Source organism: Pseudoxanthobacter sp., assembly GCF_036822375.1.
GTDB lineage: Bacteria > Pseudomonadota > Alphaproteobacteria > Rhizobiales > Segnochrobactraceae > Pseudoxanthobacter.
This window is the reverse complement of sequence record NZ_DAISHT010000006.1, coordinates 1-49,314: the sequence shown is the minus strand read 5'-3', so window position 1 is coordinate 49,314 and position 49,314 is coordinate 1. Positions and strand designations below refer to the sequence as shown.

The following is a 49,314-nucleotide window of genomic DNA, read 5'->3' as shown; positions in this document are numbered from 1 at the left end:
AGCGAATTCGGCAATACGGGGGTCGTCACGGAAATTCTTCCTCTGCTTGCGACCGGACGCGGATCAGACGCGGGCGGAGCGCAATGTTCTGCCGGCATGCCACCTGCCGGTGCCGGACGGGACCTGCCCGCCGGTCGCCCCGGACGCGGATCGCGCGGCGGGGCAGACAGGCGGTTCACCATTCGCGTGCGTCCGATCACCCCTGCCGGGCAACACCTAAAAAACGCAGTCCTGCCATCGGGCGCGGCATGGCTCGCGGCCCCGGTCCTGCACCGTCATGCGCCCCGGGGCCCGCAGGAACCGCAGAACTGCAGCATTTTCCGGCATTCGCGCAGCATTACGCGGGAAAATTGCATCGTTTGCGCCAGATCGCGATGATTGAAACAGCCAGCCGGCAACACACCCGAGAGAAACTGATCCACCGCAAAAAATGAATTGCATTCACCAGTCCGGGCCCGCATAAGGAGTACGCTCAGGTAGGCCGGACTCTGGTGAAGATGCAACGCAAAGCGCGGGGATGGCATTATATTGCCTTGTATGTCACCCTCACGGTCGTGTTTTCGATTGCTTACTGGGTCCGCCTCGAACAATCGTTCACCCGCGCCTATGAATCGGAAATCCAGGAAGGAAAGCTGCGTGCCGGGCAACTGACGGAGGTTGTTCGTCAGGCCTTTGCGCTGTCCTTCCGTAATGCGGATTTTGTGCTGCTGGATGTGCGCAGCGCGCTGAAGCAACCGGCGGGCGGGAGCTTCCTGGCGGCCACCGCGCGCGCACTGGCGCTGCTGCCGCCTTCCGCCTACGGGCGCATCACGCTTTATGACCGTGAAGGCACGACGATCGCCACCAGCAGCGGCCCCGTGCTGCCGGTCAGCGCCGCCGGGGCCGACTTCTTCCGGGCCCTTGCCGATGCCCCGCCGGACACCGATCCGGTTGTGCTCGGCCGCATCTCGGTCAGCCCGTCGAGCGGCCAGTGGGAACTGCCGATTGCGCGCCGCGTGACAGACAACGGTGCCTTTGCCGGCGTGCTGGTGCTGTCGCTGTCGCCGATGTATTTTTCCGACGAGCTGGCCCGTATTCATCTGGGGCCGAACGACGTGGTCGGCGCGGTCCAGCTGCCGGACGGCAACTATCTGGCGCGCAATCAGGGCATGCCCGGCCTGCTCAGCCACGGCGTGCGCAGCAACCGCCCCTATCTGGTGCCCGATGCGCCGGCCGAAGGCGTCTTCATCGACGAGGGCAGCGCGGAACCGGTGCTGCGCATCATTGCGTGGAGCCGCGTGCCTGACCTGCCGGTGGTGGCCTTCGTCGGCCTTTCCGAAGAGGATCTGGTCGCCCAGACACGGAGCAGCATCGCCCGCGAGCGGCTGACCAACGCGGCCGGCACGACCATCATTCTGACGCTGCTGTTCACGGCGCTCTACCTGATGGTGCGGCTGGAGCGGCAGAAAGAGCGGCTGCGACGGCAGAAGATGCTCTACACGGCCCTGTTCAACCAGAACAAGTCCGTCAAGCTCCTGACCCATCCCGACACCGGCCAGATCGTTGACGCCAATCAGGCCGCCTGCGATTTCTATGGCTACACCCGCGACGAACTGCTCTCCCGGCATATCTTCGACATCAACTGCCTGCCTCACGACGAGATCATGGCGCGGATGGCCGAGGCGCGGGCGTTGCTGCGGCCCTATTTTCTGTTTCCCCACCGGCTGGCTTCCGGCGAAATACGGCAGGTGGAGGTTTATTCCGGCCCGATCGAGGTCGGCGGCGAACTCCTGCTCTATTCCATCGTCCACGACGTGACCGACCGCTTTGCGCTGCAGCAGCAGCTTGAGGAGAGCGAGGCCCGCCACCGCGCGCTGTTCGAGGTGGTGCCGAGCGGCATGATCGTGATGGACGGCGAAGGCACGATCGTGCGCTGGAATCAGGCCGCCCTCGCCGTGCTGGCCACCGACGAAGCCGGGCTCGTGCAGCGCACCAAGGCCCTGTTCACGCCGGAGGATGTGCCGGTGTGCATCGGCGACCGGCCGTCGATGCGCGCCCTCGGCCGCGACCTCGATGCGGAGATCCTCTACACGCTCGACGAGGCCGGCACTCAGCGCTGGCTGACGATCAGTTCCCGCCGGCTGCCGCCGCATGCCGATGGCCGGCCGGCCGGGGCCGTCGTCTCGTTCGCCGACATCACCCGCGTGGTCGAGCTGGAGGAGGCTGCGCGCATCGGCAAGCTGGTGTTCGATTTCACCGCCGAAGGCATCATGGTGACGAATGCCCTCGGCGTCGTCAGCCGCATCAATGCCGCCTACACCAGCATCACCGGGTTCGAGCTTCGCGACATCGTCGGGCGGCGGGCCGAGATCTTCCTCGCCGATCCGGACAGCAATCCGCTCTATCGCGGCATGCACGAAAGCCTCGCCGTCCGCCACTCGTGGGAAGGCGAGATTCAGGCCCATCGCAAGGACGGCAGAAGCATCGTCGAACGCATGGTCGTCAGCCCGGTGTTCGATCCGCACGGCACCACCATCGGCTATGTCGCGCTCATCTCCGACATCAGCGAGCGTCACGAGCGCGAGGATCTGCTGTGGCACCGCGCCAATTTCGACAGCCTCACCGGGCTGCCGAACCGCACGCTGCTGAACGACCGTATTACTCAGGCGCTGGTGCAGGCCACGCGCCGCAACGGCCACGCCGCCGTGCTGTTCATCGATCTCGACCGCTTCAAGCCGGTCAACGACACCCACGGCCATGCGGTGGGCGACGAGCTGCTGCGGCAGGTCGCGCAGCGCATCCGGGCCTGCGTGCGCGACGAGGATACCGTCGCCCGGCTGGGCGGCGACGAGTTCGTCGTGCTTCTGCCCTCCGTCCACACCCCGCAGGCAACGACGGTGGTGGCGGAGAAGATCCTCGCCCGGCTGAAGGCCCCCTTCCGGCTCAGTACCACCAGCGTCACGGTTTCCGCCTGCATCGGCATCAGCATCGGCAACATGTTCGACAGCAATGTCGAGAGCCTTGTCGCCCGCGCGGATGCCGCCATGTACCGGGCCAAGGCGGAAGGGCGCGACCGCTACGTCATTTCCGACGCACCGGAGTACCCGGTACCGGCCTGCACGGCCGAGGAGACTGCGGCCGGCGCGGAACCGCCCGGCGACCCGGCTGACCGATCTGCGGGCGGCTGAGCCGGGTGGCGGCCCCGCCGGCCCCCGCCGCGTGCCCTGCGGATGCCAGCCTGCAACAAAGGCCTGTTCAGAACTCGTTTTGCACGCCATGATAGGCGCGGGAATTGTCTGGCGTCGCGGGGGCTTGATGGCGCTGCAGGCTGCGGTGTCCCAACGGCTGGGGCGGATTTTTCTGCTGACCCGGGCGCTGCCGGCGCTGGCGGGGGTTGTGCTGCTTGGCCTCGGGGCCATGGCCACGCTGTGGTGGGCGACCGCCGCGGCGGACCGCGTTGCCGTGGAGCGCGAGACGGCCCAGCTCAGCAACGCCGTGAGCGATCTCACTCAGGGCCTCGCCCACGATCAGGAAAGCGTGACGATCTGGACCGAGGCCGTCCAGCGGCTGCAGGACGGCAGCCCGGCAAGCCGCCTCTGGCTGCGGAACAACCTCGTCGAATGGCCGCAGACCTATTTCGGCCACGACGATGTCATCCTGATCGGCCCCGGGAATGCGCCGGAAGCGGACCTCGCCCGTTATGCCGACCGGCCGGGCGAGCCGGGCGGCTACGCCGCGCGCGCACCGGTGCTGGATCCGATGATCCGGCAGCTGCGCAGCCGGCTGGCAGCCGGCGCGATGCCGCGCGGGACGGGTGAACGCACCGCCGGCGCGGAAGAAATCGTCACCCTTGCCGGCCGGCCGGCCATCGTCAGCATCCGCCCCGTGGTGCCGGAGCCCGGCGAGGCCGCAGCGGCCACCGGCGAGCCCTATCTGCTGGTCTCGGTGCTTTATCTCGACGGCCCGCTTCTGGAGCATCTGCGCAGGAGGCACGGCTTCGCCGACATCCGCTACAGCCCCACGGCACCGCCGGCCGGCGGCCCGCAGAGCGGTTATCCGCTGCAAGCCGCCGGCGAACGGGTCGCGGGCTATTATATCTGGGCCCCGTTCCTGCCCGGACAGGCGGTGTTCCACAAGCTCGCGCCGGTGCTGGCGGGCATTTTTGCCACGGTCTGCGCGGTGATGGCCGCCGGCCTCGTGCTGCTGTTCCGCCGCACCCGCGGCGAGGCCGCCGCCCGGCAGGCGGCCGACCGGCTGGCCCTGCACGACGACCTCACCGGGCTGCCGAACCGGACGCTGCTGGTGCAGTACCTGCGCACGGCCCTTGCCGCCGCCACGCCGGATGCCCCCGTGGCCGTCGTGCACATCAACATCGACCGCTTCAAGCTCGTCAACGAAACGCTCGGCCCGCAGGGCGGCAATGCCATTCTGTCCGCCTTCGCGCACCGGCTGGCCACCTGCATCGGGCCGGACGACCTCGTGGCCCGCATCGGCGGCGACGAGTTCACCATCGTGGCCCCGGGGCGTGCGGCAGAGGCCACGCGCGCCCTTGTGGCGACCATTCTGGATGTCGGGCGGGTGCCGTTCTCCGTCGCGGCCAACCCGGTTTTCGTCGGCATTTCCGCCGGCTATTTCGTGGCCCGCGGGCCGGAGCCCGACGCCGAGGAGTGCCTGCGCCGTGCCGACGTGGCGCTGTTCCACGCCCGCTCGGCCAGCCACGTTCATGCGGCCGAGTTCGGCGACGACATGGATGCGCTGCTGCGGGCCCGGCGCGAGACCGAACGCGACCTGCGGCAGGCACTGGCCGCAGGCAGCGACCAGATCACGGTGTTCTTCCAGCCTGTGTTCGCCTTTGCGGACGGGCAGCCGTGCAGCGCGGAAGCGCTGGTGCGGTGGCGGCACCCGGCCCGCGGCTGGATCGCGCCCGATGCCTTCATTCCCATTGCCGAGGAAGCCGGGCTCATCGCCGAAATCGGCTGGCGGGTGCTGCTGGCAGCCTGTGCGACGGCCGCCCGCTGGCCGGGACAGAGCGTGGCCGTCAACGCCTCGCCGCTGGAGCTGACCGACCCGGGCTATCCGGGGCGGGTGGCGGCGGCGCTGACGGCCAGCGGCCTGCCGCCGGAGCGACTGGAAATCGAGGTCACCGAAACCGGCATGATCGCCGCAAGCGGGCAGAGCGAACGGACCCTCGCCGCCCTGCGGGCCCTTGGCATCCGGCTCGCCATCGACGATTTCGGCACCGGGTTCTCGTCGCTGAGCCGGCTGCGGCAGATGGATGCGGACCGCATCAAGATCGACCGCAGTTTCATCGCGAATCTCTGCCACAATGCAACCGACCGGGCGATTGTGCAGGCCATCGTCGCCATGGCCCATGCCGCCGGCCTGAAGACGACGGTGGAAGGTGTCGAAACAGCGGCACAATGCGAGTGGCTTAAAGCCGCCGGCTGTGACAACGTGCAGGGCTTTTTCTTCGGGCGGCCGATGCCCGAGGCGGAAATAAGCCGGCTCATGGCAGCCGGCGGGGCGGAAACGGAACGCACAGACCGGGTGGAGGCAGACTGAACCGGCGCCTCCCCTGGCAGACAGACGAAAGGCCGCCTGCGGCCGTGCGGATGGGAGCGATGACGGAGCTGGATCGCGACAAGGAACCGGCCGCACCCGGAACGGACGCTCCGACGCTGCTGCGCTGGGACCTGCCTCTGTTCATTCTGATCGGACTCACGGCCACCGGCTGCATCGCCCTCAGCCGCCTGCCGGAACTGCTGGCATCCATCTGGTTCCCGAATGCCATGATGGTCGCCTTTCTCTATCTGCGCCCGGGTTATGGCCGCGTGCGCGGGCTGGTGGTGTTCGCCGCCGCCATCGTCGCCGCGAACCTGCTGCAACGTTTCGATCTGCCGGCGGCGGCCGCGCTGACGGCCGCCAACACGCTGGAAGTCGCCGTCGCCACCGTGCTGCTCGACCGCCTGCTGCCGCAGCGCGATGCGGACCTGTCGCCGGTGCAGCTTCTGCAGGCTCTGCTGGCGGGGGCGGTGGTTGCGCCGCTGGCCGGTGTCACCGCTGCCGCCGGTCTGCTGGCGGTGATTTCGTCCGCCCCGCCCGAGACCGTCGCCGCCGTCTGGTGGGTCGGCAGCCTGCTGGGGGCAACCGCCGTGCTGCCGCTGGCGCTGACCGGCAGCCGGGCCGCCATTGCCGCCCTCGCCCGGCCGGGGGCGCTGGCCGGGCTTGCGGCCATCGTCGCGCTCGTCCTGGGCGCCACGCTGCTTTCGCTCACCTGGCTGCGTTTCCCGTTCGTGGTCATGGCCCTGCCGCTGATGTATGCGGCGCTGCGCACCAGCGCCTTCGAGACCGCCCTTGCGGCCGCGGCGATGATCCTCACCGTGCTGGCCCATGCCTTCCTGTCGGCAAAGGGCCCGCAGCCGGCCGACATCATTCTCAACACCGAGCTTTCGACGGCGCTTTCAACCCTGCCGCCGCTGCTGTTCGCCGCGCTGAAGACGCTGCTGGCCGACCGCGAGCGTCAGGCCCGCGAGAGCGAGACGATGTTCCGCCAGACCATGGCGAATTCCGCCATCGGCGTGGCGATCGTCGGGCTCGACGGCAACTGGCAGACCGTCAACGAATCGGTGTGTACCTTCCTCGGCTACAGCCGCGAAGAACTGCTGGTCATGACGTTTCAGGACATCACCTGGCCGGAAGACCTCGACAAGGACATGTCGCAGCTGCGCCGCACCCTCGCCGGCGAGATCGATACCTATCAGGTCGAGAAGCGCTATGTGCGCAAGGACGGCCGCGTGGTCTGGGCGCTGCTGGCGGTCAGTCTGGTGCGGCAGGAGGGCACCCGCCGGCCGCGCTTCTTCATCTCCCAGATCGCCGATATCGACGGCGCCAAGCGGGCGGCGCTGACCATTGCGGAGGCTGAAAGCCGCTGGAACTTCGCGCTGGAAAGCGCGCGGCAGGGCGTGTGGGACTACGATGTCGCGGCCGGACGCACCTATTATTCGCCGACGTGGAAGGCCCAGATCGGTCTTTCGCCCGACGACACGCTGAACGACCCCACGCTGTGGCTGCAGCTCATCCACCCCGACGACCGCGCCGCCGTGCAGGCTCTGGATTCCGCCTGTCTCGAAGGCCGGCAGGATACCTTCGAGGCCGAATTCCGCATCCGCCACCGCGACGGCCGCTGGATCTGGATCGCCGACCGCGGCCGGGTCATTGCCCGCGACCGCACCGGGCGGGCGCTGCGCATGATCGGCACCCACACCGACATCACCCCGCTGAAGGAAGCGCAGGAAGCGCTGCGGGTTCTGAACAAGCGCACACAGCTTGCCGTCGAAGCCGGCGAAGTGGGCATCTGGGAATACGATATCGCCAGCGGGCGCCTGATCTGGGATGCGCGCATGTGCGCGCTCTACGGCATGAAGGAGAATGAGTTCGACGGCGAGCGCACCACCTGGCGGGCCATGCTGGCGCCGGAGGACCGCCCGCAGGCTCTTGCCGCACTGGAAAGCACTATCGCCACCGGCGTCAGGCTCGATACCGAAGTGCACATCCGCCGGCGCGACGGACAGGCGCGCATCATGCGCACCCTCGCCCGCCTGGTGCGCGACGACGAAGGCCAGCCCCGGCGCGTCATCGGCACCCACTGGGACACCACCGAACAGCACCGCCTGACGAACGCCCTGTTTGAGGAAAAGGAGCGGCTGCGCATTACGCTGCACTCCATCGGCGATGCCGTCATCACCACCGACGAGAACCGCCGCGTCACCTTCCTCAACCCCATTGCCGAACATCTCACCGGCTGGACCAGCCGGGAGGCCGAGGGGCGGCTGCTGACGGAAATCTTCCGCCTTGTCGATGAAACAACCGGCACACCGATACCCGACCCGGTCGAGCAGTGCCTGCTTTCCGCCCGGCCCTATTACCTGCAGGACGATGCCGTGCTGCTGCACCGCGACGGCGGCCGCTGCAACATTCAGGATTCCGCCGCCCCGGTGAGGAAGCCCGACGGCGAGATTCTGGGCGCGGTGCTGGTCTTTCAGGACATCACCGAAACGCGCGTGCTGCAGCGGCAGCTGCTGCATGCCGCCACCCACGATGCTCTGACCGCGCTGCCCAACCGGGCCGCCTTCGAGCGCACCCTCGGCCAGTTGTGCGAGGATGCCCGGCAGACAGGCCGCCACCACGCCCTCGCCTTCGTCGATCTCGACCGTTTCAAGATCGTCAACGACACCGCCGGCCACGCCGCCGGCGACGCCCTGCTGAAGGATGTGGCGCGGATCCTGAAAGCGGCCATCCGTCCCTCCGACGTGGTGGCCCGCCTCGGCGGCGATGAGTTCGCGCTGCTGCTGCGCGACTGCGACCTGACCGAAGCCGAGGCGATCGCCACCCGCGCGCTGGAAGCCATCCGGCTGTTCACCTTCCGCTGGCGGGGCCGGGCTTTCGATGTCGGCGTGTCCATCGGCGTCACCGACATCGCACCCGACACCCGCGACCCGGCCGAGGTGATGATGGAGGCCGATGTCGCCTGCTACACCGCCAAGTCGGCCGGCCGCGATCAGCTTGCACTCTACAGTTCCGAGGCCGGCGATGCCCGCCGCCACCGCGGCGATATCGATCTGGTCGCCGACCTGCGCACCGCCATCGAAGGCAACCGCCTGCAGCTCTATGCGCAGCAGATCGTCGACATCGGCGGCGGCGGTCACGAGCTTTGCGAGATTCTGGTGCGCATGGCCGATGCCGACGGCGCACCGGTTTCTCCCGGCCGCTTCATCCCCGCCGCCGAGCGCTATAACCTGATGGGGCGGATCGACCGCTGGGTGGTGCGCACGGTGCTGAACGATTACCGGCGCGCCCTGCAGGCCCGGCCGGGGCTGTCGGTCTCGATCAACATTTCGGGCAATTCCCTCGACGATCCCACCTTCTGGCCGTTCGTGAACGACCAGATCGCGCTTTCCGGCATCGCCCCGGCCCGGCTGCATTTCGAGATCACGGAAACGGCGTTCATCAACAATTTCGCCGCCGCCACCGCGTTTGCCAGCGGTGCCCAGCAGGCCGGTGCCCGCATCGCTCTCGACGATTTCGGGGTCGGCCAGAGTTCGCTGACCTATCTGAAGCAGTTCCATCCCGACTATGTGAAGATCGACGGCTCGTTCATCGCCAACATCTGCACCGACGAGACAGACCGGGCCATCGTGGCGGCAATTGCCAGCCTGTCGCGCCTGCTGAACGTGACGACGGTGGCCGAATGGGTGGAAGACGAGGCCACGCTCGCCACCGTGCGGTCGCTGGGCATCGACCGGGCACAGGGCTATCTCTTCGGCCGGCCGAAGCCGCTGGCCGAAATTCTGGCCGGCACCGACGCCGTGCAGGCCTGACGATCGCCGCGCCGGCCGGTCCGCAATGCTGCGTATGGGCAAGGCCGCCCGGCCGGGTGTAGTCTTGCTTTCCGTCCCCCGTCGCGGGGCTTGAGAGCAGGCGGACAGACATGACGGCCAGTGCAGATGTCCGGCACGCAGCAGGCGAAACCGGCCGGCCCGGCGGCGACCGCAACGGGCAGGTCGTGGCGGTGCGCGGCGCAGTGGTGGACATCACCTTCCCGCCGCCGCTGCCGCCGATCGACGATGCGCTTTTTATCGCCCGGCCCGGCGGCGGGCAGATTCTGGCCGAGGTTCAGGCCCATCTCGATCCGGGCACCGTGCGCACCATTGCCCTTGAGCCGACCGCCGGGCTGGCGCGCGGCAGCCGGGCGACCCGCGCCGGCGGGCCGCTGCAGGTGCCAGTGGGCGAGGCCGTGCTCGGCCGGCTGATCGACGTTTCCGGCACGGTGCGCGACAACGGCCCGCCGCTGCCGGCCGACTGCCCCCGCAGGCCGATCCACGCCCCGGCCCCGCCGCTGGCGCTGCGCGCCGCGCCGGAGGGCCTGTTTGCCACCGGCATCAAGGTGCTGGATCTGCTGACGCCGCTGGCACAGGGCGGCAAGGCGGCGATGTTCGGCGGCGCGGGCGTGGGCAAGACCGTGCTGGTGATGGAACTGATCCACGCCATGGTGGCCGGCTATCAGGGCATTTCGGTCTTCGCCGGCGTCGGCGAGCGTTCGCGCGAGGGGCACGAGATGCTGCTCGACATGCGCAATTCCGGCGTGCTCGACCGCACGGTGCTGGTCTACGGCCAGATGAACGAGCCGCCCGGCGCCCGCTTCCGCGTGCCGATGACGGCGCTGGCGGTGGCGGAATATTTCCGCGACGAGAAGCACCAGAACGTGCTGCTGCTGATGGACAACATCTTCCGCTTCGTGCAGGCGGGCGCGGAGGTTTCCGGCCTGATCGGCCGCCTGCCCTCGCGGGTCGGCTATCAGCCGACCCTCGCCAGCGAGGTGGCGGCGCTGCAGGAGCGCATCGCCTCGCGCGCCGGGGCGGCCGTCACCGCCATCGAGGCGGTCTATGTGCCGGCCGACGATTTCACCGACCCGGCGGTGACCACCATCGCCGCCCATGTCGACAGCACCGTGGTGCTGTCGCGCGCCATGGCGGCGGAGGGCATGTATCCCGCCGTCGATCCCATTGCCTCGTCGTCGGTGCTGCTCGATCCGCTGGTGGTGGGGCAGGAGCACGCCGATGTCGCTCTCGCCGTTCGCCGCACGATCGAGCACTATCGTGGCCTGCAGGACGTGATTTCCCTGCTCGGCCTTGAGGAACTCGGCAGCGACGACCGGCGCATCGTCGGGCGCGCCCGACGCCTGCAACGCTTCCTGACCCAGCCGTTTTCGGTGACGGAAGCCTTCACCGGCGTGCCCGGACGCTCGGTGCCCGTGGCCGACACGCTGGCCGGCTGCAAGGCCATTCTGGCCGGCGAATGCGACGACTGGCAGGAAAGCTCGCTCTACATGGTCGGCACGCTGGAGGAAGCGCGGACGCGCGAAACCGCCGCCCGCGCGCCGGCCTCCGGCGCAGACCATGCCGCCTCCGGCGGGGGCGATACCGCGGACAAAGCTGCGGAGGGACGGCCATGAGCCCCGCGGATGCCGCGGCGGCGGGCCGCCGGCTGGATCTGGTGATCACCACCCCCACCGCCATTCTGGTGCATGCGGCGGCAACCTCCGTGCGCGCCGAGGACGACAGCGGCGGCTTCGGCATCCTGCCCGGCCACACCGATTTCATCACCGTACTGTCGCCCTCGGTGGTGCGCTGGCGCACCGCCGGCGGCGACTGGCATTTCTGCGCCCACGGCGGCGGCGTCATGCGGGTGGAAGACGGTGCGCGCGTGGCCATTGCCTGCCGCACGGGCAGCGTGGGCGACGATCTGGCGACGCTGGAAGCCGAAGTCGCCGCCCTGCGCGCCGCCGCCCTTGAAGCCGCCCGCAAGGCGCGGGTGGAAGAAACCCGCCTGCACGCCCGCGCCGTGCGGCAGATGATGCGCTATCTGCGGCCGGGACCGGACGCGATGGCCCATCCGCCGGCACCGGGGCCGGTGCGCGGAGGGACGTCCTGATGGCCGCGCCGGAAGACGACACCCGCGATGCGCCCCGCCCCGGCGACAGCCGCCCGGCCGAGGATGCCGCCCCGCCCGCCGGCACCGGCGACACCGTGGCCCGCGCCGCGCACCGCGCGGCCGCGCGCGCGAAAGCCGGCCGCGGCGACCCGGAACCCTCGCTCGGCGCCCGCCTCGGCCAGATCGGCCTTTTGGGCTGGACCATCGTGGTGCCGACACTGGCCGGCGCCATTCTCGGCCGCTGGCTGGACGGGCTGGCCGGCAGCGGCGTGTTCTTTTCCGCGCCGCTCATCATGCTGGGGGCCGCCTTCGGGCTGTGGTCGGCCTGGCGCTGGATGCACCGTAACGTCAGCAGGGACGATCCGTGAGGCGCGCACCATGACAGCCACCCTTCCCGGCCTTGCGGCGGCCGGCAGCGTTCTCTCCGGCCTTGCCGCCGCCCACCCGGTGGCGGCCGCCGCCGGCGGGCTTGCCATCGGCATCGCCGCCGGGGCGGCTTATTTTCTCAGCCTGCGTTTCAACACCGCGCTCTATCTGCAGGGCCGGCCGGGGCCGGCGGCGGGGCTGCAACTGCTGCGCCTCGGCCTGCTGGCGCTGGTGCTGGCCGGCGTTTCGCTGTGCGGCGCGCTGCCGCTTCTGGCGGCGGCCGCCGGCCTCCTTCTGGCCCGCCGGCAGATCGTGCGCCGCGCGCGGAGAGCGGAGCCGCAGTCATGAACGCATCCCCGCTTTCCGTGACGCCGCTGTTTCACGCCGGGCCGGTGCCGGTCACCGCGCCGGTGCTGATCACATGGGCGCTGATGGCGCTCGTCACCGTGTTCTGCGCGCTCGCCACCCGCCGGCTGTCGCTGCATCCCGGCCGGCTGCAGACGGTGCTGGAACTTATCGCCGGCGCCATCGACAGCCAGATCCGCGATACTCTGCAGACCGACCCCGCACCCTACCGCGCGCTGATCGGCACGATCTTTCTCTATGTGCTGCTTGCCAACTGGTCGTCGCTGATCCCCGGCATCGAGCCGCCGACCGCCCATCTGGAAACCGACGCCGCGCTGGCGCTGATCGTTCTGGCCGCCACGCTGTGGCACGGCGTGCGGGTGCGCGGCGCGCGCGGCTACCTGAAGACTTTCGCCGAACCGTCGTGGGTGATGATCCCGCTCAATGTGGTGGAACAGATCACGCGCACCTTCTCGCTGGTGGTGCGCCTGTTCGGCAACGTCATGAGCGGCGTGTTCGTGGTCGGCATCGTGCTGTCGCTGGCCGGCCTGCTGGTGCCGGTTCCGCTGATGGCGCTGGACCTGCTGACCGGAGCGGTGCAGGCCTACATCTTCGCCGTGCTGGCCACGGTGTTCATCGGTGCGGCCGTCGGCGGCGACGGGCCGGATGCGCCGCACACCCCGCCGAAGGAGGATGGACGAAGTGAACAACCTCATTGAAATCGTCAGCATTCTGGCCGCCGCCCTCGCGGTCTCCTTCGGGGCGATCGGGCCGGCACTGGCGGAAGGCCGCGCCGTGGCGGCCGCCATGGATGCCATCGCCCGCCAGCCGGAGGCCGCCGGCACGCTGTCGCGAACGCTGTTCGTCGGGCTGGCGATGATCGAGACGATGGCCATCTATTGTCTGGTGATCGCCCTGCTGGTTCTGTTCGCCAATCCCTTCCTGCACTGAGCCGGCGCCATGCAGATAGACTGGTGGACGCTGGCCCTGCAGGCCATCAACGCGCTTGTGCTGATCTGGCTTCTCGGCCGGTTCCTGTTCCGCCCGCTGGCCGCTATCGTGGCTGCGCGGCAGGCCGCGGCAACCGCGGACCTGAATGCCGCCGCCGCCGCGCGCACGGCCGCGGAGGCCGGCCTTGCGGAAGCGCGCGCCGCCGGGGCGGCCACACAGGCCGCCCGCGCCGATGTGCTGAAGCAGGCCGGGGCGGAGGCGGAGCGTGCGCGCGCCGCCATTCTCGCCGCGGCCCGGCAGGAAGCCGACCGCCTGGCGGCGGCAGCCGCCGCCGACCGCGTGGCCGCGCGCGCCGGCGAGACCAGACGCTTCAGCGCGGCCGCCCGCGCACTGGCGGTGGACATTGCCACCCGGCTGGTGGCCCGCCTGCCGGCCGAAGCACAGGTCTCCGGTTTCATCGACGGCCTTGCCGGCGCGGTCGCCGCGCTGCCGGTGCGCAGCCGCGAGGACCTGACGACCGCCCTGCTCAGCACCGACCCGGCCGCGCAGCCCCGCCTCGTGGCGCCCCGGCCGCTGACGGAGGCCGAACGGGCCGCCGTTGCCGCCCGCCTTGCCGCCGTCGCCGGCGCGGCCGTGCAGTTCCGCAGCGAGACCGACCCGTCCCTGCTGGCCGGGCTGGAACTGGTGACGCCGCATATCGCCGTGCGCAACACACTGAAGGCCGATCTCGCCGCCATTTCCGACAGCCTCGCCGGGCAGGACGACGGGGACGAGGCGCCGCAGGCAGCGGGGGCGGCAAGGGGAGCGGCAGCGGAGGCGGCCGGGGCCCCATCGCAGGGAGGCGGGTCATGAGCGGGGAGCCCACGCCGGATGACGCGGTGCGGCGCTGGCGCGAGGCCGGCACGCAGGCGGTGGCGGCCGCGGACCTCGGCCCGGTCGCCGAGGCGGTGGGGCGCGTCGAGCACGCCGCCGATGGCATTGCCACCGTCTCCGGCCTGCCGGATGTGCAACTGAACGAGCTGCTGCGCTTTCCCGGCGAGCGTTACGGCTACGCGACCACCCTCGACGCCGGGAGCCTCAGCGCCGTGCTGCTGGACGATGCCGCCGCCATTGCCGCCGGCGATGCCGTGCACGGCACCGGGCAGGTGGTATCGGTGCCGGTGGGGGAAGGCCTGCTCGGCCGCGTCGTCGACCCGCTCGGCCGGCCGCTGGACGGCGCCGGGCCCGTGACGGCCGCCGCACACTGGCCGATCGAACGGCCGGCGCCGGCCATTATCGACCGCGATCTGGTGTCAGAGCCGGTCGAGAGCGGCGTTCTGGTGGTGGATGCGCTGTTCGCCATCGGCCGCGGGCAGCGCGAACTCATCATCGGCGACCGGGCCACCGGCAAGACGGCCATTGCCGCGGATGCCGTCATCAACCAGAAGCACAGCGACATCGTCTGCGTCTATGTGGCCATCGGCCAGCGGGCCAGTGCGGTGGAGCGCGTGATTGCCGCGGTGCGGGCGCACGGGGCGCCGGAGCGCTGCATCTTCGTCGTTGCGCCCGCGGCCGGCCAGCCCGGCCTGCAATGGATCGCCCCGTTCGCCGGCTTCACGATGGCGGAATATTTCCGCGACCGCGGCGGCCATGCGCTGGTGGTGCTGGACGACCTGACGCGCCACGCCGCCACCCACCGCGAACTGGCGCTGCTGACGCGCGAGCCGCCCGGCCGCGAGGCCTATCCCGGCGACATCTTCTATGTGCATGCCCGCCTGCTGGAGCGGGCGGCGAAGCTCTCGGCCGAAAAGGGCGGCGGTTCGCTGACGGCGCTGCCGGTTGCCGAAACCGATGCCGGCAATCTCTCGGCCTATATCCCGACCAACCTCATTTCCATCACCGACGGACAGATCGTGCTCGATGCGCACCTCTTTGCCGCCAACCAGCGGCCGGCGGTGGATGTGGGCCTGTCGGTCAGCCGTGTCGGCGGCAAGGCGCAGGCTCCCGCGCTGCGCGCCGTTTCCGGCCGGGTGCGGCTCGATTATGCGCAGTTTCTGGAGCTGGAGATGTTCACCCGGTTCGGCGGCATGCCGGATACGCGGGTGCGCGCGCGGCTGGTGCGCGGCGAGCGCATCCGCGCCGTGCTGGCCCAGCCCCGCTTTGCCAGTCTGCGCCTGATCGATCAGGTGGGGCTGCTCGCCGCCCTCGCCGAAGGGGTGCTGGACACCCTTGCCCCCGCCCGGATCGCCGAACTGCGCGCGGCCCTGCCGGCGGCCATCGATGCCGCGCTGCCCGACCCCGGCCCCGTCGCCACCGCCGACGCGGCCCTGCGCGGCCGGCTCGTGGCCATCGTCGGCGCGCTCGCCCGCAGCCTTGCCGCGGCGGGCGATGCGCCGGCCGGCGCGCAGAGCGCCGGAACGGGAGCCGCCGGGGGGACCACCGGGGAGGCGTCATGAGCGATCGTCTGGCCGATGTCGAAGCCCGCATCCACACGGTGCAGCAGCTCTCCGTCGTCATCACCGCCATGCGCGGCATCGCCGCAGCGCGGGTGCGCGAGGCCTCGGAAAGTCTGGAGGCCGTGCGCGCCTTCGCCGCCACCATCGCCGCGACCATCGGCGAGGCCCTCGCCTTTCTGCCGGCGGGGGAAGAGCCGGCCGCCGCCCCGCCGCGCAGCGAAAGCCACACCATCGTGGCGCTGCTGACCGAGCAGGGCTTCGTCGGCACGTTCAACGAACATGTGCTCGATGCCGTCGCCGCCACCCGCCGGCAGCCCGGCCCCGGTGCCACCCGGCTTTTCCTGGCCGGCAGCCGCGGGCAGACGGCCGCCGCCGGCCGCAACCTTGCGCCGGAATGGACCACGGCGATGATCAGCCACCCTGCCGACGCCCCTGCGCTGGCCGACCGGCTCGCCGGAGCGCTGTTCGGCGGCGAACGCGGGCCGGGCCGGGTGACGCTCATCCACGGCACACCCGATCACAACGGCGTGCGCATCGTGGTGCGCGACCTGCTGCCGTTCGATTTCGGCCGTTTCCCGCCGGCGCATCCCGCCCTGCCGCCGCGCACCAGCCTTACGCCGCGGGCGCTGATGGCGGCACTCGCCGAAGAATATGTCTTTGCCGAACTGACGGAAGCGACCGTGCTGTCGTTTGCCGCCGAGAACGAAGCCCGCATGCGCGCCATGGTTGCCGCACGCAGCAACGTTTCCGCCACCTTCGACACGCTGACCGCCCGCGCCCGGCAGGTGCGTCAGGAGGAGATCACCACCGAACTCGGCGAACTTGCCGCCGGCGTGCTGTCGGCGCAGCCCTGAGCCGCTTCACATGCCGCCTCACATGCCCCCGCCTCACATGGCGCCATAGACCGGCCCTTCGCCGCCCTGCGGTGGCACCCAGGTTATGTTGCCGTTGGGGTCTTTGATATCGCAGGTCTTGCAGTGCAGGCAGTTCTGCGCATTGCGCACGAAGGCCGGGGCATCCGCCTGCCCGATCCACTCATAGACCCCGGCCGGACAATAGCGGGTGGAAGGCCCGGCGAAGACATCGTGTTCGCTGCTCTTCTGCAGGGCGGTATCGGCAAGCTGCAGGTGGTTCGGCTGGTCTTCGGTGTGATTGGTGCCGGAGAGGAACACCGACGACAGCCGGTCGAAGGTCAGCACCCCGTCAGGCCGGGGATAGTCGGGCGGACGATGGCGGGCGGCCGGCTCCAGCGTCTGCGCATCGCTGCTGCCGTGCCGCAGCGTGCCGAAGGGCGAGCGGCCGAACAGGCGGTGGCTCCACATGTCGAGCCCGCCGAGGCCGACGCCGGCGAGCGTGCCGAATTTCGACCACAGCGGCTTGACGTTGCGCACGGGATAGAGATCGGCCCCGATGGCGGATGACCGCCAGCCGGCCTCGATTTCCGCCGGCTCGTCGCCGGCCCGGCCGGCGGCGATGGCCGCCGCCACGCTCTCGGCCGCCAGCAGACCGGAAACCACGGCATTGTGGCTGCCCTTGATGCGCGGCACGTTGACGAAGCCGGCCGCACAGCCGATCAGCGCCCCGCCGGGAAAGGAGAGCTTCGGCACCGACTGCCAGCCGCCCTCGGTGATGACGCGGGCGCCATAGGCCAGCCGCTCGCCGCCGGCAAAGGTGTCGCGGATCAGCGGATGGGTCTTGAAGCGCTGAAATTCCGCAAACGGCGACAGCCACGGATTGCGGTAATTGAGGTGGACGACGAAGCCGGCCGAAACCAGCCCGTCTTCCAGATGATAGAGGAACGAGCCGCCGCCGGTGCGCCCGTCCAGCGGCCAGCCGCAGGAATGCTGCACCAGACCGGGGCGGTGGCTGGCCGGGTCCACACGCCACAGTTCCTTGAGGCCGAGGCCGAATTTCGGCGGCTCGCGGCCTTCGTCCAGACGGAAGCGGGCGATGAGCTGCTTTGCAAGCGAGCCGCGGGCGCCTTCCGCGATCAGCACATATTTGCCGTTGAGCGCCATGCCGCGGGTGTAGTTCGGCCCCGGCGCACCGGCGCGCGACAGGCCGAGATCGCCGGTGGCAACGCCGGTGACGCGGCCGGCAGCGTCATAAAGCACCTCCGTTGCCGCGAAGCCCGGATAGATTTCCACCCCCAGCGCCTCGGCCTTTGCCGCCAGCCACCGGCACACCGCCCCGAGCGGGACGATGAAATTGCCGCGGTTGCCCATCAGCGGCGGCAGCAGACGCTCCGGCACCCGGAAGCCGGACTTGCGGGTCAGAAACAGGAAGCGGTCTTCGGTGACCGGCGTGCGGAACGGGTGGTCCTCCTCCTCCCGCCAGCCGGGCAGCAGCCGGTCGATCCCCGACGGGTCCACCACCGCACCCGACAGGATGTGGGCACCCACCTCCGCGCCTTTTTCCAGCACCACCACGGACAGATCCGGCGCGCACTGCCGCAGGCGGATGGCGGCGGCGAGCCCGGCCGGACCGGCACCGACGATCACGACATCGAAATCCATGCTCTCGCGCACGGGCGGCTCGAAGGGAGGGCTCATCGGCAACGTCCGGGAAAGGCGGCGCCCGCAACCGTCCGCCCGGCGGGCCGGGCGGGTTGCCAGCGCTCTTGCGTGTCGGGAGAGGGCCCGGCCCGCCGGCCGGCGCGGCAAAGGCGGTCGCGGGCCGGCGGACACAGACGTCAGAACGGATAGTGCTGCTGCGGGTCTTCCACGGTGATCCAGCGCAGTTCGGTGAACTCCGCCACCGCGGCAGTGCCGCCGAAGCGGCCGTAGCCGCTGGCCTTCATGCCGCCGAACGGCATCTGCGCCTCGTCGCCCACCGTCGGGCCGTTGATGTGGCAGATGCCGGCCTCAATGCGCCCGGCCACCGCCATCGCCCGCTGCAGGTCGCGCCCGAACACCGCTGAGGACAGGCCATAGGCGGTGTCGTTGGCCAGCGCGACGGCGTGTTCGGTATCGCGCGCCCGCACCACGCAGACGATGGGGCCGAACGATTCCTCATAGAACAGCTTCATCTCCGGCGTGACGCCGTCGACCACCGTTGCCGGCATCAGCGTCGTGTCGCCGGCCCCGCCGGCCGCCAGCACCGCGCCCTTTGCAACGGCATCCGCGATCAGGTCCCGGCAGCGGTCGACGGTGGCCTGCGACACCACCGAGCCCAGCACCACCGGCCCGCGCGGATCGCCGCACGGCAGGCTTTTCGCCCGGGCCGCGAAGGCTGCGACGAAGGCATCGGCCACCGCATCATCCACGATGATGCGCTCGGTCGACATGCAGATCTGGCCCTGATTCATGAACGCGCCGAAGGCGGCGGCATTCACGGCCGCGCCGATGTCGGCATCGTCCAGCACCACCAGCGGCGCCTTGCCGCCGAGTTCCAGCAGCACCGGCTTCAGGTGCTCGGCCGCGAGCCTGGCGATGATCCTGCCGACGCGGGTGGACCCGGTGAAGTTGATGCGCTTCACCTTCGGATGGGTGACGAGGGCCGCCACCACCTCCGGCGCATCCTCCGCCGCATGGGTGATGACGTTGATGACACCCGCCGGCAGCCCGGCTTCCACCAGCGCTTCCGCGATCATGCGGTGGGTGTGGGGGCACATCTCGGAGGCCTTCAGCACCACCGTGTTGCCGCAGGCGATGGGCATGGCGATGGCCCGCACGCCGAGGATGACCGGCGCGTTCCACGGCGCCATGCCGACCAGCACGCCGGCCGGCTGGCGCACGGCCATGGCGAGCGTGCCGGGCTTGTCGGAGGGGATGACCTCGCCGCGGATCTGCGTCGTCATCGCCGCCGCCTCGCGCAGGATGCGGGCGCCGAGCATGACGTTGAAGCCGATCCATGGCGCGGTCGCGCCGGTCTCGGCCATGCAGACCGCGACGAAGGCCGCAGATTTCGCCTCCAGAAGGTCGGCCGCGCGGCTGAGGATGGCGCGGCGCTCGGTCGGCCCGGTCTGCGACCATGCCGGAAAGGCGGCGGCAGCCGCCTCCACGGCGCGGTCCACATCCGCCGCGCGGGCGGCGGCGGCGCGGGTCGCCAGCTGCCCGGTGACGGGGTCGAGCCGGTCGAAGGTGGCCGCTGTGCCGGCCGGGGCGCTGTGCGCGCCGATCAAGAGACCAATGTCCATGTCTGCCTCCCGGTATTTTCTGGGTTCTGCGCTTCGGCTGCGCCGGGCCACGCCGGTTTCGGCGGCGCAGCGACAACGGCTGTCCGTTCACGAAAGGGGCCGTTCCGCCCCGTCCGCGTCAGCGCTGTTTGTGAAGATGAAGTCCGTCCGGCCGCCCGGCGCGGCCCGGTTGTCAGCCGCCGCGGAAGACCGAGAAGCGCGCCACCAGAGCCGCCACGTCCGCCACATCGAGCCGGGCGAGCACCTTGTCGTCCTCGGTGTCGAGCACGGCGTGGGCTCCGGCCAGAATGCTGCGGCCCTTCGCCGTCAGGTGCAGGGCATTGGCCCGCCGGTCGGCACCGGCCCGCCGCTGCAGAAGGCCGCGTTCTTCCAGCGGATCGATGAGGCGCACCAGACGGGCGCGCTCCACCGCCAGCGCGTTGGCCACCGCAATCTGGGAAATGCCGGGATTGCTCTCGATGATGGCCAGCACCGAATAGGTCGTCGTCACCAGATCGAACGGCGCCAGCGCCACATTGGCCTCGCGCGTTGCCGTCTGCTCCGCCCGGCGCAGCAGATAGCCGAACCGGCGGTTCAGAACGCCGTAATCCACCTCGTCGCGGCTTGCCGGCTGATCGGTTGCTGGGGCGGAATGCGGGTCGGACGACATGGCAGGCGCTGATCCGTTCATGTTGGCATGGAAGCCCGCGGACGGGCTCAAGCACCAACACATGCCACAGCGCGCTTGGCAAGCCTGCGGCCTTGCCGGTTGCGCAGGGCAGCCCGGCCTTATGCCGCAGGGCCGCCGCTTCTGCGGCTTTCGCCACCTGTCGCGGGCCGGCCATCATGGTTCGGCAAGCTCCGGCAGGGCGTGGCGGCTGGCCGCCACCAGCGCGAGACAATGGTCGATCTCGGGTGCGAGATGGGTCAGGAAAAAGCCCGCCGTCTCCACCTTGGCGCGGCAGAAATCGTCGGCGGCCGCCCGGCCGGCGCACAGGCGCAGGGCCCGCGTCCACGCAAACGCCAGCAGCAGCCACGCATTGGCCCGCAGAAAATCGTCGGCCGCGCGGAAACCCCGTTCGGCATCGCCGGCCGCCTCCGCCACCAGATCGTGCATCGCTGCGCGGACTCTGGCGGTGGCGGCGCTCAGCAGCGCCCCGGCCTGCGCGGCCGCCGGCACCGCGCCGGCCAGTGCCGCCTCCCCGTCGATCACCGCCAGCAGCGTTTCCAGCCCGGCGCCGCCGTCGGCCAGCGTTTTGCGCACGGTGAAGTCGATCGCCTGCACCTCGTTGGTGCCCTCGTAGATCATGGCGATGCGGCTGTCGCGCAGCGTCTGCTCGATGGCATATTCGGCCACGTAGCCATATCCGCCAAACACCTGCAGCGCGCTGCTGGCGGCCTGAAAGCCGGTGTCGGTGAAGAACGCCTTGATGACCGGCGTCAGCAGGCCCAGCAACTGCGCCGCCTGCCGGTCGCCGCCATGGTCGGCACGGTCCAGCAGGTCGCCGGCCCAGTAGCCGATCATCCGCTCGCCCTCGCTGAGCGCCTTCAGGCGCATCAGGATGCGGCGCACCGCCGGATGGCGGGCGATGGGATCGGCCGCACCGCGCGGGGCCGCCGAGCCGGGCGCACGCGCCTGACGGCGCTCCGCCGCATAGGCCGCGGCGAGCTGGAAGGCCCGCGTCGCATGACCGAGGCCCTGAAGGCCGACGTGGAGGCGCGCGGCATTCATCATCACGAACATCGCCGCAAGGCCGCCGTTGGGCGCACCGACCAGCCAGCCTTCCGCCGCCTCGAAGCGCATGGCGCAGGTGGCGCTGGCGCGGATGCCCATCTTGTGCTCGATGCTGTCGCAATGGACCGCGTTGCGCCGGGGAGGTCCGTCGTCCCCGTCGATCAGCTTCGGCACGACGAACAGCGACAGCCCTCTGGTGCCGGCCGGCGCATCCGGCAGGCGGGCGAGCACCAGATGAACGATGTTGGCCGTCAGATCCTGCTCGCCGCCGGAGATGAAGATCTTGTTGCCGGTGATGAGGAAGCGGCCCTCCCCCGCCGCGGCCGGCACCGCCTGCGTGCGCAGCAGATTGAGGTCGCTGCCGGCCTGCGGCTCGGTCAGGCACATGGTGGCAAGCCACTCGCCGCTCGCGATCTTCGGCAGAAAGCGCGCCCGGAGACCCTCGTCGGCATAGGCCTCAAGGCAGCGATAGGCGCCCTGCGTCAGCCCGCTGTACATCGCCCAGCCGTGATTGGCGGCATAGAGCATTTCGCCGAAGGCGACATCGAGCAGATGCGGCAGGCCCTGCCCGCCCCATTGCGGGGCAAAGGCCAGCGTCGGCCAGCCGCCGTCGACATAGGCGGCATAGGCGGCCGCAAAGCCCGGCGGGGTGGTGACGGCGCCGTCCTGCAGACGGGCGCCGCCGGCATCGCCGGGGCCGTTCAGCGGCGACAGCACGTTTTCGGCGAATTTCGCCGCCTCGGCCAGCACATGGCCGGCCATTTCGGCATCGCACTCCGCAAGGGCGGGAATGGCGGCCCAGCCCTGCGGAGCGGCAAGCCATTCCTCGATGACGAACTGCATGTCGCGCAGCGGCGCCCGATAGCTCAGCATGGCGTCCCCCTCCCTCAGGCCGCCACGATCAGCGCATCGAGGGCGATGGCGCCCTGCCCGGCCGGGAACACCACGACCGGGTTGATATCGACTTCGCGGATGGCGTCGTTGGCGAGCATCATGGCGCCGAGCCTGGCCACGATGCGGGCGGCCGCCGGCACGTCCAGCGCCGGGGCCCCGCGGAAGCCGGTGAGAAGGGCCGCCGTCTTCAGCTTCAGCAATTCCCGCTCGATCCCTTCCGGCGACAGTTCCGGCACAATGAGACGCACATCGCGGATGGCTTCGGCCAGCACACCGCCGAAGCCGACCAGCAGCACCGGGCCCCAGTCGGCATCGACATGGGCGCCGACGATCAGTTCCGTGCCGCGCGGGCCCATGGCCTCCACCAGCACGCCGTCGAGCGTCAGGTCCGGGCGGGCGCGGGCAACCGCCGTCTGCAGCCTGTCCCAGCCGGCCGCCAGCGCCGCCTCGTCGCCGAGGTTGAGCACGACGCCGCCGACATCGCTCTTGTGCGGCAGCGCCGCGGCCTGTGCCTTGAGCACCACCGGATAGCCGATCCGGGCGGCAATCGCCTTCGCCTCGTCGGGCGTTACCGCCAGACCGCCGACCGGCACCGGCAGGCCCGCCTCCGCCAGCACCGCCTTGGCGCGGTATTCCGGCATCATGCCCGATGGCAGGGCGCAGCGCAGGGCGGCATCCTCTCCGCCGTGGCCGGCATCCGGCCGCCGCGCGGCGGCACGGGCCAGCACGGCAAGGGCGCGGATCGCCCGTTCGGCAGAGCGGAACACCGGCACACCGTGTTCGCGAAGCTGGCGGATCAGATCGGCCGGCACCTCCGCACCCTCGTCAAGGCCGGAGAACAGCACCGGCTTGTCGGGCCGCAGCGTGCGGATCGCCTCGATGACCGGCCCGAGCTTGCGCGACGAGGTTCCGATATCCGACAGGATGATGCCCATCAGCACGCTGCCGTAGTCGTCGTCGGCCAGCAGAACGTTCAGCGTATCGAAATAAATCTGCGGGTTGACGAGGCCCTGCGCGGTGATGTCGAGCGGGTTGCTGGTGGGAATGAAATCGGAGAACAGCGCCCGCAGTTTCGCATCGGTCTGCGCCGACAGCGGCGGCAGGGCGAGGCCGACCTCCTCGCAAAGATCGTGGGCATGGGCCTTGAAGGCCCCGGATTCCGTCAGCACCGCCGTGCCGCGTGCAAGCCCCGGCCCGGCCGCGGCCGGGCAGCGCAGCAGGATTTCCGTCACGTCGATCAGCACTTCCAGCGTTTCCGCCAGAATGATGCCCTCGTGCTCCACCTTCACGCGCATGATGGCGTGGTCGCCGGCCATGGCGCCGGTGTGGGTGGCGGCAGAGGCGCGCGCGGCATCGGAACGGCCGGGATGCAGCAGCACCACCGGCTTGCCGGCCGCCCGCGCCCGGCGGGCGAAGGCGATGAGCCGGCGCGGACTGCGGAAATGTTCCGCAATGATGGCGATCACGCTGGTTGCGGGATCGTCCACCAGATAATCGAGATAATCTTCCAGCCCGCTCGCCGCCTCGTTGCCGGTGGAGATGGAAAACGAGATGCCGAGTTCGCGGTCGTTGAGGCCGGTGTTCAGCACCGCCGCCATCGCCCCGCTCTGGGAGGCGATGGCCACGCCGCGCCGGGTGCCGAGCCGCACCGCCGGCACCTCCACGAAGGTCAGCGGTGCGCCGTCGACATAGTTCACCATGCCGAGGCAGTTGGGGCCCTCGATTGCCATGCCGTATTGCGCGGCAAGGCGGGCGATCTCGTCCTGCTGGGCGCGGCCTTCGTCGCCGCCCTCGGCAAAGCCGGCGGCGTAGATGACGGCGCTGCCGACGCCCTTGCGCCCGCAGGCGGCAATGACCGGCAGCACCGCCTCGCGCGGCACCGCCAGAACCGCGCAGTCCACGCCGTCCGGCAGGTCGTCGACGGTGGCCACGCACGGCCGGCCGCCGATCTCGCTGCGCCTGGGATTGATGAGGTGGATATCGCCGGCATAGCCGGCGCGCTCCAGATTGCGCAGCACCGCCGCGCCCAGCGCGGACGGCGTGGCGGAGGCGCCGACGATGGCGATGGAGCGCGGCCGCAGCAGCCGTTCGATGGCGGCACGGGCCAGCGGCGGGGCGGCAGAGGGCGCGGAGGCGGTGACGGCGTTCATGGCGGTCTCTGAGCGTTCCTGGGGAGTATCTTTGCCGGTCTTTGCGACCCGTTGGTCTCCTGACGCCGCGCGCTGCCGCGCGGCGGGGCGGACGGGCACCCCCTGCGGAGATGCCCGCCCTTTCGCGGTCCGGCCGGCGCGGGGAGGAGCGGCTGCGCCGGCCGGGCCGTTTCAGCGCCGGTAAGCCTGCAGACCCGGCTTGATGGACTTTTCGTCCAGGAACTGCCGCATGCCTTCCTGCCGGCCCTGTTCGGGATCGCGGTGCAGGGCCTGATCGAGCTTGGCGTACAGGTAGTCCTCGTTCTGCTCCCACGTCAGTTCGCGGCAGCGCTTGAAGCCGTGCTTGGCAATGCGCAGCACCACGGGATTCTTGTCGACGAGCTTGGCCGCCAGTTCCAGCGTGCGCTCACGCAGCGCGTCCGCCGGCACGGCATAATTGACGAGGCCCCATTCCGCCGCCTCGGCGCCGGTGAAGGTGTCGCCGGTCATGATCAGTTCCAGCGCCTTGCGGTGGCCGACGGCATCCGCCATCGCCTTGCTGACGAGGTTGCCGGGCGGGATGCCCCAGTTGATTTCCGACAGGCCGAACACCGCCTTCTCGTCGGCCACCGCCAGATCGCAGGCGACCAGCGGCGAGAACGCGCCGCCGAAGCACCAGCCGTTGACCATGGCAATGGTCGGCTTGGAATAGAAGCGCAGCAGCTTCCACTGCCATTCCGAGGCCTCGCGGCGGATGCGCTCCTGCACCACCTCGGGCGCTTTGTCGACCTCGCGGAAATATTCCCGCAGGTCCATGCCGGCCGACCACGCGGTGCCCGCACCGGTCAGCACCACCACCGACACGTCGCCGTCGCTCTCAAGCTCCAGCAGGGCATCGCGCATTTCCAGATTGAGCGTCGGGCTCATGGCGTTGCGCTTGTCGGGACGGTTGAAATAGAGGAAGGCGATCTTGCCCTCCAGTTCCACCTTCACGGTCTTCCAGCGATCGGCGGCATAAGACATCGGTTTACTCCAGGTCAGACGGTCGGTGTCAGGCTGTAGGTCAGGCTGTTCTGCGGGATGGCGGACGGTGACGGCCGCCGGAGGAACGGGGGAGTTCGGCGGGCCGGGCGGCCGTCAGGGGCGCCCGTGGGCCGGAATGTGGCGGCGGATGCCGGCGAGAAAGACGGCGGTGGCCACCATCAGGCCGGCAAGGCCGGCGAGGAACACCGGCGCGCCGCCGCCGCTGATGACGAAGGCACCGTAGAAGGCGCTGAGAATGGCGCCGACCCGGCCGATGGTGGCGGCGGTGGCAACGCCGGTGGTGCGCACATTGGTGGTGTAGACGTGGGTGGCCAGCGCATAGATCAGCGACTGCACCGCGTTGACGAACACGCCGGCGATGACCACCACCGGCAGCAGCAGGCCGATGTTCTCCGCGCCGCCGAGGCCGACGGTGCGCACCAGCACCAGCGCGGCGGCCGACAGCAGCGAGGCGATGACGAGCGGCCAGCGCGAGCCGAGGCGGCCCACCACGAGAGCGCAGACAACGGCTCCGGCCACGCCGCCGACATTGAAGAAGGCAAGCGCGCGGCTGGCCTGCGCCACCCCATATCCGGCGGCGGTGAGCATGGTCGGCAGCCACGAGAATACCGAATACACCACCATCAGGATGCAGAAGAACGCACCCCACAGGCACAGCGTGTCGCGCCGCCGGCCGCCCCGGAACAGCGACTGGAGGCGGGTGTGGCTCTCCTCGTGCTGCTCGTGATGGTCGGCAAAGGTGGCCGAGGCCGCGACCGGCCGGCCGAGACGGCTGAGCAGACGGCCGAGTTCGCCCCAGCGGGCCTCACGGCGCACGAGGAAGCGCGGCGATTCCGGCAGCAGCAGCGCCAGCACCGCGGCGAACGCCAGCGGCGCCAGACCGCCGATGACGAACAGGCCCCGCCACCCCTGCAGCGGCAGCAGGCTGGCCGCGATGAAGCCCGCGATGATGCCGCCGACCGGAATGCAGACAATGATGAGGGTAACGGCCAGCGCCCGCACCCGCAGCGGCGTGAACTCCGAGCCCATGGTGGTGGCGACCGGCATGGCCGCGCCGATGCCGACGCCGGCAACGAAGCGCAGCACCATCAGTTCGGTCAGGTTGCTGACCCACGCAATGCCGAGGGTGGCGAGGCCGAACACCACGACGCAGGCGATCAGCGCCCGGCGGCGGCCGAGACGGTCGGCCAGCACGCCGATGACGCTGGTGCCGACAGCCATGCCGAACATGCCGGCGGCCACCACCGGCCCGAAGGCCGAACCGGAAATGCCCCACTCCCGGATGAGCGAGGGAATGACGAAGCCGATGAGCTGAACATCGAAACCGTCAAGCACGACGGCGAGCGCCGCCATGACCAGAACGATTTTCTGATAACCGGTCCACGGACCATGATCGAGAATATGGCCGACGTCGACCGGCCCGGCCGGACCGGGACGCACGGAAGCGTTCGGCAAACTGCCGCTGGCTGCCACTGACATTGCACCCTCAAGGGTTTCCTCGGTTGCATCTTGTTGCCCGGACCCGTCGGGTCGGCGCGCAGGGCGCGCGGCCGCTCTGTTGCGAGCGGCGCTCGGGGCTGTTTTTTATCGAGTATGAATCTAGCAAGATTCGATGTCGGTGACAACAATTGTTTTCTGATCGTGTTTCTCGTGACCCCCTTTCATAGGATAAGAGTCCCGACCGGCCGCAACGCGCGAACCGCCGGCAGAGGGCCCTGCCGGCGGTTCGGTCGCATCTGCCATTGCGCTGGCCGCGGGACGGCCGGTTGCGGCGCTCAGGCCGCTTCCAGCACCATCATGCCGGCGGCGGTGTTGCTGATGGGGATGTGATAATTGGCGTGCACCTGCCGCACGGCGCCCGGCACGGCGGCGCGGGCCGCCAGCCAGTTCAGCAGTTCCACCCCCTGCGTGCCGACCTGCTCGACCAGATCGCGGATGCTGTAGCGCGCGGTCCAGTCCGGGTCTTCCACCAGACTGCGCATGAAGGCGAGATCGAACGGCTTGTTGATGAAACCGGCGCGTTCGCCGTCGAGCTGATGGCTGAGGCCGCCCGAGCCGATCATGACCACGCGGGCATCGCTCTGCCAGCGCGCCACCGCCTCGCCGATGGCCCGGCCGAGCGCCAGACAGCGCGAGGCCCTGGGCAGCGGGAACTGCACGGTGTTGATATGCACCGGCACGATGGCCTTCGGCCCGCCGCCGTTCGGCCAGAACAGCTTCAGCGGCAGCGTCGCCGCGTGATCGACCAGCATCTCCTGGCAGGTGACGATATCGAACTCGTTTTCCACCAGATGGTCGACGATATGCCAGGACAGTTCCGGCACCCCGGCCACCGGCGGCACGGTGGGAATGCCCCAGCCCTCGTCGGCGTTCTGATATTCAGCGGCCGCGCCGATAGCGAAGGTGGGCATCTTGTCGAGGAAAAAATTCAGGCCATGGTCGTTATAAAAAACGACCGCGACATCGGGCTGCTGCTCTGCCAGCCACCGGTGGGCGGGCGCGAAGCCGTCGAAGAACGGGCTCCAGTAGGGATCGCTCTGCAATTCCTTCTCGATGGCGCGGCCGATGGCCGGCACGTGAGAGGTGGTCAGTCCGCCGATGATTCGGGCCATGGGGGTTTCCTCGTGATCGCTGTTGCGGGGGCCGGTCCGGCCGGACCGCACCCGGATGGTGTCGGGCCGCGGGCGCGGCCGGTCAGACGGTTTCCGGCTGCCGGGCCTGTTCCAGAAGGCGGGCCTTGAAGGCGTCCTTGGTCATGCCGGTCTGCTGGGCGCCGAGGTCCTGAACATCGAGGCCGAGGATGCCGGCGAACTTGGCGAGGTAGTAGATATTTCCGCCCGCCGCGATCAGGGCCAGCACATTGCGGGTGCGCACCGCTTCCGCCTGTTCCTCATTCAGCCGGTAGGACCGCATGTAGCTTTCCTCATCGGCATGGAAACGCTGGCGGCTGGCCTCTTCATTGAAGGAAAAGCACATCCTGTTGAGTGCATATCCCTTCATTGCCTGATTTCCGTTGAACAGCGTGGTCCCGTAAATCGGGTTATCCTGCTGAGACATGTTTCTCTCCCTGTCTGCTGGGCTGCCCCCTTTGTCCCATTCCGATTGCAGCGGAAAAACGCCTGCATCATCATGTGTGTCATGAGCGATTTCGATTGGTTGGATCTCGACGCCCGCCTGCTGCGCATCCTCGTTGCGGTGGTGGAAACCGGCTCGGTCACGGCGGCAGCCGATGCGCTGGGCGTGACGCAGTCGGCCGTCAGCCACATGGTGCAGAAACTGCGGGGGATTGCCGGCGACGAGCTGTTCGTGCGCGCCGGGCGCGGCATCCAGCCCACGCCGCACGCCCTGCTGCTGGCGGAGCGGGCGCGGGGGCTGCTGCGCGATCTGGAGCGGTTTCCGGCGCCGGAGGCGTTCGAGCCGTCACGCTGGCGCGGCACCGTGACCATCGCCGCCAACGACTTCCAGCGCGAGGCGCTGCTGCCGGCGCTGGCGCTGCGGCTGCACGGGGCGGCGCCGGGCGTGTGTCTGCACATCATCCCGTCCAATGTGCCGACCGCGGACATGCTGCGCGAGGGCGGAGCCGACCTGATCGTCAGCCCGCGGCCGCCGGAAACGGCCGACCTGATGCAGAAAAAGCTGTTCGACGACCGTTACCGGGTGTTCTTCGATGCCGCCGTGCGGGAGCCGCCGCTGACGACGGCGGCCTATCTCGACGCCCTCCACGCCACGGTGGTCTACGAGCCGCGCCGGATGCTCGACATCGACACCCGGCTGGCGGAACGGGGCCTGCGGCGCCGGTTCGCCGTGACGGTGCCGGGCTTCTCGGCACTGCCGTCATTCGTCGCCGGCACGGACCTGATCGTGACCGCGCCGGGGCTGTTGCGGCTCAGCCTGTTCCGCGCCCTTGCCAGCGTGCCGCCGCCGGTCCCCTGCCCGACCATGCCGATGTTCATGATCTGGAGCCGGCACCGGCAGGCCGATCCGGCGCACCGCTGGATCCGCGGCGAGATCGAGGCCGCCGCGCGCGCTGTTGCCGCCCGCGTCGGCTGAGGCGGGCGGTAACGGCCGGCACGCTGCAGCACACGCCCCGGCCTCACACGCCGGAGGCGGGAAATTCTTCCGTGTCGATTTCGCTCTGGGTCGGCGCGTTGTAGCGCGGCCCGGCAATGGCCGACGGCGCAAACAGCGCCGACAGGCGCTCCGCCATGCCGGCCGGCAGCACGACGGCGGCCGCGCCGAGATCCTCGGCAAGGTGGGCCGGGCTGGTCGTGCCGGGGATGGCCACGATCTCCTCGCCCTGCGCCAGAACCCATGCCAGCGCGAGCTGCGCCGGCGTGCAGCCGGCCTCGTCCGCCAGTGCGCGGAACGGATCGAGCAGCGCGAGGTTGCGCGGATAGGTCTCCGGCGCAAAGCGCGGCATCGCGCGGCGGATGTCGCGGGCATCGAACCCGGTGACATCGGTCAGTGTGCCGGTGAGGAAGCCGCGGGCCAGCGGGCTGAACGCCACGAAGGCGACGCCCAGCGCGCGGGCTTCTGCCAGAACCGCGATTTCCGGATTGCGCGACCACAGCGAATATTCGCTCTGCACCGCCGTCACCGGATGCACCCGGTGTGCCCGGCGCAGGGTTTCGGCGGAAACCTCGGAAAGCCCGATGGTGCGCACCAGACCGCGCTGCACCAGATCGCTCAGCGCCCCGACGCTGTCCTCGACGGGTACCTTTTTGTCGAAGCGGTGCAGGTAATAGAGATCGATGACATCGGTGCCGAGCCGGCGCAGGCTGTCTTCGCAGTTGCGCACCAGCGCTTCCGGCCGGCCGTCGATGACGCGGCGCATCACGCCGTCCTCGCCCGCCGCCCCGGCCATGCCGCCCTTGCTGGCGAGCGTGATGCGCTGGCGGTAGGGCCGCAGCATCCGCCCCACCAGCGTCTCGTTGGCGCCGAAGCCATAGAGCGCGGCCGTGTCGAAATGATCGACGCCGGCATCGATGGCGGCCGCGAGAACCCGCTCGCCCGCAGCCACCCCCAGCGGGGCCCCGTAGGCATGGCTGAGATTCATGCAGCCGAGGCCGATGGCCCCGACCGTAAACGGCCCGATCCTGCGTCGCATCGTCGTTTCTCCCGCCCGTCGGGCACGGCGGCGAACCCCGGGTCCAAGGGGACGCCGGGGCCGTCGCCGCGCGGTTGTCCGGCTCACGCCAGCTGCTTTTCCAGCGCGTCGAGCACTTCGTAACACGGCAGCACCTGCGCCACCGAGGCATTCGGCTCGCGGCCCTCGCGGATCGCGGCGAAGAACTCGCGGTCCTGCAGCTCGATGCCGTTCATCGAGACATCGACCCCGGAGACGTCGATCTGCTCGTCCTTGCCGGTGTAGAGATCGTCGTAGCGGGCAATGTAGGTGGCGGTGTCGCCGATATAGCGGAAGAAGGTGCCGAGCGGCCCTTCGTTGTTGAACGACAGCGACAGAGTGCAGATGGCGCCGTTCTCCGCCCTGAGCTGGATCGACATATCCATGGCGATGCCGAGCACCGGATGGATCGGCCCCTGAATGGCATTGGCCTTCACGATGGGGCTGCCGGCCTGATAGGCGAACAGATCCACGGTGTGGGCGGCGTGGTGCCACAGCAGGTGGTCGGTCCAGCTGCGCGGCTGGCCGAGGGCGTTCATGTTGGTGCGGCGGAAGAAATAGGTCTGCACATCCATCTGCTGGACGTTGAACTCGCCCGCCGCGATCCGCCGGTGCACATACTGGTGCGAGGGGTTGAAGCGGCGGGTGTGGCCGCACATGGCGACGAGGCCGGTTTCTTTCTGCAGCGCCACCACCGCCCGGGCGTCGGCCAGGCTGTCGGCCAGCGGAATCTCCGTCTGCACGTGCTTGCCGGCCTTCAGGCAGGCCATCGCCTGCGCGGCGTGCATCTGGGTCGGGGTGCACAGGATCACCGCGTCGAGCTCAGGCAGCGCCAGAGCCTCGTCGAGGGTCGTCGTGGCATGGGCGATGCCGTATTTTCCGGCCACCGCGCGGGTCTTTTCCAGATCCCGCGAGACGATCGAAACCACATCGACGCCGTCGATCCCGGCGATGGCATCGAGATGCTTGATGCCGAAGGCGCCGGCCCCGGCGAGAGCGACTTTGAGGGGCTTGGTCATGACAGGAATGTCCTCGGATCAGCCATTTTCGAGAATGAGATGGCCGACGGCCGTGTTCGACGCCGGCACGTGGAAGAAACGGTGGAGCACCTTCGGCGGCGGACCGCCGGCGATATCGGACATGGCCCCGCGGGCGATCAGCCACATCACCAGTTCGATGCCTTCCGAACCGGCCTCGCGGACATATTCGATGTGCGGCACCTGCGAAAGGCCGACCGGGTCGGCAATGATGCGATCGAGGAAGGCGTTGTCCCAGTCGGCATTGATGAGGCCGGCGCGGGCACCCTGAAGCTGGTGGCTCATGCCGCCGGTGCCCCAGATCTGCACCTTGAGCGGCTCCTCGAAGCTTTCCACCGCGCGGCGGATCGCCTGCCCCAGCGCAAAGCAGCGCGCCCCCGACGGCACCGGATATTGCACCACGTTGACCGCGAACGGGATGACCTTGCAGGGCCAGGCTTCCGGCTGACCGAACATCAGGCTGAGCGGCACCGTCAGGCCATGGTCGACATCGATGGCGTTCACCACCGTCAGATCGAAATCCTGCTGGATCACCGACTGGGCGATGTGGGCGGCAAGCGCGGGGTGGCCTTCCACCGCCGGCACCGGCCGCGGCCCCCAGCCCTCGTCGGCCGGCTGATAGGAAGCCGCCGTGCCGATGGCGAAGGTGGGGATCAGGTCGAGGCTGAAGGCATTGGCGTGGTCGTTATAGACGAGGAAGATCACGTCCGGCGTGTTCTCCTTCATCCACGCCTTGGAGGGCTCGTAGCCGGCGAACAGCGGCTGCCAGTAGGGCTCGCCGCTCTTGCCGAGATCGAGCGCCGCGCCGATGGCCGGAACATGGGATGTATAAACAGAAGCGGTAATGCGGGCCATCTCAGGCGTCTCCCTTCCGCGCGGCTTCGCCGGCGCGGCCCTGCGGCTGGCGGTGCGGCTGGGCATCGCCGTCCTCGCCGAGATAACGGTTGCCGGCGACGGAGCGGCCGCCGGCCAGCATCATCGCGCGGTATTCTTCCTCGGTCATGCCGGTCATGGAGCCGGCCATCTGCTGGAAGCTGGCGCCGTCCGTGGCGCCGATCTTGGCGAGGAAATAGATGTTGCCGCCGAGCGCGATGCAGCGGTTGAGGTCGCGCGCCATCACCGCCTGCTTCTGGTCCTCGGTCATCGCCCATTCGTCGAGATAGGCGCGTTCGCCGGCCTTGAAGCGGGTCCGGTTCTCCGCCTTCATCAGCGACATGCAGAACTGGTTCAGCCAGTAGCCCTCGCGCGCCTGATCGGCGTCGAAGATGGTGGTGCCGGGCACATCCAGATAGGGTTTTTCCAGAGACATGGCTCAGACAGCTTCCTCGGGCCAGTAGAGGCGCATCGGGTTTTCGACCAGCAGCTTGCGCTGAAGCGCGGCGGTCGGGGCGATGGCGGGAATGAAGTCGACCAGCAGGCCGTCATCCGGCATGTGATCCTTCAGGTTCGGATGGGGCCAGTCGGTGCCCCACAGCACGCGGTCGGGGAACTCCGCCACCACCCGCGCCGCAAAGGGCACCACATCGCGGTAGGGCGCGCGCTCGCCGCCAAGCGCCTTCGGGCCGGTCACGGAAAGCCGCTCCGGGCAGCTCACCTTGCTCCACACGTTCGGGTTCTCGCGCATGAAGCGCAGGAACAGCCCGAACTCCGGCCCGTCCACCGGCTTCGTCACGTCCGGACGGCCCATGTGGTCCACGACCACAGTGGTCGGCAGGGCGGTGAAGAAATCCCACAGCCCTTCCAGATCGGCGGCCTCGAAATAGATCACCACATGCCAGCCGAGGCGGGCGATGCGGCCGGCGATCTCCATCAGTTCGTCCTTCGGCGTGAAATCGACCAGCCGCCGGACAAAATTGAAGCGCACGCCGCGCACGCCGGCGGCATGCAGCCGCTCCAGCTCCGCATCGCTGACCGAACGGCGCACCGTGGCCACGCCCCGCGCCCGCCCGCCGGACGACAGGCAGGCATCGACCATCGCCGCATTGTCGGCGCCGTGGCAGGTCGCCTGCACCACGACATTGCGCGTAAAGCCGAGCCGGTCGCGCAGGGCGAAAAGATCGGCCTTGCCGGCATCGCACGGGGTGTACTTGCGTTCCGGCGCATAGGGGAACTCAGCCCCCGGCCCGAACACATGGCAATGGGCATCGACCGCCCCGGCGGGCAGCACGAAGGCCGGCTTCGCCGGGCCGTCATACCAGTCCAGCCAGCCGGGCGTTTTCTCGAAGGGGCCGGAAACCGGCCGCGAGAGGGTCGTGGTCACGGATGCGGCTCCCTCAGTCGACATAGCGCAGCCCCGCCTTCTCCAGCGGTCCGCGCATCTGATACATGTCGAGGCCCAGCACGCCGGCGGCCAGCGTGGCGCGCTTTTCCGCCTCAAGCGCCTCGCGCCGGGCGGCCGCCTCGGCGGTTTTGCGGGCGAGGGCCGCCGGCACCACCACCACGCCGTCGTCGTCGGCCACCACCACATCGCCCGGGTTGACCAGCGCGCCGGCGCACACCACCGGCACGTTCACCGAGCCGAGCGTCGCCTTGATGGTGCCCTTGGCGCTGATGCACTTGCTCCACACCGGAAAGCCCATCTCCTTCAGCGTGGTGACATCGCGCACGCCGGCATCGATGACCAGCGCGCGGGCGCCGCGCGCCATGAAGGAGGTGGCGAGCAGGTCGCCGAAATAGCCGTCGGTGCATTCGGCGGTGATGGCGGCAACCACGATGTCGCCCGGGCGGATCTGCTCGGCCACCACATGCATCATCCAGTTGTCGCCGGGGTGCAGCAGCACGGTCACCGCCGTGCCTCCGACCGGCGACCCGGACCACACCGGCCGCATATAGGGCTTCATCAGCCCGAGCCGGCCCATGGCCTCGTGAACGGTGGCCGATCCGAAGCGGGCGAGCGCGTCCGCCGCATCCGCCGGTGCCCGTTCGATGTTACGCCTGACGATGCCCAGTTCAGTCATGGACGTTTCCTTTCGTCTTTCTCCGCCGGCGAGGCTCAACGGCCCGCGGCCTTCAGCGCGGCATCGAGGCGCGGATAGACCCGCCGTGCGTTGCCTTCGTAGATGCGGTAACGGTCGTCGTCCGTCAGGTTGCGGGCCGCTTCGATATAGCGTCTGGTGTCGTCGTAATAGTGCCCGGTCTCCGGATCGACCCCGCGCACCGCACCGATCATCTCGGACGCGAACAGGATGTTCTCAACCGGAATGACGGAGGTCAGCAGGTTGACGCCCGGCTGATGGTAAACGCAGGTATCGAAGAACACGTTCTTCAGGATGTGGTCCTTCAGAAGCGGCTTCTTCATTTCCTGCGCCAGCCCGCGATAGCGACCCCAGTGATAGGGCGCCGCGCCGCCGCCATGGGGAATGACGAAGCGCAGGGTCGGGAAGTCGCGGAACAGATCGCCCTGAATGAGCTGCATCACCGCGGTCGTATCGGCGTTGATGTAGTGGGCGCCGGTGGTGTGGAAGCAGGCGTTGCAACTGGTGGAGACATGGACCATCGCCGGGATGTCCAGTTCCGCCATCTTCTCATAGACGGGATACCACAGCCGGTCGGTCAGCGGCGGGCTGGTCCAGTGGCCGCCGGAAGGATCGGGGTTGAGGTTGATGCCGACGAAGCCATAATCGCGGACGCACTTTTCCAGTTCCGGCAGGCAGGTCGCCGGATCGACGCCGGGGCTCTGCGGCAGCATGGCCGCGCCGATGAAGTTTTCCGGGAACAGCTGCGAGACGCGGTAGCACAGTTCGTTGCAGATCGCCGCCCAGGTGGAAGAGACCTGAAAATCGCCGATGTGATGGGCCATGAACGAGGCACGCGGCGAGAAGATGGTGAGATCGCTGCCGCGCTGGCGCATCAGCCGCAGCTGATTCTGCTCGATGGTTTCGCGCAGTTCGTCGTCGGAGATCTTCAGTTCGCTGACGCGCGGGGCCTGCGAGGGATCCTTGATACCGGCGATCTGCCGGTTGCGCCATTCCTCCAGCGCCTTCGGCGCCGTCGTGTAGTGGCCGTGACAATCGATAATCATGGAACGAACCTGACGATAGCGGGGATGTTCGGAAGGGCCGGCTCAGTGGCCGAGAGAGACCGCGCGCCCGACGGCGGCATCCGGCCGCGGACCGAGCGCCGCCTTGATGAAGATGGCGGCGGCAGCGATGAGGGCGGGCACGGCCATGACCAGAAACACCGTTTCCACGCCAAGGGCCCGCCGGCCCAGTTCGGCCACGAGGAACGAACCGGCGATGCCGCCGAACCGGCCGACACCGAGCATCCAGGCAACGCCGGTGGCGCGACCCTGCGTGGGGTAGAACATGGCGGCAAGGGCCGGCAGCGACGACTGCGCCGTGTTCATGACCGTGCCGGCCACGAACACCGTGAGCGTGAGCGGCCCGACCTGACCGACCGCCTGGCCGATGACATAGACGGCGCCGGCAGTCAGCAGGAAGCCGAGGGCGACGACGCGGTCGGCCTGGAAGCGGTCCATCAGCCAGCCGGTGAGGATGGCGCCGAAACCGCCGAGCGGGAACAGCGCCGAGATCAGCGTCGCCTGCGTCGGCGAGATGCCGCTGTCGCGCAGGATGATCGGCATCCAGTTGATGAGACCGTAGAAGATGACCAGTCCCATGAAATAGGCCACCCACAGGCACAGCGTGCCGAGCAGGTAATGGCCGGAAAACACCACGGCGATGCCGCGCCCGGCCGAGGCCTTTACCGGGGCCGCCGCGCCGGCGCCCTCGTCGAGCACGAAACGGGTGGCGGTGCGGGCAGAGGCCGAGATCCGGCTGAGAATGCGGCGGATCTTCTCCGCCGGGGCGCCGTGGCTGGCCAGATGGCGCACCGATTCCGGCAGCAGCAGCGCCATCAGCACCACCAGCACCAGAGGCACCACGCCGCCGGCCGCCAGCACGCTGCGCCAGCCGAAGTGGGGGATCATCCACGCCGCCACAAAGCCGCCCACCGCCGCCCCCAGCGGAAAGCCGCAGAACATGGTGTTGGTCACCAGCGCCCGGCGCTTTTCCGGGCAATATTCCGCCGTCAGTGTCACTGCGTTGGGCATGGCGGCACCAAGGCCGAGACCGGTGACGAAACGCCAGATCACCAGCGCCGTCAGGTCGTGGGAAAAGGCGGCCGCAAGGCTCGCCACGCCCATCACCGCCACGGCCGCCAGCAGCACCAGCTTGCGGCCGAACCGGTCGGCAAGCGGGCCGGAGCACAGCGCCCCGCCGGCCAGCCCGAACAGCGCCGCACTCAGAACCGGCGCCAGATCCGGTCTGGCAATGTTCCACTCGCCGATCAGCGAGGGCGCGATATAGCCGATGGCGGCCGTATCGAAGCCATCCAGCAGGACGATGGCGACGCACAGCGCGAAGATCATCCACTGAAAGCCGGAGAACGGTTGCCCGTCGATGAAGGTGCGGACATCGATCGTCCGCTCGTCAGCCGCGGCCATTGGGGCCTCCCTTTGATAGGGCGCCTTCGGCCAGCCTTTTCGGCCGGTCCGGGCGTCTTGTTGTTTTATGAATGGGATCTGTCCGTTCACGCGCCGGCTGTGCCGGCACCGTCCCACACGGAGCGCGGCACGAGGGCCTCGCCGCGCATCAGCGCGCGGGCCGTGCGCAGCAGCGCCGCCTTGTGCACGCGCGTCGGGTCTTCGGCATCGCGCTCCAGCGTCACGCTGAATTCGCCGGTCGGATGCTCCACCGAGACCGTCGGCGTCAGGCTTTCCGGCACCGTCGCCAGCCCCTCGCACACCGAGCCCGGCAGCACACAGGCCGTGGCCACCGTCACCGCCGCCAGAACGCCGATGGCATCGTGGCAGACATGGGGAATGAAGCTGCGGGTGGAGATGGCGCCGCCGGCGCGCGGCGGCGCGATCAGCGTCATCTTCGGATAATTGGCCGCCGAGACGTCGCCGAGCCCCATGGCCAGCGCCGCCTTCAGCCGCAGCGCCTCGACCTTTGTCTTCAGTTCGGTGTCGGCGTTGAGATCGGCCACGCTCTCATAGCCGGTGCGCCCGAGCGCGGCGGCATGGAAGATCACCAGCGGCATGCCGTTGTCGATGCAGGTGACATCCACGGAGAACGGCGCAAAGCCCTCGCCTTCCACGGCGATGGTGTCGCGCACCCGGCCCGTGGGCAGCAGGCCGGAGCAGACCGAGCCGGCCGTGTCGAGAAAGGCGATATCGACCGGGGCGGCCGTGCCCGGCGCACCGTCGATGCGCGCTTCGCCTTCATACTCCACCGCCCCGCCGGGGGTGCGCACGGTAATATCCGCCGCCATGCCGGTGTTGAGGGTCAGCACGCGGAAGGTGCTGGTTTCGCCCCGCGGCGCCACCATGCCGGTCTCAAGGGCGAAGGGCACCACGGCGGCCAGCATGTTGCCGCAGTTCGGCGTGGTGTCGACGGTGTCTCTGGCCGGCTGCAGCTGGGCAAACAGGAAATCGAGATCAACGCCCGGCTCCCGGCCCGGCCGCACGATGCCGACCTTGCTGGTCAGCGGGTGGGCGCCGCCCAGCCCGTTGATCTGGCGGGCATCGGGCGACCCCATCACGGCCAGCAGCACCCGGTCGCGGGTGGCGATGTCGGCCGGCAGGTCCGCCTCGCGGAAGAACGGACCTCTGGAGGTGCCGCCGCGCATCAGGATGCACGGAACGGCGGTCTGGGTGCTTGCGGGCATGGTCGTGCCTCCCGGTCGTTTTTTGTCGTTTCCCGCGCGGGCCACGGCGGCCCCGCGGTTCACTTGCTGCCGGCGCGCCGGGCGTGGGCCGCGGCCACCGCCAGCGCGAGATCGCCGGGGCGGCCCATATCGGCCAGCATGGCCGCCGCCTCGCGCATCTCGGCCGCGCGGCGCACGCCGTGGCGGGCCACGCGCTGATCCATCAGCGGGGCGAGTTCGGCCCAGTCGGCATCGCGGAAGGTGGCGTTAAGCGAGGCGAACACATCGTCGGAAACGCCCCACTGCGCCGCGGCGGCCGCACTCTCGATGATCAGCGCCTCGATGCCCTTGATCATGATCGAGCGGCACAGCTTGGTGGCCGAGGCCCGGCCGATGGTCCCGGAGACGGCCCGGATGTTCATGCCGCAGGCGTTGAGCGCCTCCGTCAGCGCAGCGGCGCGCGCGCCGCCGGAGAGCACCGGCACCCGGATGCCCGGCACCGCCACCGGCGCCATGACCGCGCCTTCGACATAATCGAGCCCGGCGGCGGCCAGCGCCGCGCCGGCGCGCGCCTTGGTGGCCGGCGAGGCGGAATTGACGTCGAACAGCATCTGGCCGGGCTTCAGCCACGCGCGGGCGGCCAGCGCCACGCTTTCGGCCTGATCGGCGGTAACCGCGGAAAACACCACATCGGCGCCCGCAGCCGCCTCCGCCGCGCTGGCGGCCAGACGCACGCCATCGGCGGCGGCAACGGTGCGCAGCGGCGCCGCCGTCTGGTCCGCATCGAGCTTGATGTCGTAGGCGGCAACGGCCAGCGGGCGAACGGCCTGCAACTGACGGGCGAACAGCGTGCCGACCTCGCCATAGCCGATGAATGCGATTGCGTGAATCTCCGACACGTTCCGCTCCCTTGTCCGGGGGAGAAAGTGTCGGTCCGCTCAGATGATTTCAAATGACAAGAATGGCAGCTCTCATGAAAGAAATTCACCGAACGCGCTGCGGCTCAGTCCTCGCCCTCGCGGTCGCCGAGATCGCGGCGGATCAGGTCGAGCATCAGGCCCGCCGCATCGGAGAGCGGATAGCCGCGCCGCATGACGAGGCCGAGGGTGCGGCTGACGGTGGGATTGCGGATGGCGACGGTGCGCACGCCGGGCGTGCCGGCGGGGTCGACGGACAGGCTGGGTGCCACCGTCAGCGCCACGCGCGCGGCAACGAGACTGACGGCGGTGGCGAGGTGCTGCACCTCGTAGCGCCACCACATGTGCTCGCGCCGGCTGCCGAGCGCCGCGTCGAGAATGGTGCGGTTGGAGGCCTGCGGGCTGATGCGCACCAGCGGCTCGCCCTCGATATCGCTCCAGCCCACGGCCTCGCGCCGGGCGAGCGGGTGGTCTTCCGGGCACAGCAGCAGATAGCGCTCTTTCATGAGCGGCTTCATCTCCAGATCCCAGCGCGCCGCCGACAGCACGGTGATGCCGAACTCCGCCTCGCCGCTGTTGACGAGCGTGGCAATCTCGTTGGCCGAATTATCGTGGATCTGAACGGAGATATCCGGCTGCAGGCGCGAGAACGCCGCCAGCAGCGGCGGCAGCCGGTAGGTGGCGATGGTCGGCAGGCAGCCGAACGCCAGCCGCTTCTGCCGCTCCTGTCCGCGCACCTTCAGCGCCTCGTAGGAAGCCGTCAGGTTCTGCAGCATCTCCCGCGCGCCGGGCAGCAGTTCGGCGCCGGCCGGCGTCAGCGAAACCTGACGGGTGGTACGGGTGAAGAGCTTGACGCCGAGGTCCGTCTCCAGCTTGCGGATGCGGTGGCTCAGCGCCGTCTGCGACAGGTTCAGGTGCGTGGCAGCCCGCTGGAAGCTGCCGCGTTCGGCAATGCTGAGAAAGGCCTCGACACCGAGGAAGTCGATCCGCACGACGCCTGCGCTCCCGGAAGATGCGCCCGCCGCTTCGCGGCGGGGCTGCCACAACCGGGCGATCATCCCATTGCGCCGCGCCGGCGTCGAGGCCGGCCGGCGGCCCGGCTCAGGAAAAGCCCGGGCGCGGCACCAGACCCATCAGGCTCTGCGACAGGCCGCCGTCGACGACGATTTCCTGCCCGGTCACATAGGCCGCGCGGTCGGAGGCCAGAAACAGCGCCACGTCGGCCATGTCCGCCGGTGTCGCGATGCGCCGCAGCGGCACCATCGCCTCACGCCGCGCCCGCACGTCGGCATCGGCATAGAACTTCGCCGACATCGGCGTTTCCACCAGCCCCGGGCTGACGCAGTTGGAGCGCACGCCGCGCGGGCCCCATTCCGCCGCAAGCTGACGCGACAGCATGGTGAGCGCCGCCTTGGAGGGCGAGTAGGCGCCGCTGGCCGGCTGCGGCTGGCTGGCGGCAATGGAACTGACGTGGACGAGCGCGCCGCGGCCGCGCTCCAGCATGCCGCGGCCGAAGGCCTGCGCGGCGAGCAGGCAGCCGGTGAGGTTGACGGCGAGCATCTGCGACCAGTCGGCCTGCGAAACCGCGGCGAGCGGTGCCGGGCGCAGCACGGCAGCGTTGTTGACGAGCACATCCGCCCCGCCATCCGCCTCCACAGCGGCGGCGGCAGCGGCAATTTCATCGGGCTGCGACAGGTCGCACGTCATCGCAACCGCGCCGCCGCCCAGCTCCGCCGCCAGTTGCGGCAGCGCCCCGCCTTCGCGGTCGAGCAGCACGACCCGCGCGCCCTCCGCCGCAAACGCCCGCGCCACCGCCATGCCGATGCCGCCGCCCGCTCCGGTGACGACGACCGTTCTGCCATCAAGCTGCAGCCAGCCCATGGGTTATCCTCACTTCTCTTTGCTGTTGGATTTGGCTGTTGTATTTGTTGCGATAACAACATGACACCGGCCGCACAACCGGCTTAGTCTGAGGCCGGCCCCCGCGGACGAGCGCTGCGCGGAAACCCTGCCGGCCTTTGCCGACCAGACGAACGGCGCAGCAACGCGGCTGCGCCCGAGAGGACAGGATGCAATCGGACCACTTCGACCTTCGCCGCTGCATCGGCGCGCTGAGCACCAGCTTTTCGAGCCGCCTCGGCACCGGTGCCTCGCTGGAATACCACCGGCGATTCGGGATCGGCGTGGTTGAGTGGCGGATTCTCTGCCATCTCGCCGTCGAGCCGTGGTCGAATGTCATTGCCATGGCGCAGTCGATCGGCCTCGACAAGAGTTCCGTCAGCCGCTCGCTGTCTGGCATGGAACAGCGCGGCCTCGTGGAAATGCGCGACGGCGGGCGCCGCCGCCGCGAGGCGGCCCTGACCGCCGAGGGGCTGGCGCTGCACCGGGCCGTGCTGCCTGTGGCGCGCGCCCGCGAGCAGGCACTGCTCGCCGGCTTCAGCGCCGACGAGGTGGAACAGCTGCTCGACTTCTTCCACCGGCTGATCGGCAACCTGCCGGCGGTGGAAAGCGATGCCCTGCAGCGCGCGCAGGACGCACCGCAGGGCGAGCGCTGACCGCTCTCAGCCCGCCGTTGCCGCCAGCGATGGCAGCGGCACGGCCCGCACCACCTCATCTTCCTGCGCCACGATCAGGTGACCGGAGGCCTTCAGATAGTCCGCGAAGCGCGGATGGGTGTCGCGCGCCTTCCAGCGCGCCTCCATATCTGCGAAATCGCGATAGGCCCACAGGTGCACGACCTGATTCAGCGAGCCGATCACGGTGGTATAGAAGCCGATCGGCGGACCGAGAGTTTCCAGCAGCACCGGCATCGCCATCCGGTCGAAGACATCCAGAAACTCCCCCATGCGCCGCGGCGTGATGGTGTAGCGCCGCAGGTTGACGAGGGGGCGGCCGGCAGGGGCCGTGAGCATGGCGTTTCTCCCGGTCATGCCGCGCTCTGCGCGGCAGCGGCGGTGATGCGGCCGGCAAGGGCCAGACCGGCGATATAGCCGAACGTCATGGCCGGGCCGATGGTGATGCCGGCGCCCGGATAGGCCCCGCCCATGATGGAGGCAGCGTCGTTGCCGACGGCATAGAGGCCGCCGACCGGGGCGCCCTGCCCGTCGAGAACGCGGGCCTGCGTATCGGTGACGAGGCCCGCGAAGGTGCCGAGATCGCCCATCTCGATGCGCAGCGCATAGAACGGCCCGCGCTCCACCGGCGCGACGTTCGGGTTCGGCTTGTGGTTGGCATCGCCCAGATAGCGGTTGAAGCCGGAGGTGCCGCGGCCGAATTTGCGGTCGCGGCCCTGCCGCGCATCCTCGTTGTAAGTGCGCACCTCGTCGGCCAGCGCCACGGCGTCGACGCCGATCTGGCGGGCGAGATCCTCAAGGGTCTGGCCGCGGCGCAGATAGCCGGAGCGGATGTGCGGGCCGAGCGGCATCGGATAGGGCTTGACGAAGCCGATGCCGTATTTGCGCACGGTGCGGTGATCGGCGATCAGCCACGCCGCCGTTTCGCGGCCGCCCTGACAGGCGGCGATCATGGCCGCGCCGACATCGTGATAGGAGGCGCTCTCGTTCACGAAGCGCCGGCCCGAAGCCGTGACCATGATGAAGCCGGGCTTGTAGCGGTCGACCAGATGCGGGAAAGCGACCTCGCCATCCGGGAACGGCACGCGGGAAACCGGCATCCACGCGGCGGCATGCGGCATCCCCTCCGAAAGGTGCCCGCCGGCAGCCTCGCCGAGAGCAATGCCGTCGCCGGTGTTGCTTTCCGGAACCGGGGTGAAGTGGGTGCCGCCGGCCGCGACATGGGGATAGAGCGTGCCGACGCGGGCGGCATCGCGCGCAAAGCCGCCGGCCGCCAGCACCACGCCGCGCACCGCCGCAATGCGCTGCGGCGTGCCCGCGATGCGGGCGACGACGCCCGTGATGCGCCCGTCCTGCCGCGTCAGTTCCACCACCGGCGCCTCGGTGACGATCTCGATGCCGAGATCGAAGGCCGATTTCGCCAGCCGCGCCGCCAGCGCGTTGCCGGAGGTGAGCTGCACCCCGCGGCCGTGCCGGGCGAGATGGCTCATGTGCACCGCAAGCCGCTTCGTCACATAGGCAGCCGAAACCGGTGACTTGGTGAAGTTGAAGAAGTGCTTGAGATCGTTGTTGGAGGAATTGAACATCATCCCCATGAAGGTGATCGTCTTCAGCGGCGGGCGCAGACGCGCCAGTTCGCTGCCGAGCCGCCGTCCGTCATAGGCCGCAGCGGTCACCGAGCGGCCGATCTGCACGCCGCCCGGCGCCTCCGGGTGATAATCCGGATAGAGCGTGGGAACGAACTTCACCTCCGTCTCGCGCTCCAGAAAGCGCAGCATTTCCGGGCCGTAGTCGAGATAGGCATCGACGAAATCGGCCCGGTAGCCATTGCCGGCTTCGTGGCGCATGTAGGTGTGAACGGCGGCGCGGTCGACCTTCGTGCCGTTGTCCTCGAAATGCGGATTGCCGGGGATCCACGCCACGCCGCCGGAAAAGGCTGTGGTGCCGCCGAAAACCGGCGCCTTTTCCAGAACGACCACCGAAAGGCCGTTCTTCTTCGCCGTGATGGCGGCGGTCAGGCCGCCGGCACCGGAGCCGACGACCACGACATCATAAGAGCTTCCGGGCGACATCTTCACAGTCCTTTCACGAGGCCGCCAACCTGCGGCGCCGCAGAGGGGCCCCGCTGCTGCACGAACAGCGCAGCGGTGCCGGCTATCACAAGCGGAATGGCGAACACGACCAGCAGAGCGGCAAGGCCGAGACCCTGACCGATCAGGATGCCGCCCAGCATCGGGCCCGCCACCGCACCGAGCCGGCCCACCCCCATCGCCCAGCCGATGCCGGTGGAGCGGATTTCGGAGGGATAGAGCGCGGCAGCGAGCGCATAGAACGCATTGAAGCCGCCGTTGGTGGCAAATCCGACGCAGAAGGCGAGTGCCAGTGTGACCGCCAGCGAGGCCGAGACATAGCCGAACGCCGCCACGACCACCGCACCCGCCATCATCGCCGCGCAGGTGACCGGCCGCAGCCCGAACCGGGCACTGAGCGTGCCGAGCACCAGCGTGCCGATGAAGCCGCCAAGGTTGAACAGCGCCCCGGCATAGATCGCATTGCTGACGGCAAGACCGGCCTGCACCGAAAGCTGGGTGATCCACGACACCAGGAAGTAAAAGGTCATGAAGCCCATGATGATGGCGAGCCACAGGCAGAGGGTGCCCGCCATGCGGCCCTCGGCGAACAGCGCGGCGACGGCGGCCTTCCGGCGGCCGGCCGGCGGCGGCAGCACGGCGAGCGGCGGCTCGCCCAGCCGGTGCAGCAGGCTGTTGAGCCGCGCCAGCGCGTCTCTGGGCTGGATGCGCTTCAGGTAATCGATCGATTCCGGCAGCACGAACACCACCACCGGCAGCACGATGAGCGAAATGCCGCCCGCGCCCATCAGCATCGCCCGCCAGCCCCAGACCGGCATCGCATGGGCAACCGCAAGGCCGGTCAGCACCGCTCCCAGCGGGTAGCCGGCAATCGCGAAGGCAACGATCATGTTCTGCTGCCGCCGCGGCGCGAAATCGGCCGCAATCGTGGTGACGCTGGCGAGGAAAGCGCCGACCGACATGCCGATGATGGTCCGCAGAACGATCAGTTCCTCGACATTACGCACCATGCCGCTCGCCAGCATGGCGAGGGTGATGACCGTCAGCAGGGTGACAATGAGCGGCCGGCGGCCGAATTTATCGGCCAGCGGCGCAATGAACAGGCCGCCGATCGCCATGCCGGCAAGCGAAGCGCTGAACACGGTGCCCAGAACCTCCGGCGTCAGATTCCACGACGCTTTCAGAACCGGCGCGACATAGGACATGATGACAATGTCCATGCCGTCGAGAGCATTCAGCAGAAAGCAAATGGCGATGATGGTGACCCGCAAGGGCGTCCAGCGCTCATTGCCAGACGACTCCGTTGCATCCGATTGCGATGCGTAATGCGCCATGTTTTCCATCCCGTAAAGCAGGCATGAAATTTTGCGTTCGCCGCAGAGTTGCGGCGACTCATTTCTTTTGCTTGCGTTTGATTATCTTCTGGCCGCGCGTTTTCCGGCGTGCCTTGCATTATTGCTTATTCAGAAGATTGACGGACGTCAAACACTTTTGTTGCGGTCGCAACAAAAAAATGGCGCGGGCAATTGCGGACCGGCGGGCCGGGTTGCGGCGCCGCCGGTCCGCCCGGTCAGAACGGCAGGCCGACGTAGTTTTCGGCCAGATCGCGGCGGGCCGTTTCCGATTCGGCCAGATGGGCCAGCGTCGCCCGCCGCATCTGGGCCGCAAAGTTGTCCTCGCCGTCGAAACGATGCAGCATCATGGTCATCTGCCAGCTGAAGCGCATCGCCTTCCAGATGCGGCGCAGCGCAACCTCGGAATAGCGGTCGATGCCGCTCTCGTCGCCGCGCTTCAGAGCGGAGATGAGCGCCTGGTGCAGATAGAAGACATCCGAGAACGCAAGGTTCAGGCCCTTGGCGCCGGTCGGGGGCACGATGTGCGCGGCATCGCCCACCAGAAACAGCCGCCCCCAGCGCAGCGGCTCCGACACGAAACTGCGCAGCGGTGCAATCGACTTCTCGATGGACGGCCCGGTTACCAGCCGCGCCGCCGCCGAAGCGGGAATACGGCGGCTGAATTCGGCCCAGAACCGCTCGTCCGACCAGTCTTCAACGGTATCGGACAGCGGAACCTGCACATAATAGCGCACCAGATTCTCGTTGCGCATGGACGCCAGCGCAAAACCATGCGGCGAGTTGGCATAGATCAGCTCGTCGTTCACCGGCGGCGTGCGCGACAGAATGCCAAGCCAGCCAAAGGGATAGACACGCTCGAACGCCTGCCGCTTCTCCTCCGGAATGGTCTTGCGGCTGACGCCGTGGAAACCGTCGCAGCCGGCGACATAGGCGCAGGTCAGCCGCTTGCGCTCGCCGCCCACCGTATATTCGACCGCCGCCTGCGGACCGTCGAGATCGAGAATGCGCACATCTTCCACGCCGTGGATGATGGTCGTGCCCATTGCATCCTGCGCCTGATAGAGGTCCTGCGTCACCTCAGTCTGGCCATAGACCATCACGCGCTTGCCGGTCAGGGCCAGAAAATCGATATGCACCATCAGGTCGGCATCGGTGATGTAGGTGCCGTCGTGGGGAAAGCCCTCGGCATCCATGCGCGCGCCGACGCCGGCTTCGCGCATCATCTCCACCGAGCCCCACTCCAGAATGCCGGCCCGGATACGCGACAGCACGTGGTCGCGGGTGCCCCGCTCCAGAATCACCGTCGCGATGCCCGCGCGGTTCAGCAGTTGCGACAGCAGCAGCCCCGAGGGTCCGCCGCCGATGATTGCGACCTGCGTATTCATCCCATTTTCTCCGCTCTGGCGATTTCTCCCGGAGTTCGGATCTAGCCCGCGGGGGCTTCCGCGCGAATGGACGGATACGGCAATGAATGGTACTTTTCAGGCATGGTGTTGCAGTCGCAAATTCCGGTCTTCAATCTCTTCGGCGAAACCGGCGCCTTTCCCGATGTCATCCACTGCGAGCGGATCTGGGACCGCGCGCGGCTGCACGACTGGGTCATCGCCCCGCACCGCCATCGCGAGATGGTGCAGGTCTTCCTGATGCATCAGGGGCAGGCGCGGGTGCGCGTCGACGGCACGGACCGGCAGCTTGACGATGGCATGGTGCTGTTCGTGCCAGTGCGGGCGGTGCACGGCTTCTCGTTCCGCATGGGGGCCGAGGGGCTGGTGCTGTCGATCCCGCTCACCATCGTCTCGGCGATCGTCACGGGTTCGGATGAACTGGCCGCCCGGCTGGCGCGGCCGTTCATCGGGCGTGCCGACCCGCGCGTGCTGGCACTGGCCGGCGAGATCGCCACGGCTTTCCGCGGCTCCGGCCCGTTCCGCGCGGTGCTGCTGGCGGGTCTGGCGCAGAGCCTTCTCGCCGCGCTCGCCGAAATCGCCGCTCAGGAGGCGGCCGAGGTCTCGCCGCTGGTCCACCGCCGCCTTCTGGACCTCGATCGCCTGCTGGCGCGGCACCTCCCGGACGGCTGGGGCGTCGCCGAATACGCAGCGGCACTGGCCGTCACCCCCGGCCACCTCACCCGCATCTGCCAGACCGCCACCGGGCAGAGCGCCGCCCGCTACATCGAAATGGCGGTGATGACCGAAGCGAGCCGCCTGCTCGCCTTCACACGCCTGCCCGTCGCCGAAATCGGCTTCCGCCTCGGCTTCCGCGACCCGCCCTACTTCTCCCGCCGCTACCGCGCCCGCACCGGCGAAACCCCCTCCGCCTACCGCGCCCGGTTTGTGGACTGACCATCCACCTCCGCGCGCCGCCCGCACACGGCCCGGCCGCCTCGCAGCGTGGCTACGGCCGAAGTGTTCGACTACATTGAACACTTCCACAACCGGACCGCGAGCACCCGACGATCGGCTGCCCCAGCCCGGCAGAGTTCAAACGGATGGCCGAATTCCCTTAAGGTGGTGTCCGCGAAACCGACAGCAGGCCAATTCGAAATTCTGGATCCTTAAATAGCTGCGAGCCGTTACAATCCTCGCCCGCACGCTTGCCAGATCGCAATCTTTGGTTAATATCCAAGTGCTCAATAGGAGGATGATCGCGTGTCGGCAGTGCTTGAGCAAGTCTATTGCTTGTCGGGGATGCCTACGTACACGTTCGTAGAGCCCGCTCGGTATAACGAGATTAAAGTGTCGATACGGACGCCAGGACGCTGTCTGGTCATCGAGGGCCCCTCTGGCATCGGCAAGACGACGACGGTCACAAGAGTGATCAAGGACCTGAAGGAAGCCGGCGCTATACCCGGAGGGGCCACGACACTGAGCGCGCGCCAGGCGGCCGATGTCGAGTATATCGCTGCTCTCCCGACCATGGCCGACGTCGGCACCGTGATTGTGGACGACTTCCACCGTCTCAACGACGAGGTGAAAGCCAGCCTGTCCGATCACATGAAAATCCTAGCCGACTCCGGTGACGAGAACTCCAAGTTGATCCTGATCGGGATCAACAAGGCGGGTCAGCAACTGGTGAAGTTCGCTTCCGACCTCGGCTTGCGCATCGACGTTTTCCGCCTGGAAGCCAATCCAGACGAGAAAGTCGCCGAGCTGATCACGAGGGGTGAACAGGCGCTTCACGTTCATATTCAAGAGAAAGAGTCGATCATTAGGCGGGCGAAGGGCAGCTTCCAGATCGCTCAGCTGCTCTGCCACCGTCTATGCGCATCTTCTCAGATCGACAGTACGCAGGAGGAGCTCACTACGATTGATCTGCCGCTTGACGTGGTGGTTGAGGAAGTGATGGTCGATTTGGGTCGCCTCTACAAGGAGACGGCTTTGGCGTTCGCCCGGGGCTCTAAGCTTCGGCGCGAAGGGCGCGCTCCGTACCTGCACATTCTTCGCTGGCTCGCTGACGGCGATGATTGGTCGCTTGACCTCCGCGAAGCATTGAAGGCCAACCCCACTCATCGCGGGAGCATCGGCCAGGTGCTCGACAAGGGATTTTTGGTCGCGCTTCTGAACGATCCAGATAAGAAACATTTGTTCGAACCGCACTTCCACTACGAGCCATCGACAGAAATTCTCAGCGTTGAGGATCCAAAGCTTGTCTTCTACTTGAAGAACCTGATCTGGCGGGAGTTTACTCGCCAAGTCGGTTTCCCGCCCGGCATCTTCAAAGGCCGATACGATTTTGCGGTCTCCTTTGCTGGCGCGGACCGGGCCACCGCCAAGCGGCTGACAGACATCTTGGTCGATCGAGAGGTGTCGGTGTTTTACGACGAGGACGAGCAGTATCGTATCCTAGCGAAGAATGTGGAGGAGTATCTCGGTCCCATCTACCGCCGGGACGCCGATTACGTCGTCGCCCTCCTGAGCCCGGCTTATCCGACCCGGATTTGGACCAAGTTCGAGAGCGACAACTTTCGAGATCGGTTCGGCAGCAACTCCGTCGTACCAATCCGCTATACGACCGCGCAGCCGGGCTTCTTCTCCTGACGTTGCCCCTCTGACCTAATCCAGTTTGAAGTTAGCTCTGGCCCAACCTG

At 68.8% G+C, this 49,314-nt stretch carries 40 protein-coding genes and 1 pseudogene; 16 read left to right on the top strand and 25 right to left on the bottom strand.

The genetic code is table 11. The features are described 5' to 3' along the window. Window positions 1-533: 533 nt before the first annotated feature. The 12 genes from V7067_RS01730 to V7067_RS01675 all read left to right on the top strand — a co-directional run bounded on the left by V7067_RS01730 (window position 534) and on the right by V7067_RS01675 (window position 16,420). On the top strand, window positions 534-3,167 hold the full coding sequence (locus V7067_RS01730) for a diguanylate cyclase (RefSeq protein ID WP_334174145.1): 2,634 nt from the start codon (window positions 534-536) through the stop codon (window positions 3,165-3,167). 127 nt (window positions 3,168-3,294) lie between these two features. Continuing rightward, window positions 3,295-5,541 (top strand): bifunctional diguanylate cyclase/phosphodiesterase, encoded by a 2,247-nt coding sequence (locus V7067_RS01725; RefSeq protein ID WP_334174144.1) that lies wholly within the window; start codon window positions 3,295-3,297, stop codon window positions 5,539-5,541. Window positions 5,542-5,600: 59 nt separating this feature from the next. Further along, the gene (locus tag V7067_RS01720; protein WP_334174143.1) at window positions 5,601-9,356 is read left to right on the top strand and encodes a PAS domain S-box protein; all 3,756 of its coding nucleotides are present in this window, start codon (window positions 5,601-5,603) and stop codon (window positions 9,354-9,356) included. A 110-nt stretch (window positions 9,357-9,466) separates the two neighbouring features. After that, entirely contained in the window at window positions 9,467-10,990 is a 1,524-nt protein-coding gene (gene atpD / locus V7067_RS01715) for a F0F1 ATP synthase subunit beta (protein ID WP_334174142.1), read from the top strand. Then, window positions 10,987-11,469, top strand: a complete 483-nt coding sequence (locus V7067_RS01710; RefSeq protein WP_334174141.1) for a F0F1 ATP synthase subunit epsilon — start codon at window positions 10,987-10,989, stop codon at window positions 11,467-11,469. The genes atpD and V7067_RS01710 overlap by 4 nt, the downstream gene beginning before the upstream one ends. Further along, window positions 11,469-11,837, top strand: coding sequence for an AtpZ/AtpI family protein (locus V7067_RS01705; protein ID WP_334174140.1), 369 nt, complete (start codon window positions 11,469-11,471; stop codon window positions 11,835-11,837). The genes V7067_RS01710 and V7067_RS01705 overlap by 1 nt, the downstream gene beginning before the upstream one ends. Window positions 11,838-11,847: 10 nt before the next feature. Continuing rightward, window positions 11,848-12,183 (top strand): ATP synthase subunit I, encoded by a 336-nt coding sequence (locus V7067_RS01700; RefSeq protein ID WP_334174139.1) that lies wholly within the window; start codon window positions 11,848-11,850, stop codon window positions 12,181-12,183. Then, window positions 12,180-12,899 carry a F0F1 ATP synthase subunit A gene (locus V7067_RS01695; protein WP_334174138.1) on the top strand — a complete coding sequence of 240 codons (720 nt, stop codon included), beginning with the start codon at window positions 12,180-12,182 and terminating at the stop codon, window positions 12,897-12,899. The genes V7067_RS01700 and V7067_RS01695 overlap by 4 nt, the downstream gene beginning before the upstream one ends. Further along, window positions 12,874-13,131, top strand: coding sequence for a F0F1 ATP synthase subunit C (locus V7067_RS01690; RefSeq protein ID WP_334174137.1), 258 nt, complete (start codon window positions 12,874-12,876; stop codon window positions 13,129-13,131). Before V7067_RS01695 ends, V7067_RS01690 begins: the two co-directional genes overlap by 26 nt. A gap of 9 nt (window positions 13,132-13,140) precedes the next feature. Next, entirely contained in the window at window positions 13,141-13,983 is an 843-nt protein-coding gene (locus tag V7067_RS01685; protein WP_334174136.1) for a hypothetical protein, read from the top strand. Then, window positions 13,980-15,566, top strand: a complete 1,587-nt coding sequence (locus tag V7067_RS01680) for a F0F1 ATP synthase subunit alpha (RefSeq protein WP_334174135.1) — start codon at window positions 13,980-13,982, stop codon at window positions 15,564-15,566. Before V7067_RS01685 ends, V7067_RS01680 begins: the two co-directional genes overlap by 4 nt. After that, window positions 15,563-16,420 (top strand): F0F1 ATP synthase subunit gamma, encoded by an 858-nt coding sequence (locus V7067_RS01675; RefSeq protein WP_334174134.1) that lies wholly within the window; start codon window positions 15,563-15,565, stop codon window positions 16,418-16,420. Before V7067_RS01680 ends, V7067_RS01675 begins: the two co-directional genes overlap by 4 nt. A 33-nt stretch (window positions 16,421-16,453) precedes the next feature. Here V7067_RS01675 and V7067_RS01670 read toward each other — a convergent pair whose 3' ends face one another. The 9 genes from V7067_RS01670 to V7067_RS01630 all read right to left on the bottom strand — a co-directional run bounded on the left by V7067_RS01670 (window position 16,454) and on the right by V7067_RS01630 (window position 28,542). Beyond that, a complete protein-coding gene (locus tag V7067_RS01670) occupies window positions 16,454-18,118 on the bottom strand; it encodes an electron transfer flavoprotein-ubiquinone oxidoreductase (RefSeq protein ID WP_334174133.1) in 1,665 nt (554 codons plus the stop codon). A gap of 140 nt (window positions 18,119-18,258) precedes the next feature. Then, window positions 18,259-19,704: an aldehyde dehydrogenase gene (locus V7067_RS01665; RefSeq protein WP_334174132.1), complete on the bottom strand. Its 1,446-nt coding sequence runs from the start codon at window positions 19,702-19,704 to the stop codon at window positions 18,259-18,261. 172 nt (window positions 19,705-19,876) lie between these two features. Continuing rightward, complete coding sequence (locus V7067_RS01660) at window positions 19,877-20,353, bottom strand: MarR family transcriptional regulator (protein WP_334174131.1); 477 nt, start codon at window positions 20,351-20,353, stop codon at window positions 19,877-19,879. A gap of 174 nt (window positions 20,354-20,527) precedes the next feature. Further along, the gene (locus V7067_RS01655) at window positions 20,528-22,291 is read right to left on the bottom strand and encodes an acyl-CoA dehydrogenase family protein (RefSeq protein WP_334174130.1); all 1,764 of its coding nucleotides are present in this window, start codon (window positions 22,289-22,291) and stop codon (window positions 20,528-20,530) included. A gap of 14 nt (window positions 22,292-22,305) precedes the next feature. Beyond that, window positions 22,306-24,462, bottom strand: coding sequence for an acetate--CoA ligase family protein (locus tag V7067_RS01650; RefSeq protein ID WP_334174129.1), 2,157 nt, complete (start codon window positions 24,460-24,462; stop codon window positions 22,306-22,308). A 171-nt stretch (window positions 24,463-24,633) separates the two neighbouring features. Beyond that, window positions 24,634-25,464 (bottom strand): p-hydroxycinnamoyl CoA hydratase/lyase, encoded by an 831-nt coding sequence (locus tag V7067_RS01645; protein ID WP_334174128.1) that lies wholly within the window; start codon window positions 25,462-25,464, stop codon window positions 24,634-24,636. Between the two features lie 114 nt (window positions 25,465-25,578). Further along, window positions 25,579-26,925 (bottom strand): MFS transporter, encoded by a 1,347-nt coding sequence (locus V7067_RS01640; RefSeq protein WP_334174127.1) that lies wholly within the window; start codon window positions 26,923-26,925, stop codon window positions 25,579-25,581. A 335-nt stretch (window positions 26,926-27,260) separates the two neighbouring features. After that, the gene (locus tag V7067_RS01635; RefSeq protein WP_334174126.1) at window positions 27,261-28,097 is read right to left on the bottom strand and encodes a class III extradiol dioxygenase family protein; all 837 of its coding nucleotides are present in this window, start codon (window positions 28,095-28,097) and stop codon (window positions 27,261-27,263) included. Window positions 28,098-28,179: 82 nt separating this feature from the next. Next, window positions 28,180-28,542 carry a protocatechuate 4,5-dioxygenase subunit alpha gene (locus tag V7067_RS01630; protein ID WP_334174125.1) on the bottom strand — a complete coding sequence of 121 codons (363 nt, stop codon included), beginning with the start codon at window positions 28,540-28,542 and terminating at the stop codon, window positions 28,180-28,182. An 81-nt stretch (window positions 28,543-28,623) separates the two neighbouring features. Here V7067_RS01630 and V7067_RS01625 point away from each other — a divergent pair, with 81 nt between their 5' ends. Beyond that, window positions 28,624-29,535: a LysR family transcriptional regulator gene (locus V7067_RS01625; RefSeq protein ID WP_334174124.1), complete on the top strand. Its 912-nt coding sequence runs from the start codon at window positions 28,624-28,626 to the stop codon at window positions 29,533-29,535. A gap of 43 nt (window positions 29,536-29,578) precedes the next feature. On the opposite strand, the gene V7067_RS01620 is transcribed toward V7067_RS01625, so the two are convergent. From V7067_RS01620 to V7067_RS01565, 12 genes and pseudogenes are all read right to left on the bottom strand, one after another. Further along, window positions 29,579-30,592 carry an aldo/keto reductase gene (locus V7067_RS01620; RefSeq protein WP_334174123.1) on the bottom strand — a complete coding sequence of 338 codons (1,014 nt, stop codon included), beginning with the start codon at window positions 30,590-30,592 and terminating at the stop codon, window positions 29,579-29,581. A gap of 83 nt (window positions 30,593-30,675) precedes the next feature. Next, window positions 30,676-31,629, bottom strand: a complete 954-nt coding sequence (locus V7067_RS01615; RefSeq protein ID WP_334174122.1) for a Gfo/Idh/MocA family oxidoreductase — start codon at window positions 31,627-31,629, stop codon at window positions 30,676-30,678. A gap of 18 nt (window positions 31,630-31,647) precedes the next feature. Continuing rightward, on the bottom strand, window positions 31,648-32,502 hold the full coding sequence (locus V7067_RS01610) for a class III extradiol dioxygenase subunit beta (RefSeq protein ID WP_334174121.1): 855 nt from the start codon (window positions 32,500-32,502) through the stop codon (window positions 31,648-31,650). Between the two features lie 73 nt (window positions 32,503-32,575). After that, window positions 32,576-32,956, bottom strand: a pseudogene (gene ligA, locus V7067_RS01605) (protocatechuate 4,5-dioxygenase subunit alpha); the annotation flags it as partial. Between the two features lie 3 nt (window positions 32,957-32,959). After that, on the bottom strand, window positions 32,960-33,907 hold the full coding sequence (locus V7067_RS01600; RefSeq protein WP_334174120.1) for an amidohydrolase family protein: 948 nt from the start codon (window positions 33,905-33,907) through the stop codon (window positions 32,960-32,962). A 13-nt stretch (window positions 33,908-33,920) separates the two neighbouring features. Further along, window positions 33,921-34,604 carry a 4-carboxy-4-hydroxy-2-oxoadipate aldolase/oxaloacetate decarboxylase gene (gene ligK / locus V7067_RS01595; RefSeq protein ID WP_334174119.1) on the bottom strand — a complete coding sequence of 228 codons (684 nt, stop codon included), beginning with the start codon at window positions 34,602-34,604 and terminating at the stop codon, window positions 33,921-33,923. A gap of 35 nt (window positions 34,605-34,639) precedes the next feature. Further along, complete coding sequence (locus V7067_RS01590; RefSeq protein ID WP_334174118.1) at window positions 34,640-35,668, bottom strand: amidohydrolase family protein; 1,029 nt, start codon at window positions 35,666-35,668, stop codon at window positions 34,640-34,642. A gap of 42 nt (window positions 35,669-35,710) precedes the next feature. Then, window positions 35,711-37,090, bottom strand: a complete 1,380-nt coding sequence (locus tag V7067_RS01585; RefSeq protein ID WP_334174117.1) for an MFS transporter — start codon at window positions 37,088-37,090, stop codon at window positions 35,711-35,713. An 86-nt stretch (window positions 37,091-37,176) separates the two neighbouring features. Further along, a complete protein-coding gene (locus V7067_RS01580) occupies window positions 37,177-38,316 on the bottom strand; it encodes a 4-oxalomesaconate tautomerase (RefSeq protein ID WP_334174116.1) in 1,140 nt (379 codons plus the stop codon). A 59-nt stretch (window positions 38,317-38,375) separates the two neighbouring features. Continuing rightward, window positions 38,376-39,194 carry a DUF1932 domain-containing protein gene (locus V7067_RS01575; RefSeq protein ID WP_334174115.1) on the bottom strand — a complete coding sequence of 273 codons (819 nt, stop codon included), beginning with the start codon at window positions 39,192-39,194 and terminating at the stop codon, window positions 38,376-38,378. A gap of 104 nt (window positions 39,195-39,298) precedes the next feature. After that, complete coding sequence (locus tag V7067_RS01570) at window positions 39,299-40,204, bottom strand: LysR substrate-binding domain-containing protein (RefSeq protein ID WP_334174114.1); 906 nt, start codon at window positions 40,202-40,204, stop codon at window positions 39,299-39,301. Window positions 40,205-40,313: 109 nt separating this feature from the next. Then, window positions 40,314-41,093 (bottom strand): SDR family oxidoreductase, encoded by a 780-nt coding sequence (locus V7067_RS01565; protein WP_334174113.1) that lies wholly within the window; start codon window positions 41,091-41,093, stop codon window positions 40,314-40,316. Window positions 41,094-41,281: 188 nt separating this feature from the next. Here V7067_RS01565 and V7067_RS01560 point away from each other — a divergent pair, with 188 nt between their 5' ends. Further along, window positions 41,282-41,767, top strand: coding sequence for a MarR family transcriptional regulator (locus tag V7067_RS01560; protein ID WP_334174112.1), 486 nt, complete (start codon window positions 41,282-41,284; stop codon window positions 41,765-41,767). Window positions 41,768-41,773: 6 nt separating this feature from the next. Here the strand turns inward: V7067_RS01560 and V7067_RS01555 are convergent, their stop codons facing one another. From V7067_RS01555 to pobA, 4 genes are all read right to left on the bottom strand, one after another. Then, complete coding sequence (locus V7067_RS01555; RefSeq protein ID WP_334174111.1) at window positions 41,774-42,124, bottom strand: NIPSNAP family protein; 351 nt, start codon at window positions 42,122-42,124, stop codon at window positions 41,774-41,776. Between the two features lie 14 nt (window positions 42,125-42,138). Continuing rightward, window positions 42,139-43,857: an FAD-dependent oxidoreductase gene (locus V7067_RS01550; protein ID WP_334174110.1), complete on the bottom strand. Its 1,719-nt coding sequence runs from the start codon at window positions 43,855-43,857 to the stop codon at window positions 42,139-42,141. Between the two features lie 2 nt (window positions 43,858-43,859). Then, the gene (locus V7067_RS01545) at window positions 43,860-45,209 is read right to left on the bottom strand and encodes an MFS transporter (protein WP_334174109.1); all 1,350 of its coding nucleotides are present in this window, start codon (window positions 45,207-45,209) and stop codon (window positions 43,860-43,862) included. 236 nt (window positions 45,210-45,445) lie between these two features. Beyond that, window positions 45,446-46,615 (bottom strand): 4-hydroxybenzoate 3-monooxygenase, encoded by a 1,170-nt coding sequence (gene pobA, locus V7067_RS01540; RefSeq protein ID WP_334174108.1) that lies wholly within the window; start codon window positions 46,613-46,615, stop codon window positions 45,446-45,448. A gap of 66 nt (window positions 46,616-46,681) precedes the next feature. On the opposite strand from pobA, the gene V7067_RS01535 reads away from it, so the two are divergent. Together V7067_RS01535 and V7067_RS01530 are read left to right on the top strand one after the other, a co-directional pair. Next, entirely contained in the window at window positions 46,682-47,569 is an 888-nt protein-coding gene (locus tag V7067_RS01535) for a helix-turn-helix domain-containing protein (RefSeq protein ID WP_334174107.1), read from the top strand. Window positions 47,570-47,962: 393 nt separating this feature from the next. Further along, entirely contained in the window at window positions 47,963-49,264 is a 1,302-nt protein-coding gene (locus V7067_RS01530) for a TIR domain-containing protein (protein ID WP_334174106.1), read from the top strand. Window positions 49,265-49,314 lie beyond the last annotated feature (50 nt).

Excerpts from the sequence above, each read along its gene's own strand:
- V7067_RS01535 (WP_334174107.1), top strand. The coding sequence starts at position 46,682 with ATGGACGGATACGGCAATGAATGGTACTTTTCAGGCATGGTGTTGCAG.
- V7067_RS01660 (WP_334174131.1), bottom strand. The coding sequence starts at position 20,353 with ATGTCGTCCGACCCGCATTCCGCCCCAGCAACCGATCAGCCGGCAAGC.
- V7067_RS01580 (WP_334174116.1), bottom strand. The coding sequence starts at position 38,316 with ATGCCCGCAAGCACCCAGACCGCCGTTCCGTGCATCCTGATGCGCGGC.
- V7067_RS01720 (WP_334174143.1), top strand. The coding sequence starts at position 5,601 with ATGACGGAGCTGGATCGCGACAAGGAACCGGCCGCACCCGGAACGGAC.
- V7067_RS01585 (WP_334174117.1), bottom strand. The coding sequence starts at position 37,090 with ATGGCCGCGGCTGACGAGCGGACGATCGATGTCCGCACCTTCATCGAC.
- V7067_RS01710 (WP_334174141.1), top strand. The coding sequence starts at position 10,987 with ATGAGCCCCGCGGATGCCGCGGCGGCGGGCCGCCGGCTGGATCTGGTG.
- V7067_RS01680 (WP_334174135.1), top strand. The coding sequence starts at position 13,980 with ATGAGCGGGGAGCCCACGCCGGATGACGCGGTGCGGCGCTGGCGCGAG.
- V7067_RS01725 (WP_334174144.1), top strand. The coding sequence starts at position 3,295 with ATGGCGCTGCAGGCTGCGGTGTCCCAACGGCTGGGGCGGATTTTTCTG.
- ligK (WP_334174119.1), bottom strand. The coding sequence starts at position 34,604 with ATGACTGAACTGGGCATCGTCAGGCGTAACATCGAACGGGCACCGGCG.
- V7067_RS01645 (WP_334174128.1), bottom strand. The coding sequence starts at position 25,464 with ATGTCTTATGCCGCCGATCGCTGGAAGACCGTGAAGGTGGAACTGGAG.
- V7067_RS01545 (WP_334174109.1), bottom strand. The coding sequence starts at position 45,209 with ATGGCGCATTACGCATCGCAATCGGATGCAACGGAGTCGTCTGGCAAT.
- atpD (WP_334174142.1), top strand. The coding sequence starts at position 9,467 with ATGACGGCCAGTGCAGATGTCCGGCACGCAGCAGGCGAAACCGGCCGG.
- pobA (WP_334174108.1), bottom strand. The coding sequence starts at position 46,615 with ATGAATACGCAGGTCGCAATCATCGGCGGCGGACCCTCGGGGCTGCTG.
- V7067_RS01675 (WP_334174134.1), top strand. The coding sequence starts at position 15,563 with ATGAGCGATCGTCTGGCCGATGTCGAAGCCCGCATCCACACGGTGCAG.
- V7067_RS01590 (WP_334174118.1), bottom strand. The coding sequence starts at position 35,668 with ATGATTATCGATTGTCACGGCCACTACACGACGGCGCCGAAGGCGCTG.
- V7067_RS01705 (WP_334174140.1), top strand. The coding sequence starts at position 11,469 with ATGGCCGCGCCGGAAGACGACACCCGCGATGCGCCCCGCCCCGGCGAC.
- V7067_RS01610 (WP_334174121.1), bottom strand. The coding sequence starts at position 32,502 with ATGGCCCGCATTACCGCTTCTGTTTATACATCCCATGTTCCGGCCATC.
- V7067_RS01685 (WP_334174136.1), top strand. The coding sequence starts at position 13,141 with ATGCAGATAGACTGGTGGACGCTGGCCCTGCAGGCCATCAACGCGCTT.
- V7067_RS01635 (WP_334174126.1), bottom strand. The coding sequence starts at position 28,097 with ATGGCCCGAATCATCGGCGGACTGACCACCTCTCACGTGCCGGCCATC.
- V7067_RS01620 (WP_334174123.1), bottom strand. The coding sequence starts at position 30,592 with ATGCGACGCAGGATCGGGCCGTTTACGGTCGGGGCCATCGGCCTCGGC.
- V7067_RS01625 (WP_334174124.1), top strand. The coding sequence starts at position 28,624 with ATGAGCGATTTCGATTGGTTGGATCTCGACGCCCGCCTGCTGCGCATC.
- V7067_RS01560 (WP_334174112.1), top strand. The coding sequence starts at position 41,282 with ATGCAATCGGACCACTTCGACCTTCGCCGCTGCATCGGCGCGCTGAGC.
- V7067_RS01550 (WP_334174110.1), bottom strand. The coding sequence starts at position 43,857 with ATGTCGCCCGGAAGCTCTTATGATGTCGTGGTCGTCGGCTCCGGTGCC.
- V7067_RS01615 (WP_334174122.1), bottom strand. The coding sequence starts at position 31,629 with ATGACCAAGCCCCTCAAAGTCGCTCTCGCCGGGGCCGGCGCCTTCGGC.
- V7067_RS01695 (WP_334174138.1), top strand. The coding sequence starts at position 12,180 with ATGAACGCATCCCCGCTTTCCGTGACGCCGCTGTTTCACGCCGGGCCG.
- V7067_RS01630 (WP_334174125.1), bottom strand. The coding sequence starts at position 28,542 with ATGTCTCAGCAGGATAACCCGATTTACGGGACCACGCTGTTCAACGGA.
- V7067_RS01650 (WP_334174129.1), bottom strand. The coding sequence starts at position 24,462 with ATGAACGCCGTCACCGCCTCCGCGCCCTCTGCCGCCCCGCCGCTGGCC.
- V7067_RS01670 (WP_334174133.1), bottom strand. The coding sequence starts at position 18,118 with ATGAGCCCTCCCTTCGAGCCGCCCGTGCGCGAGAGCATGGATTTCGAT.
- V7067_RS01655 (WP_334174130.1), bottom strand. The coding sequence starts at position 22,291 with ATGCTGAGCTATCGGGCGCCGCTGCGCGACATGCAGTTCGTCATCGAG.
- V7067_RS01555 (WP_334174111.1), bottom strand. The coding sequence starts at position 42,124 with ATGCTCACGGCCCCTGCCGGCCGCCCCCTCGTCAACCTGCGGCGCTAC.
- V7067_RS01665 (WP_334174132.1), bottom strand. The coding sequence starts at position 19,704 with ATGGACATTGGTCTCTTGATCGGCGCGCACAGCGCCCCGGCCGGCACA.
- V7067_RS01690 (WP_334174137.1), top strand. The coding sequence starts at position 12,874 with ATGGACGAAGTGAACAACCTCATTGAAATCGTCAGCATTCTGGCCGCC.
- V7067_RS01565 (WP_334174113.1), bottom strand. The coding sequence starts at position 41,093 with ATGGGCTGGCTGCAGCTTGATGGCAGAACGGTCGTCGTCACCGGAGCG.
- V7067_RS01700 (WP_334174139.1), top strand. The coding sequence starts at position 11,848 with ATGACAGCCACCCTTCCCGGCCTTGCGGCGGCCGGCAGCGTTCTCTCC.